27 protein-coding genes (2 of these 27 cut by a window edge) are annotated in these 57,671 nt (G+C 67.4%); 1 reads left to right on the top strand and 26 read right to left on the bottom strand.

Annotated features, from left to right (window positions below; translation table 11 throughout):
• The 24 genes from ACQR1X_RS14315 to ACQR1X_RS14200 form a co-directional block, all read right to left on the bottom strand.
• A protein-coding gene (locus ACQR1X_RS14315; protein ID WP_316216171.1) for a (2Fe-2S)-binding protein crosses the window boundary here: on the bottom strand, positions 1 to 54 show its start. Its footprint begins 426 nt before the window's first position; only the first 54 of its 480 coding nucleotides appear in the window; it begins with the start codon at positions 52 to 54; its stop codon lies off the left edge, out of view.
• Positions 55 to 57: 3 nt separating this feature from the next.
• Complete coding sequence (locus tag ACQR1X_RS14310; RefSeq protein WP_434899062.1) at positions 58 to 879, bottom strand: FAD binding domain-containing protein; 822 nt, start codon at positions 877 to 879, stop codon at positions 58 to 60.
• A 15-nt stretch (positions 880 to 894) separates the two neighbouring features.
• On the bottom strand, positions 895 to 1,338 hold the full coding sequence (locus tag ACQR1X_RS14305) for an SRPBCC family protein (protein WP_315802954.1): 444 nt from the start codon (positions 1,336 to 1,338) through the stop codon (positions 895 to 897).
• Between the two features lie 4 nt (positions 1,339 to 1,342).
• Positions 1,343 to 1,780: an SRPBCC family protein gene (locus ACQR1X_RS14300; protein WP_315802953.1), complete on the bottom strand. Its 438-nt coding sequence runs from the start codon at positions 1,778 to 1,780 to the stop codon at positions 1,343 to 1,345.
• 6 nt (positions 1,781 to 1,786) lie between these two features.
• The gene (locus tag ACQR1X_RS14295) at positions 1,787 to 4,684 is read right to left on the bottom strand and encodes a flotillin domain-containing protein (RefSeq protein WP_434899061.1); all 2,898 of its coding nucleotides are present in this window, start codon (positions 4,682 to 4,684) and stop codon (positions 1,787 to 1,789) included.
• Between the two features lie 74 nt (positions 4,685 to 4,758).
• A complete protein-coding gene (locus ACQR1X_RS14290; protein ID WP_315802951.1) occupies positions 4,759 to 5,604 on the bottom strand; it encodes a phosphoenolpyruvate hydrolase family protein in 846 nt (281 codons plus the stop codon).
• Positions 5,605 to 5,609: 5 nt separating this feature from the next.
• Positions 5,610 to 7,829, bottom strand: a complete 2,220-nt coding sequence (locus ACQR1X_RS14285; protein ID WP_316237906.1) for an ABC transporter permease — start codon at positions 7,827 to 7,829, stop codon at positions 5,610 to 5,612.
• Entirely contained in the window at positions 7,822 to 8,604 is a 783-nt protein-coding gene (locus tag ACQR1X_RS14280; RefSeq protein WP_434899060.1) for an ABC transporter ATP-binding protein, read from the bottom strand. The genes ACQR1X_RS14285 and ACQR1X_RS14280 overlap by 8 nt, the downstream gene beginning before the upstream one ends.
• A complete protein-coding gene (locus ACQR1X_RS14275; protein ID WP_434899059.1) occupies positions 8,597 to 9,685 on the bottom strand; it encodes a branched-chain amino acid ABC transporter permease in 1,089 nt (362 codons plus the stop codon). Before ACQR1X_RS14275 ends, ACQR1X_RS14280 begins: the two co-directional genes overlap by 8 nt.
• 1 nt (position 9,686) lies before the next feature.
• The gene (locus tag ACQR1X_RS14270; RefSeq protein WP_315802949.1) at positions 9,687 to 10,697 is read right to left on the bottom strand and encodes a branched-chain amino acid ABC transporter permease; all 1,011 of its coding nucleotides are present in this window, start codon (positions 10,695 to 10,697) and stop codon (positions 9,687 to 9,689) included.
• A gap of 199 nt (positions 10,698 to 10,896) precedes the next feature.
• Complete coding sequence (locus ACQR1X_RS14265) at positions 10,897 to 11,721, bottom strand: AraC family transcriptional regulator (protein WP_434899058.1); 825 nt, start codon at positions 11,719 to 11,721, stop codon at positions 10,897 to 10,899.
• Positions 11,722 to 11,840: 119 nt separating this feature from the next.
• Positions 11,841 to 13,091 carry an ABC transporter substrate-binding protein gene (locus tag ACQR1X_RS14260; protein ID WP_434899057.1) on the bottom strand — a complete coding sequence of 417 codons (1,251 nt, stop codon included), beginning with the start codon at positions 13,089 to 13,091 and terminating at the stop codon, positions 11,841 to 11,843.
• A 317-nt stretch (positions 13,092 to 13,408) separates the two neighbouring features.
• Positions 13,409 to 13,762: a hypothetical protein gene (locus ACQR1X_RS14255; RefSeq protein ID WP_315803163.1), complete on the bottom strand. Its 354-nt coding sequence runs from the start codon at positions 13,760 to 13,762 to the stop codon at positions 13,409 to 13,411.
• A 197-nt stretch (positions 13,763 to 13,959) separates the two neighbouring features.
• Complete coding sequence (locus ACQR1X_RS14250; protein ID WP_434899056.1) at positions 13,960 to 15,282, bottom strand: lysine N(6)-hydroxylase/L-ornithine N(5)-oxygenase family protein; 1,323 nt, start codon at positions 15,280 to 15,282, stop codon at positions 13,960 to 13,962.
• An 18-nt stretch (positions 15,283 to 15,300) separates the two neighbouring features.
• A complete protein-coding gene (locus ACQR1X_RS14245; protein WP_434899181.1) occupies positions 15,301 to 16,362 on the bottom strand; it encodes a GNAT family N-acetyltransferase in 1,062 nt (353 codons plus the stop codon).
• A 133-nt stretch (positions 16,363 to 16,495) separates the two neighbouring features.
• Positions 16,496 to 18,229 carry a cyclic peptide export ABC transporter gene (locus ACQR1X_RS14240; protein ID WP_434899055.1) on the bottom strand — a complete coding sequence of 578 codons (1,734 nt, stop codon included), beginning with the start codon at positions 18,227 to 18,229 and terminating at the stop codon, positions 16,496 to 16,498.
• A complete protein-coding gene (locus tag ACQR1X_RS14235) occupies positions 18,226 to 19,209 on the bottom strand; it encodes an alpha/beta hydrolase (protein WP_434892584.1) in 984 nt (327 codons plus the stop codon). The genes ACQR1X_RS14240 and ACQR1X_RS14235 overlap by 4 nt, the downstream gene beginning before the upstream one ends.
• 7 nt (positions 19,210 to 19,216) lie before the next feature.
• Complete coding sequence (locus ACQR1X_RS14230) at positions 19,217 to 35,614, bottom strand: non-ribosomal peptide synthase/polyketide synthase (protein ID WP_434899054.1); 16,398 nt, start codon at positions 35,612 to 35,614, stop codon at positions 19,217 to 19,219.
• Positions 35,607 to 42,185, bottom strand: a complete 6,579-nt coding sequence (locus ACQR1X_RS14225) for an amino acid adenylation domain-containing protein (protein ID WP_434899053.1) — start codon at positions 42,183 to 42,185, stop codon at positions 35,607 to 35,609. The genes ACQR1X_RS14230 and ACQR1X_RS14225 overlap by 8 nt, the downstream gene beginning before the upstream one ends.
• Positions 42,182 to 51,901: an amino acid adenylation domain-containing protein gene (locus ACQR1X_RS14220; RefSeq protein ID WP_434899052.1), complete on the bottom strand. Its 9,720-nt coding sequence runs from the start codon at positions 51,899 to 51,901 to the stop codon at positions 42,182 to 42,184. The genes ACQR1X_RS14225 and ACQR1X_RS14220 overlap by 4 nt, the downstream gene beginning before the upstream one ends.
• 42 nt (positions 51,902 to 51,943) lie before the next feature.
• The gene (locus ACQR1X_RS14215) at positions 51,944 to 52,870 is read right to left on the bottom strand and encodes a TauD/TfdA family dioxygenase (protein ID WP_316216158.1); all 927 of its coding nucleotides are present in this window, start codon (positions 52,868 to 52,870) and stop codon (positions 51,944 to 51,946) included.
• A gap of 122 nt (positions 52,871 to 52,992) precedes the next feature.
• Positions 52,993 to 53,721: a thioesterase II family protein gene (locus ACQR1X_RS14210; protein WP_434899051.1), complete on the bottom strand. Its 729-nt coding sequence runs from the start codon at positions 53,719 to 53,721 to the stop codon at positions 52,993 to 52,995.
• A gap of 20 nt (positions 53,722 to 53,741) precedes the next feature.
• Complete coding sequence (locus ACQR1X_RS14205; RefSeq protein WP_315802938.1) at positions 53,742 to 53,972, bottom strand: MbtH family protein; 231 nt, start codon at positions 53,970 to 53,972, stop codon at positions 53,742 to 53,744.
• A gap of 355 nt (positions 53,973 to 54,327) precedes the next feature.
• Positions 54,328 to 56,622: a TonB-dependent receptor gene (locus ACQR1X_RS14200; protein WP_316180541.1), complete on the bottom strand. Its 2,295-nt coding sequence runs from the start codon at positions 56,620 to 56,622 to the stop codon at positions 54,328 to 54,330.
• A gap of 252 nt (positions 56,623 to 56,874) precedes the next feature.
• Here ACQR1X_RS14200 and ACQR1X_RS14195 point away from each other — a divergent pair, with 252 nt between their 5' ends.
• Positions 56,875 to 57,219: a hypothetical protein gene (locus ACQR1X_RS14195; protein ID WP_434899050.1), complete on the top strand. Its 345-nt coding sequence runs from the start codon at positions 56,875 to 56,877 to the stop codon at positions 57,217 to 57,219.
• 67 nt (positions 57,220 to 57,286) lie between these two features.
• Here ACQR1X_RS14195 and ACQR1X_RS14190 read toward each other — a convergent pair whose 3' ends face one another.
• Both ACQR1X_RS14190 and ACQR1X_RS14185 read right to left on the bottom strand, forming a co-directional pair.
• The gene (locus ACQR1X_RS14190) at positions 57,287 to 57,556 is read right to left on the bottom strand and encodes a hypothetical protein (RefSeq protein ID WP_316180537.1); all 270 of its coding nucleotides are present in this window, start codon (positions 57,554 to 57,556) and stop codon (positions 57,287 to 57,289) included.
• On the bottom strand, positions 57,553 to 57,671 hold the 3' end of the coding sequence (locus ACQR1X_RS14185; protein WP_316180733.1) for a PepSY-associated TM helix domain-containing protein. Its footprint extends 1,012 nt past the window's final position; 119 of the gene's 1,131 nt are visible here — the last part of the coding sequence; its start codon lies off the right edge, out of view; its stop codon occupies positions 57,553 to 57,555. Before ACQR1X_RS14185 ends, ACQR1X_RS14190 begins: the two co-directional genes overlap by 4 nt.

Below are 57,671 nucleotides of genomic sequence, written 5' to 3'. Positions count from 1 at the left end.
GAACAGCGCGACGTCGCGGCCGTTGTGCCGGAATTGAAGGGGAGTCTTTGTCATGGCCTAGCTTTCCTGCCCCGACAACAGCCGCCGCAGATGCACGCCCGCGACCTCGCGGCGGTACCACGCGCTGGCCAGCGAATTGTCCGTGGGAGCCGTCCCCTCGCCCGCCGCCGCAGCCGCCGCGCTGATCGCGGTGGCATCGAGCGGACGGCCTTCGAGCGCGCGCTCGGCCGCCTTGGCGCGGATGGCGGTCGGGGCCATCGATCCCAGCGCGATCCGGGCCCCCGTCACGCGACCGCCGCCGAGGGGAACATGCGCCGCGATCGTGATCACAGATCCGCCCTTCGGCTTGATGCGGGCGATCTTGCGATACCGGAACGCATCCACCGATGCCGGCCGAATGCAGGAGACCGCAACGACCAGCGCACCAGCCTGGCGATCGCGCGACTGCAGAAACTCTTCCAGCGGCATGTCCCTGACGCCGAAGCCGCCCTGCACCGAGACCATGCCGTCCAGCGCCAGCAGCGCGACGGTGAAATCGCCGAACGGCGCCGGCGCGAACAAATTGCCGCCGACGGTGCCCATATTGCGGACCGCCGGCCCGCCGATCGAGCGCGCCGCCGGATGCAGGAACGCAAGCTCGCGCTCGGCCAGCACGCGGGCAAAAGTGACCGCGGCACCGATGCGGATGCGCGCGCCGGCCGTATCGATGCTCTGCAGCGCGCGGTCGGTGGCGCGGACCAGGGTCGCAATCGAGACGTCGCCCTCATTCAGATCGCGCATCACCAGCGTGCCGCCGCCGAGATAGCGGGCTGCGCGATCGGACGACAGCGCCGACGCCGCGTCGCTCGCGGCCTGAAACGTCTTCACCGTGACCGGCATCGGTTCACCTCTTGCTCATGCCGCCTGCTTCAGATGCGATCGGATCGCCTCGAAGCCGGCCTGGTAGATGTCTTCCGCCACCATGCGCGTCAGAGCCTCGGCCTGCTCGGGCCGCGTCGTGAAGCGGCTCTCCCAGTGCCAGAAGGTGCGATCACCATCGGTGACCGGCAGCAGCCGGACATGGGCGACGTAGTTGAACAGCTGGATCGGCGTGTCGAGCAGGCAGTAGCTGAAGCTCTGTTCGAGATCGGACAGCGCCAGCAGTTGCTCGCGCAACTCCGACCCGTCCTTGAGCCGGAAGCGCCTGACGCAGCCGATCTTGTCGGACGTCTGCGAGCGCTCGATCGCCGAGGTCGCCACCGCCGGGTGCCAGCGATCATGACCGTTGAAGTCGCGCAGCACCTCCCACACCCGGTCAGTCGGCGCGTCGATGATGGTGCTCTTGACGACGTGCGGCACGGCGTCAGCCTCCGAACGCCCGCTTGAGCGCATCGAAGCCGCCCTGGAACACGCCGCCGCCGATCGAGCCGGCCAGGTCGGCCTCGCGCTCCGGGGCGCAGTCGAACTCGGCGGTCCATTCCAGGAAGGTCTTGTCGCCGTCGGTAACCGGCGTCAGGCGCAAGGTCGCGACGTAGTTCGACACGCCCATCGGCGATTCCAAAATCGAATAGGTGCAGAACATGTCGTAGTCGGACAGGCCGAGCAGCTTCTCGCGGATGCGGTCGCCATTGCGCAGCCTGAAATCCCTGACACAGCCGATCTTGTCGGCGGGCTCGCCGCCCTCGATGCGGCTCTCGGCAATCGCCGGATGCCAGTTCGGCAGGCCGTTGAAATCGCGCACCCGCGCCCACACCCGGTCGTTGCGGGCATTGACGACGGTGGAGACGTAGACTCTCGCCATGGTGCCTCACCCCTTCTTGCGCGGACCGCGGTCGGCTGGCAGCTCGGATGGGCTGGCATCATTTGCTCCTCCTCCGCCGCCTGCATCCTTGCGCGCGGACGTCTCTTTCCGGATGCCCTGCATGTCCCTGGCTTCGCGGATCAGGCCGGGCATCTTGGCGAGGCTGCCGCCCTCGACTCCGATGTCGGAGAGGATGGAGTCGATCAGCGGCGCCTGCACGCGGTAGCGCAGCGCGGAGTCGATCACCTCGTCGGTCGCGCTGCGGCCGCCATTGCCGTTGCCGCCATTGCCGTTCAAGCCGTCGACCTGCAGGATGCGGATGCCCTCGATCTTCTCCATCGGCTTGACGCTCTCGCGCACGATGCCCTCGATGCGGTCGAGCAGCTTGCGCCGGAACAGCGAGTAGCGCGCCTGATCGGTCAGGACGTTCTCGGCCTCGTTGAGCAGCTTCTGCGCTTCGGCTTCGACCGCGGCACGAACCCGCTCGGCCTCGGCCGCGATCCGCGTCTCTTCGGCCTGCTTCTCGGCGAGCAGCACCTCGACGGTCTTACGGCGGCGGGCGATCTCGCTCTCGCGCGCGGTGACCACTTTCTCTGCCGCTTCCGTTGCGCGCGTGCGCGCCTCCTCGGCCGCGACCTTGGCCGCGGATTCCTCCAGCGACTTCTGATACAGCGCGATCGCCTTCTCCATCAGCGCAGTCTCGACGTCCTTCTCGCGATTGACTTCGAGCTTGCGCAGCTCGCGCTCGCGGCCGATGCGGGCCTCGTCGAGACCGCGATCGGAGGCGATGCGGGCGCGTTCGACCTCCTCACGGGCCGCGATCTCGGCCTCCTGCAGCGACTGGACGCGCGCGACCTCGAGCTGCTCGATCGCCCGGCGACGCTCCAGCCGGACAGCCTCCAGCGCCTGCTCGCGCGAGACATCGGCGGTCTCGACCTGCTTGCGCGCAACGATCTCGGCTTCCTTGACCTGGCGATCCGCATCGATGCGCTCGGCGCGCTTGGTAGCGAGCTCGATCACGCGGGTTTCGTCGGCGAGCTCGATCGCCTTCTTCTGGTCGATGTTGAGCACCTCGCGCGTCCGCGACGAGGCGATGCGCTCGGCCTCCAGCGCCAGCTCGACCTCGATGCGACGCCGCTCGACCGCCTCCCGACGCTTCAGATCGGCGGCCTCGACGGCCTCCGTGCGCTCGATCTCCAGGCTGCGCGTCTCCTTCTCCGACTGGATCCGCTTGGCTGTTACAGCTAGCTCCTGGGCGATGCGGGCCGCTTCGATCGCCTCGCGCGAGGCGATGTCCGCCTCCTCGATGGTCCGGATGCGCGCGATCTCCAGCGCACGCACCCGCTCCTCCTGCGCGATGCGGCTGGCTTCCGTCGCCTCGCGCGCAGCGATGCCGGCGATCTCGACGCCCTGGTTGCGCTCGATCTCCAGCTTGCGCGTGGCGTGCTCGGCAGCGATCCGTTCCGCCGACAATGCCTGCTCGCGCGCGATCCGGGCGGCCTCGACCGCCTTCTGCGCCTCGATCTCGGCCTCCTGGATGTTGCGCACCTGGGCAATCTCCGTGGCGCGGGTGCGCTCGTCGGAGCTGATGCGCTCCAGATTGACGGTCATGGTCTGCGCGATGCGCGCCTTCTCGGTCGCCTCGCGCGCGGCGATCTCCGCCTGCTCGACCGCGCGGGTGCGTTCGATCTCGCGGCGGCGTGTCTCCTCGTCATTGGCGATGCGCGCATCGGAGACGACGCGATCCTGCTGGATCCGCGCCTTCTCGACCGCCTCGCGCGCCGCGATCTCTGCTTCCTCGATGGTGCGGGTCCGCTCGATATCGCGTTGGCGCACCTCGCGCTCGGATTCGATCCGCGCGGCATCGATGGCCCGCTGATTGGCGATACGAGCCTTCTCGATATCCTCGCGCGCCAGCAGCTCCCTCTCTTCGACGGCACGCGTCCGCTCGATCTCGCGCTGCCGCGTGTCGCGCTCGGCCGCGATTCGGGCCTCGGCAATCGTCAGCTCGTTCGCGATCCGCGCCTTCTCGATCGCCTCGCGCGCCATGATCTGTGCCTGCTCGGCCTCGGTCTCGCGCAGCGCCCGCTCGCGCGCCACTTCCGTCCGCTGCAGGGCGCGGCGCATCTCGATGTCGCGCTCCTGCTCCAGCCGCGCCGTCTCGCTCTCGCGCTCGATATCGAGCGCCTCGCGCTCGGCTTCGAGGTTGCGGGTGCGAATCTTGATCATCGAGTCCTGCTCGATGTCGTTGCGCAGCTTGCGCTTGCTCTCGATGTCCTCCATCAGCCGCGTCAGGCCCTCGGCATCGAACCGGTTCGAGGGGTTGAAGAATTCGAGGTCGGTCTGGTCGAGATCGGTGATCGCGACCGATTCCAGCTCCAGGCCATTCTGCGCCAGCGCCTCGGAGGCAGCCGCCTTCACGCGGGACACGTAGTCGCCGCGCTCCTCGTGCATCTGCTCCATCGTCATCTCGGCCGCGACCGCGCGCAGGGCGGAGATGAACTTGCCGGAGAGCAACGCGTGCAGTTTTTCCGGTTCGAGCGTGCGCCGGCCGAGCGTCGCGGCCGCAATCGACACCGCTTCCCTGGTCGGCTGCACACGCACGTAGAAGTCGGCTTCGACGTCGACCCGCATGCGGTCACGCGTGATCACGGCGTCCTGCTTCGCTCGCGTGATTCCCATCGGCAGCACGTTCATGTTGACCGGCGTATAGTCGTGAATGAACGGCATCACGAAGGCGCCGCCATTGATGACGACGCGCTCACCCATGAAACCGGTTCGGACGAAGGAGACCTCCTTCGACGAACGATGATACAGCCAGTTGACGATGTAGACTGCGACCACGATGACGATGATCGCGATGATCAGCCAAAGGATCAGCTCACCGATCAGAACCCCGGACATCTCATTCCTCCCTCAGTCTCCGTCCGGCGAGCGTGGCGCCAGGCGCCAGGGCTGCCGGATCTCGTGTTGTCACCTCAGACGCGGCGTGGCCGCGCGCTGATTGCCTTGAAATGTCGTACCTGCTCCGTCAGCGCGCGCTCCACCGGCAGCCGCTCCATTGAGGAGGCGCCGTAGAAGCCGTGGCAGTTCTTGGTGTGCTTCATGATGAAGTCGGCGTCGGACGGCTCCGCGATCGGGCCGCCATGGGCCAGAACCAGAATCTCCGGGTTGACGCTGAGCGCGGCCGAGGCCCAGCTGTCGATCAGGCCGGGGCAGTCTTCGAGCTTGGGCGCGGTCTGCGCGCCGATCGAGCCGCCGGTTGTCAGACCGAGATGGCAGACGATGATGTCCGCGCCCGCGATCGCCATGCCCGCGGCCTGGGCTTCATTGAAGACGTAAGGCGTCGTCAGCAGGTCCTTGTCGTGCGCGCGCCCGATCATGTCGATCTCCAGCGCGTAGGAAATGCCCGTCTCCTCGAGGTTGGCGCGGAAAGTGCCGTCGATCAGGCCGACGGTTGGGAAGTTCTGCACACCGGAGAAGCCGAGCGACTTCAGCTCGTCGAGGAACACATCCATGTCGCGGAACGGGTCGGTGCCGTTGACGCCCGCGAGCACCGGGGTCGACTTCACCACCGGCAGCACCTCGCTGGCCATCTCGACCACGATGGCATTGGCGTCGCCATAGGCCATCAGGCCGGCGAGCGAACCGCGGCCGGCCATGCGATAGCGGCCGGAATTGTAGATCACGATCAGGTCGATGCCGCCGGCCTCCTCGCATTTGGCCGACAGGCCGGTGCCGGCGCCGCCGCCGATGATCGGCACGCCACGGCGCACCATGTCGCGAAACTTCTTCAGCAGCGGTGCGCGCTCATATCTCGGCATCACCATCACCTCGCCTGTCTGCGCCGCGCCGGCAGCCGCCCGAGCATCGGCCTGACGGCACCGACGATCGCTGCTGCGAACTCATTGTCGTTGATGTGATGCGGCACGCGGATCAGGCGCCGGTTCGAGGTCTGCCGCACCGTCTGTTCGAGGCTGCGAAACAGCGCCTCGTCCGCCTCGCGATCGAAGAACGGCTGTCCCTGTGCATCGAGGGCCGACACGCCCTTCTCGGGCAGGAAGAACCTGACCGGCCCGTCCATGCGGTTGAGCCGCTCGCCGATCCAGCGCCCCATCTGCGCGTTCTCCGCCGCCGTCGTCCGCATCAGCGTGACCTGCGGGTTGTGGACATGAAACTTGCGGTCGCGATAGCGCTCCGGAATGGTCTCGGGCGCACCGAAATTGACCATGTCGAGCGCGCCGACCGAGCCGACATAGGGAACGCGGGTGCGGATGATCGCGCCGAAGCGATCCTCGGTCGCCGGAAACACGCCGCCCATCAGCAGGTCGCAGACCTCGGTCGTGGTGAGATCGATGACGCCGGCGAGCATGCCGGAATCGACCAGCTTCTCCATCGAGCGGCCGCCGACGCCGGTGGCGTGGAAGACGAGGCACTCGTAGTCGTCGCGCAGCTCGGCGGTGAGCTTCTGCACCGCCGGCGTGGTCACGCCGAACATGGTGATGCCGATCGCGGGACGTTGCGGTCGGGTGCGATCAGCGACAGCGGACCGTTGCTCGCGCGCCATCACCATGCCGGCAAGCGCATGCGCGCCATTGCTCAGCACCATCAGCGAAATCGAATTGAGTCCTTGGACGTCGGTGACCGAGTACATCATCGCGATGTCGGCCGGCCCGACATAGGCGCCGACGTCTCCCGAGGCGACCGAGGAGATGATCAGCTTGGGCACGCCGACGGGGAGCTCGCGCATGCCAGGTGCGACCAGCGACGTACCACCGGAGCCGCCCGCCGAGATGATGCCTGCGACATTGTCCTGCCGGCGCAGCCAGCGCGCGAACGCGTCGGCCATGGCCGTGACGGATGCACCGCGATCGGTGCCGAACACGGCGGAGCCGCCGCGCGGATGATTGAGCGCGACCTCCTGGGCCGAGACGTCGCAGCTCGTATGGCGTCCGCTGGTGGAGACGTCGACCAGCCGGGTGCGCAGCCCGTGGCTCGCGACGAGATCGCGAATGAAGCGCAGTTCGTCACCCTTGGTGTCGAGCGTGCCGGCGACGATCACCGCGGGCGGACCTGACGCGATCGGCACGGCGCGCTCACGGCCCTGGCGCGCGGCCTCGTCAAGCCGGCTGACGCTGGTGGAGAGCGTGCGCGCCTTGGCCTCGATCTGCGCGATCGGCACCGGCTGCGACCAGCGCGTCGGCAGCACGGGATTGGAGACGTAAACCTTGACGGGCGCAGCTTTCGGCGTCGTTGGCGCCGCCGCACGTGCGGCGGGCGCGTCGCCGTCCTGCCCCGTGCCGAGATCCGTCTCGTCGCCGGCATGCTGGCCGACGCCGAGCAGGCGCTGCTGCAGCTCGCGGTCGGCGGCGAGCCGGGCCGAGTCGATGATGCGGTTGATGCGGCCATTGACCATGATCGCGACGCGGGCCGAGATTGCGGTTGCAACGCCGATGTTCTGCTCGATCACGAGCACCGCCATGTCGCCGTCCTGGCCGAGCCGGATCAGCATCTCCTCGACCTGGGCGACGATCACCGGCGCCAAGCCCTCCGTCGGCTCATCCATGATCAGCAGCTGCGGATTGGTCAGCAGCGCGCGCGAAATCGCCAGCATCTGCTGCTCGCCGCCGGACAACTGCCCGCCGCCATTGTTGCGGCGCTCGGCGAGCCGCGGAAACGTCTCGTAGACGCGCTCGACAGTCCAGGCGCCGCGGCGCTGGCCGGCCGCGAGCCGCAGATGCTCGTCGACGCTGAGCGAGCGCCACAGACGCCGCCCCTGCGGCACGTAGCCTACGCCGAGCCGCGCGATGCGCGCGGGATTGAGGCCCGTGATATCCTCTCCCCGCAGCCGCACCGTCCCTCCGGACGGCCGCAGCAGGCCCATGATGGCCTTGCACAGCGTCGTCTTGCCCATGCCGTTGCGGCCGACCAGCGAGAACACGCCGCTGTCGAGCCGGAGGTCGACGCCCTGCAGCGCATGCGAATGGCCGTAGTAGACGTCGAGGCCGCGGACCTCGAGCGCAGGCGCGGAGCGGCGGATATCATTCATGGCCGCCTCCGAGATAGAGCTCCTGCACCTCCGGATCGGATTCGATCTCCTGCGGTGCGCCCTCCTTGAAGATGCGGCCGTTGTGCATCATCGTCACGCTCTCGACGACGCGCAGCGCCACGTCCATGTCGTGCTCGATGATGATGTAACCGATGTGCGGCGGCAGCGACGTCAGGATCTCGACCAGCTCGCGCCGCTCGGTCGGCGACAGACCCGCCGCCGGCTCGTCGAACAGGATGAATCGGGGCGCGCCGGCCAGCGCCAGCGCGATCTCGAGCTGCCGCTGCTGGCCATGGGCGAGCTCCGAAACCAGTTGATCACGCACCGACGTCAGATGCACGGCCTCGATCAGGCGCTCGGCCGCCTGCATCAGGGCGTCATTGGCGCTGGGACGCAGCATCGAGAAGCGCGCGCGCGAGACGCCACGGCATGCCAGATAGACATTGTCGCGAACCGACAGACCGGGGAACAGTGCCGAGATCTGGTAGGTGCGGCGCAGCCCGCGGCGGATCCGCTCGTAGGGCGGAAAGGCGGTGATGTCCTCGCCGAAGAAGCGGATCGTGCCTGACGTCGGCAGGAAGTCGCCGGTCACGCAGTTGAACAAGGTGGTCTTGCCGGCGCCGTTCGAGCCGAGCACCGCGCGCCGCTCTCCGGGCCGCACCGTGATCGTGATGTCGGTCAGCGCGGCGAGCGCGCCGAACATCCGCGTCACGCCACGCAATTCGAGGGCTGCGGTCGAGCCGAGCGCTGAGAGCCGGTCCGCGACCCTATCCATGGCCGTGACCTCCCGGACGGGGCCGCTCCTCCGTGCGCTGGCCGCGTTTGCGCCACCGCTCATAGAGGCCGATGACGCCGTCGGAGGACCAGAACACGATGGCGAGGAAGCCGAGCCCGATCAGCAGCCGGAACCGGTTGCCGTCGAGCCCGACCTTGACCAGGAAGTCGAGCGCGAAGGTGCGCAGGATGACGAAGATGAACGCGCCGATATACGGCCCGACCGGCCGGGTGATTCCGCCGACGACGGCGACGATGAGAATGTCGATGCAGCGCTCGACCGCGACCGATCCGGGCGATATCTGCCGATAGTTCCAGACCTGCAGCACGCCCCCCATGCCGGCGATCAGGGCCGCGAACGCATAGGCGGCGATGCGATGCGCATTGACGTTGAAGCCGAGCGCGGCCATGCGCCTGGGATTGTCGCGCACGCCCTGCAGCGCCAGGCCGAACGGCGCGCGCGACAGATAGAGCACAGCGAAATAGCACAGCGCGGCCACCGCAAGCGTCAGGTAATAGAACGCGATATCCGTACGCCAATCGACGCCGAGAACATGCGGCGTGGCGATCGTGTTGATGCCGGTGTGGCCGTTGAAGATCGCCCAGTTCTGGTTGGTGAAATAATAGAACGCCGCGCCGATCGCGAGCGTGATCATAATGGTGTAGATGCCCTCGGTGCGCACCGCCAGCGCACCACCCAGCGTGCCGAACAGCACCGCGAGCACCAGCGCCACCGGCGTCGCCAACCACCACGGCCAGCCGAGGCTGATATTGGCGTTGCCGCTGACGCCGAACACGGCAACCATGTAGCCGGCAAAGCCCGCGATCGTCAGCTGCATCAGACTGACCATGCCGCCATAGCCGGCGAGGAACATCAGGCTCAGCGCGATGGTGCCGAGGATCAGGGTCGTGCCGAAGATCTCGATCAGGAAGAAGCCGTTGGCGATCAGCGGCATGATCAGCAGCAGCGTGGCGACCGCCCAGGCCCAGGGCTGCTCGGTGGCCGACCATGCGACCGGCTGCCGTGCGGCGCCGCCTGCCAGCATGCTCTCCCGCGCGCGTGCCTCCTGGATCAGCGACATCTCATCGCCTCGCCAGCAGGCCCTGGGGCCGCAGCGCGAGCACCAGCACCATGATCAGGAAGGTCACGACGATCGCATAGGTTGGGATGTAGACCGAGCCGAGCTGCTCGGCGAGCCCAATGATCAGCGCGCCGAGCGCGGCTCCCGGGATCGATCCCATGCCGCCGACGATGACGACGACCAGCGAGGCCAGCAGAAAGCGCGTGTCCTCGCCGGGTGAGATGGACTGGAAGGTTCCGCCGACCACGCCGGCAATGCCGGCCAGCCCCGCGCCCAGTGCGAACACCAGCACGAAGACGAGCTGGATCTGCACGCCGGTTGCCGCCAGGATCTCGCGATCATCCACGCCGGCCCGCACGATCATGCCGACGCGGGTGCGGTTGAGCGCGAGCCACATCGCAATGCCGATCACGACCGAGCCGCAGAAGATCACCAGCCGCACCAGCGGATATTGCAGGAACACCGCCTCGCCCGACGATTTCATCGCCGTCATCAGCGGCAGCTGCACCGGCCCGATCAGCCAGGCCGGCGTCTGGATCTGATAGAAGTCGCCGCCGAACGCCCACAGCATCAGATCGGCGAACACAATCGAGAGGCCGATCGTCACCATGGTCTGGCGCAGGTCCTGCCCCTCCATGCGGCGGAAGACGAGCAGTTGCAGGAGAACACCGATGGCCGCGACGACGATGAAGGCGGCGACGAAGGCGAGGATCCACGACCCCGTCGCGGCGGACACGCCGTAGCCCACATAGCCGCCAAGCAGATAGAGCGAGCCGTGCGCAAGATTGACGTTGCGCATCAGGCCGAAGATCAACGTGAATCCGCTCGCGACAAGGAAATACAGTCCGCCCAGCGTGATGCCGTTGAAAACCGCACTCAGGAACACCTTCTTGCGGCCGATCGCCTCCTCGAGCCCCGGCGGCCACACGGCGAAGATCAGCCACGCCAGCAGCGCCAAGGCGAGGAGAATGATGAGGGACCAGATCGGGTGACGCTCGATGAAGCGGCTCATCACCCCTCCCTCAGGATACGAGGGACGGATCCGTCGTCACAGCGGAAAGGCGCATTCAGCCGAAGATCGCCGGGTCTGCCGGCCATCGCTCGTCCTCCCTCGTCGGATCCTTCTGCGGATCACGTTGCCCAGAGTGTAGCGGCAGACGAGAGTGCGCACTTGATCGACAGTCTCTTTTCGCGCGACGCGCAGCAGCAGGTCAGGCGCGCAGCACTTTTGCAGCGCGGCGATAGTCGGTCGGCGCCATGCCGACATTGCCGGCGAAGAAGCGCGTGAAGCCGCTCTGCGAGGTGAATCCGAGATCGAAGCCGATATCGGCGATCGGCGCTTCCGTTGCCACGACGGCATCGAGCGCTCGCTCCATCAGCAGCGTATTCAGATAGAGATTGGGCGTCACACCGGTCTGGCTGCGGAACAGCCGATAGAAATGAGGCCGTGACAGTCCCGATTCGCGGGCGATGTGATCGAGCTCGATCTCGGCGCACGGACTGTCCGACATCAGCTTGATGCACTTGCGAACACGAAAATCCGTCACTTCCGCGCATGGCCGTTCGGGCATCTGCTCCGAGACGCGCCAGCTTTCCTCGTAGCAACTGTCGATGAGCTGCCTCAGCTCGCCATCGAGACAGCCGAGCGATGGCGCGCCACATACCAACGCTGCGGTGCGGCGAATACAGCGATCGAGCGCGGCAGTCCGCCGGAAGCAGGTACGGCCAAACCGCAGGCCCTGCTCGCGCGCAGCCGAGGGCGTGAACCACTCCGCATTGACGTAGAGCACAAAAAAGATGGCGCCGTTGTCGATGTCGTTCGGCAGGAAATTGTGCGGTTCCCACGGATTGACCGCGACGATCCAGTCCTCACCGATCTGATAGTGCTGGTCGCAGACGTCGATGTCGGCCGGCGTCCCACCAACGTGAAAGATCAGATGTCCCTCGCGATGGGCATGCAAATTGAATGGCCGATTGAGCTGATAAACCGTCGCACGGCCGAAGCGAGCATGAAAGACGGCGAGCGCCCTACTCATCACTTCCTCACCGAAATGGCTTTTATTATTCGTCAGCGTCGATCATTGCATGTCAGAAAGCAAGGGACGCGACGACGCGGCCCGAGCCCGCTCGAGCCGCGCCGCTCCCTGTCGAAAGGTCAGTACTTCTTACATTCAGGCACGGTGCGGCTCGGCAGGCCGATCTTGGCGAAGGTCGCGGCGTCGTATCCCAGCGTCTGGTTGACGTCGGGGATCACCTTCACGACCTTGCTGAACAGCGCGCCCTTGCCGTCGTCGACCACCTCGGTGACGAAGTTGGTGCCGATGGCCTGGCGGTTGGCGTCGAGCCTGATCTTGCCGTTGGGGGCATCGATCTCGATCTTCGCCAGCGCCGCCTTGAGCTTGGCCTGGTTGTTCGACAGATCGCCATTGACCTCGCGCAGCGCCAGGATCAACGCCATGGTCGAGCCATAATAGTTGGTCGCCAGCAGCGACGGACTCGGGAAGCGCTTCTCCGGCGGGAACGAGTCCTGATAGGCCTTCACGAACTTCTGCCAGCGCGGATCCTCCCAGGTATCGGCCTGACCCGATGCAGCAATCGTACCGATCAGGGCGTTTTTGGCATTTCCCTTGGACGACAGGATGGTCTGGTCGATCATGATCGAGCCGCCCATCAGGTGCGCCTTGCCGCCGGCCTGTTGATACTGGTTGAGGAAGTTGACGGCATCGGCGCCGCCGAGGCCGAGATAGATCGCATCGACATCATCGGGCAGCGCCGCGATCACCGACGCGAAATCCTTGGTGCCGAGCGGGACCCATTGCCGGCTGGTGATCTTGCCGCCCAGGCCGCAGAACTCCAGCGCCAGGCCGAACACCTGGGTGTAGATGAAGGAATAGTCCTCGCCGACGGTCGCGATCTTGCGGTAGCCCTTGGTCTCATAGGCGTATTTGCCGAGGCCGACCTGCCATTGGGCGCCATCCATGTTGAAGCGGAAGAAGTTCGGCGCGGGATCGACATAGGTGGTCTCCTGCGCACCCGACGCGGCGTTGACGAAGGTCAGCTCGGGGTGCGTCTTGGCGAAGTTCTTGACCGCGATGCCCTCGTCACCCGACAGCGGCGACAGCAGGATCTGCACCTTGTCCTGCTCGATCAGCTTGCGTACGGCACGGACGGCCGAGTCCGGCGTGGCGTCGGTCGACGCGACGACGAATTCCAGCTCCTTGTCGCCGACCTTCTTACCCAACACGTTCAGCGCGGTGACATGTCCGCGCATTCCGTCCTCGCCGAGCACGGTATAGGTGCCCTCCAGCGTCGCGGTGACGCCGACCTTGATCTTCTCCTGCGCGAACGCTGTGCTGGACAGCAAAAGCGCCGTGAACACGGCGATACCTACACTTCGCATGTGCATCGAACTCCTCCCTTGTCGCCCATTGCTGGGGCACACGAGCGTGTGCCGGCCACTGTTTTCTTGGCCATGTTGGCAGTGGACCTTCCCGTCGCCTCGCGTCATCTCTGACGAGCGACGGTGAGCCCCCATCGACCGCGGAGGCTAGCGGATGAGCCGAGCCCCCGCGCAACCCGCCCCGCCTCGACCTTGACGACGAGTCTCATTTTCCATGATGCGACGCGATAACGCCCGCGGTGCATTCCGTGTGCATCGCGGTCCCGTCAGTGCCTCGATGGGAGTCTCCGGTGGGCTCGCCGCTCAGGCAGAGCCCGAGCCGTTCAGCCGCCTCGGCCTGGCTCCCTCGGGAGCGTCCTGCCGTTCAATCGTCGCGTTCGTACCGCCACCCGGGAGCGCCGGACACGCCGCTTCCGAAACTCCAATCCGCACATGACGATATCGATGCTTTCATTCGGACGCCGCAAACGGCGCCCATGGAACGCGAGCCATTTCTCGACCTGCCGCACGACCACGCGGCCGAGGTCCAGCCGCCGCACCAACTCGTCGCGCGTATGCAGCGAGGCGATGTCGACGATGTAGTCGAGCCGTTCCGACATGGTCCGCCCGACGAGCCGCGCGTATTCACTCGACACCAGCAAGGTTACGGCCCGCTCAGGCAGATGCGGCTCACCCATTTCCATTCCTGCACTCCACCGCACCCGCCGGCCGACCCGAGATGTCGGCAATCCAGCAATTGCAGGCACGGCGCCCCCCGATGACAATTCGACCGCGACACGACAGGGACGCCCCGATCGTTGCGGCAATATCCTTCCGTCTCATTTCATGACGCCGCACGCAGCGCGCTCATCGCGGCCTTGCATTCGGCCGTCCATCACGAATACACGCGCTCCTGATCGTGAGACTGCGCCGCGTCCTGTTCTGTTGCCGACACCAGCGACTGTGTGATCTCCTGTGCCCGCATCGGCAGCACCGACAAGAGTGTGTCGCTGAGGCCGTGCGAGGTTTCGGCGCAGCCCTGCACGTAGACCTGCGGACGAAACGCCGGGCTCGTCTGCAGACGATAGTCGCGGTCGAGCGACGCCGATTCGATGTAGCGGCTGATCGGACCGAGACACGCCGGGATCGGAGATCGCTCGTAGCCGGTGGCGAGCACGACAGCATCGTACGCGGCCCGGCGGCGAACCTCTTCGTCCTTGTTGACGATCTCGAGCACCATCCCCTCAGGGGAGGCATAGGCTGCGACGATCTCGCTGCGCGGATGGAGAGCCAGTTTCCGAGCGCCGGCAACCCGCTGCTGGTACGTCATCCGGTAGAGCTGATCGAGCAGATCGGGGTCGACCACCGCATAATTGGTATTGCGGAAGCTGCGGACGATCGTCTCGCGCTGCCGATCGGACCGCGAATGAAAATAATCGGTGTAGTCCGGATTGAAGATCTCGTTCACGAACGGGCTGCTGTCCGCCGGCTTGAGCGCGTGCCCACGGAAGACCAGATCAATCTGGGCGTCCGGAAGCCGCTCGCTCAGATCGAGCGTGACCTCAGCCGCACTTTGCCCACCGCCGATGACTGCCACCCGCGGCGACCGGCCATCCGATCCTGCCGCAAGCGAGGAACTCAGATAGCCGCTGGTGTGCACGACCCGCGGATCCCTCGCGATCGGTTGAAATATGGAAGGGATGTGCGGCACACCGCCGACGGCCGCCACGAGGTGACGCGTCACGCGTGATCGCTCCTTTCCGTCAGCCATGCGCGTGAGCACACGAAGCGCGGTGACGGATTGACCGCTATGCACGGGCTCGACAGACTCGACCGTTTCTCCGTAGGCAACCGTGGTGCTGAACTGGCCTGCGACCCATCGGAGATAGTCGTTGAACTCGATCCGGCTCGGATAGAACGTCTTGCAGTTGGTGAAGTCGAGCAGCCGGCCGGATTTATGCAGGTAGTTGACGAAGGTGAACGGACTGGTCGGATCGCGCAGCGATACCAGGTCCTTGAGGAAGGAGATCTGCATGTTGCTGCCGGGCAGCAGCATTCCGCCATGCCATTTGAAGTCCTGCTGCTTTTCCAGGAACACGGACCGGCATTTCAGACGCTGCTGTCTGAAGCAATCGTCGAGCGCGATCGCCAGTGCGAGGTTCGATGGCCCGAAGCCGACGCCGACGATATCATAGTCAGGGGCAGGATGATACGACATGGTGATGCTCCGTCCGCGCTAGGCTTCTGTGGGTGCTTCCTTGGCCGCCGGCTGCCACAGCCGGTCGCCGAAGAAGCGCTCGCGCAGCAACATGACCAGGGTTGCCCGCTTGTGGGGGAATTCGAAGTTCTTGAGCCGGGCAAACCCCGCCAGATCCAGGTTGCGAAGCTGCTGGGAATGTGCCGCCGCCGGCTCGCCGACGACACGTTCGGTGCGACAGTCGTCGAGGAACATGTAGTGCATGAGTGAGGGAAGCCAGGCCGTGATGAAGCGGCGGCCCCGGAAACCGTCCTCGCCGACGATCACGTGCCAGCCGCGATCATAGTCCGCCGCGTCGTAGAACGGTGCGATACGATTTTCCTTCGCCCAGTAGAGCTCGAAATAGCCGAACGGCTGATCTCCGAAGCAGCCGATCAGCGGCACCATGTGCGGGTCCGACATGATCCGTGACAGATATTGCCGGTGCTTGTCGATGTCCCCCGCTTCGTTCCAGAACGAGTCCACCCGCGGATCGTTGAGCCAGCGGTGGACCAACGGGAGATCGTGAGCGATGTCGATGACGCGAAAGCTGACGACGTCGGACAGCCAGGGAATGAAACGGGCGTAGACGGTGCCGACCGGCTTGGGCGGCCGCCGCGGATGGCGCCTGCCGTCGGTCATCGCGTAGGACTGTGGAAACGCCGGGCGCGCGGCGTCCGTCAGCCAGTTTTCGCGAAACTGCATCACCATGTCCGGATACAGCGCCAGCCTGCCGTCGGTCACCACCGCGAGGCCATCGTTCGCAAGGGCCGATGCTGCTGCCGTGTTGTCGTCGAGTGCAAGGTCGAGCCTCTGCAGCGACGGCGTCCAGGCAAAGACCGCTTCGGCCATTGCCGCGGCTCCGCGCGACAGCCGGCGCCAATCATCGACCCCGTCGTGCACGATCAGACGCGTCAGTTCACCATCCGGCCGAAGCGCCAGCAGTGGCGCGCCGTCCGCGATCACCCGAAGCCCGTCATCGTCGCGAACGACCGACATTGTCGCGTCGGTTGCGACAGGGAATGTCCGGATACTGCCCGTAACGCTCGCGGTCGCGCTCATGCGAACTCCCTCCCTCTCATTGATCTGCACGGGCGTCATCTCTGTCCACTCCCGCTCAGGATGTAGATCGGCCGGCACGACGAAGACAACAAAGTCCGTAGCGCTGTTTTTAGATTAACTACAAAGATGCGGCTCACGGCTTCGATGCTCCAAGCGATGCAGCGGGTTCATGCAGAACAGTCGTAAGCGTGCGCTGCCTTTGTGCCGGCTCGCGGCGTTCCGCGGCGTCGCTGGCGTCAATCCGACCGTCGCGCAGACGCACGATCCGATCGGCGCAGTGGAAGTAGCGATCGTCGTGCGAGATCACAATGATCGTCTTGCCGAGACGTTTGAGGTCGGCGAGCAGCTCGGTGTAGAAGATTTGGCGGAACGCCGGATCCTGATCGGCCGCCCATTCGTCGAACACCAGCACCGGCCGTCCCTCGATCCAGGCATTGATCAAGGCGAGCCGCTTGCGCTGGCCCGTCGACAGGTCGGTGGTGGAGAACGCGCCGCCATGGATCGAGACCTTGTGAGCGAGCTCGAGTCGGTCGAGATAGCGATGTGCGAGGTCAGGCGGCTGGTTGCTCTGATGCGCCAGGGTGTCGAACAGGAAATAGTCCGAGAATATCGTGGTGAAGAGCTGCCGATAGTCATCGCGGGTCTCGCTGACGACGGGATTGCCGTCGCGCAGCAGCACGCCGCGGTCCGGCACATAGAGTCCAAGCAGCAGCTTGATCAGCGTCGTCTTGCCGCTGCCGTTCTCACCGACGATGAAGACGATCTCGCCGCGGCGAATGCGAAGGTCGATCGGTCCGATGACAAAAGGGCGTTCGGATGACGACGCAGGGAATGCGTAGGAGACGCCGCGCAGCTCGATGGATTCGATCTGCTCAGCGGTCCGATCCTGGGGATCATCGAGCAGTTCAGCCTCTGCGGCGGTGAAACGCTCCGACAACTCGGCGATCCGGCGCATCGCAACCTGGGCGCGGCCGAGCGACGGCAGCATGCCGATCAACTGGTCGATCGGTCCGCGCATGAACAGCAGCACCAGCACGAAGCCGCTGGACACCGAGGCCGGGCTGCCGGGCCACAGCAGTGGACGCAGCACCAGCGCGGTCCCGATCACCAGAAACAGCAGAACCGTCCCGAGCGCACGCGCCGTCACCAGCAGATTGATCGCCTTGATCTGCACGTCGCCGATCCGGTCGACCGTCCGTCCGATCAGATCGACATGGACATGGCGCCGGCGCTGGCGATGAAGGCGAAGCTCCTTGGCACCGTCGGAGATCGCGCGGTAGTGCTTCTGCAGATCGTCTTCGTATTGGCGCGCCAGATTGAAGCCCGTCATTCCGCGCTTGCGGGCGAGGTAATGGATGAACGACCCGAGCGCGATCAAAGCTGCCGTGACCAGGAACAACGGCCACGACAGCACCGCGAGGTAGATCAGGCAGCCGGCGACGATGACGCCGGACACCAGGAAGGCGGGAAAGAAGAAGGCGAAATCGCTGATGGCATCGACGTCCTTGGTCAGGACCGGGATGAGGCGGTGCGACCGATAGGCTTCGAGCTGGTCGATCGGCGCCATCAGGATCTTGGCGGCCAGCGACTTGCGCAACGAGGCCACGATCCGCTGCCCGACGATATTGGCGCTGATGTCAGAGCCAACCGACCCGATCACGATCAGGATGCAGAGACCCGCGAACGAGGCAATCAGGCCGCCGACGTCGCCTGCGCCTGCGTAAAGGCCGCGGTTCACCACGGCGAGCAGACCCGCAACGCTGGCGCCGCCGAGCAGGCCAAGCAGGATGGCTGCCGCCAGCAGCAGCCAATACGGCCGCAGCAGGCTTCCGACGTTGGCGATTGCCGGATTGGATGGCGTCATCATCGGCCGCCGGCTCCCATTCGTGTGGCGAAGACAGCAGCGAGCTTGTCGCCGATGTCGGCGCGGGCCTGGAGGGCGTCGGGCACGACGTTGCCCATGCGCAGGAACTCGTGGACCATGCCGGGATAGACCTTCAAGTCCACAGCGACGCCGGCCTCGCGCAAGCGTGCGGCATAGGCCTGCCCCTCGTCGACCAGCGGATCGAACTCGGGCAGCATGATCAGCGCGGGTGCGACGCGCGTGAGGTCGGAGGCCGCCAGCGGCGCAAATCGCCAGTCGTGGCGATCAGTGCCTTCGGGCAGATAGTGGTCGAAGAACCAGTCGACGGTCTCGCGCTCGAGCAGATAGCCCGAGCCGTAGTTCTCGTAGGAGTCCGAAATCTGCTGCGGGCTGAGCCCGGGATAAGCGAGGACCTGAAGGATCGGCTGCGGCAAGGCCCGGTCGTCGCGCGCGGCGATTGCCAGCGCCGCGGCCAGCGTTCCGCCCGCGCTGTCGCCGCCGATCGCGACTCGCCGCGGGTCGAAGCCAAGCGCCGGCCCCTCGCCCCCGATCCAGGTGAGCGCATCGACGCAATCCTCGAACGCCGTCGGAAACCGATGCTCCGGCGCCAGCCGATAGTCGATCGACAGCACCGCCGCGCCGCTGTCATCCGCGAGGCCGCGGCACAGCGGCTGGTGCGAGTCGAGGCTGCCGACGACGAAGCCGCCGCCATGCATGTAGAGCAGCACGGGCATCGGATCGGCGACATCCAACGGCCGCGCTGCATAGAGCCGCCCTGCAATCTCCATCCCGTCGCGCATCGGCAGCGCAAGCTGCCTCTCGAACGCCAGCGGCGGCGGATCGACATCCAGCAGCGGCGAGGAGGCGTCGAAATCGGCGCGCGCCTGCGCCGGCGTGAGTTGCGGAAACGGGATGCGCGCGCCGGTTTCGGTTCCGAGCTGGATCATCTCGAGCAACGCGGCGATATCAGGGTGAAGGCTCATGACCACCTCATTCAGCCGGTTCGGACTGCAGCGCCGGCGATGTCTGCGCCGCCTCGTCCGGCTCCAGCCACGCGCCGAGCGCCGTCAGGAAGGATTCGTTGCTCAGGATCCCGAAGTGATCGTCGCCGACCACGCCGAGGTCTGCCGCCTGCGGCAGCCGCGCCACGAGCCGATCTCGCTGTCGAAGCCGGCCCGAGGTCCACCAGCAGCCGGGCGCAACAGCGAGATCAGCCGGCCATTCGGCCGTTTGCGCCAGTTGCGCGAGATGGCGTCCGACTCTGAAGGCCGCGACGATGTCGTCGACGCCGAGAAGGCCGTCGCGCGGCTGCAGCGGCGCCATGCCGATCGCATTGGTGACGAGGCCCCGGATCACCTCGTCCGTCGCCGGCGCATCGGCGGAACGGATCACCGCCACCTGCGGCATGATCGCTGACAACTGCACGCCCGGCGCCGTGACCGAGAGCAGCGCGAGCAAGTCGTCAGTCCAATGTCGCGACGGCTGCTGGCCACCATGCGGAACGAAGCTGTCGATCAGCGCCAGACGCTCGACCCGCGCGCCGCGCCTTTGCAGTTCGGCGGCAACCAGGCCCGCGAGCAGCCCGCCGAGCGACCAGCCGATCAGATGATAGGGCCCCTCGCTCTGCGTCTGTACGATCTCATCGGCATAGTCCACGGCCATCGCCGCCAGCGAGCGATCGGTGAAGGACGGCTCGATCAGCGTCCGGCACTGCAGACCGATCAGTTGCCGTTCTCCCTCCAGACGACGCGCCAGCGGCGCATAGTCGAACACCGTGCCGAAGCCGCCGTGAAGGCAGAACACGGGCGCCACGCCATCGACCGGCGAACTCAGGGGCAGCAGCGCCGACGGCCGCGTGGATGATGCTGCGGGCGAGCCGAGCAAGGCGCGAATGGTCGGCTTCTGCAAGAGATCCCGCAGCTTGATCTCGCCGTCGAGGACCGGTTCGCGGCGAAGCCGCGCGATCACCTTGAGGCTGAGAATCGAGTTGCCGCCGAGCTCGAAGAAGTTGTCGGTGACGCCCACTTGCGCGACGCCGAGAACCTCCGCCCACAGCTTCGCCATCGCGACCTCTGGCGGACTTTCCGGGGCGATGAACGCGCGCCCGGCTGCGATACCAGGCGCGGGCAACGCCTTGCGATCGACCTTGCCGCTCGACAGCGTGGGCAGGCGCTCGAGCACGATGATGCGGGCCGGAACCATGTAGGCCGGCAATGTCCGGCGCAGCGTGGCCGTCAGCGCCGCCGACAGGCGCTCGGCCGGAGCAGCGGCGGCGTCGCCCGGCGCCCGTGGCGCCACATAGGCCACGAGCTGATTTCCTCCCGGCCCCGCCACCGCGAGCACGGCAGCCTGGGCGACGGCAGCGTCGCTCAGCAGAGCCGATTGAATCTCGCCAAGCTCGATCCGGAAGCCGCTGACCTTGACCTGATCGTCGCTGCGCCCGAGATACTCGATCGTGCCGCTCGCATCCCATCGGGCCAGGTCGCCGGTGCGATAGAGACGTGCGCCCTCCTCCGTCGAAAATGGATCCGGCACGAAGCGTTCCGCCGTCATGCCTGGCTCGGCGAGGTAGCCGCGCGCGAGCCCGAAGCCGCCGACATAGAGCTCGCCGGCTGCGCCTGCCGGAACGAGATTCAGCGCGCCATCGAGGATGTAGGCGGTGCGGCGGCCGACGGGAATGCCGATCGGCGCATAGGCCTTGTCGCATGCCGTGTTGCCATCGACCTTCCACACCAGCGGTGTCACGACGGTCTCGGTCGGACCATAGCCGTTGATCAGGATCCGCGGCTTCAGCGCCCGCCTCACCTTGTCGAAGCCGGCCTTCGGCATGGCCTCGCCACCGAACGAATACAACCGCACCGGCGGCGGATTGCCGGTCTGCTCCACCCATTCGGCGACCTGCTGCAGGTAGGCCGGCGGCAGGCCGATATGCGTCACGCGCTGCGCATGAAGCTCGGCGACCGTCTGCTCCGGCGTCCACAGCTCCGCATCGCGCATGACCAGCCGTGCGCCCTGCGACAGCACCGTAAGCCACCGTTCATGCGCGCCGTCGAAGGCCAGCGACAGGAAATGCAGCTCGGTTGCGTGCTCGTCGAGCTCGTAGAGCGCAGCGGTCGCCCGGCAATGCATCGCCAGCGGTCCATGCGCGACCGCGACGCCTTTCGGCCGCCCGGTCGAGCCGGACGTGTAGATCACATAAGCCAGATTCTCCGGATGCAGGCCCGGATCCGGCGCATGGTGCGGACCGCTGTCGAAATCGAACGAGGCCAGATCGACGGCCTGGACGCCTTCGGTGGCGGCGATCTCATGCGCGCCGGACAGCAGCATGCTCATCCCGGAATCGCGCATCAGATGGGCGATGCGGTCCGGCGGCAGCTCGGGATCGAGCGGCACATAGGCTCCGCCGGCCTTCAGCACGGCGAGCAGCGCGGCCATCGTCACTTCGTTGCGCTCGACGACGACGCCGACGCGCTGGTCTGGCTGGAGCCCGGCGCCGACGAGGCGGAGCGCGAGCCGATTGGCGCGACGATCGAGCTCGCCATAGGACACGTTCCTGCCGCCGATCGTGAGGGCGACACGTTCCGGGTCACGCTGGGCATGACCGCTGATCATCTCGTGCACGAGCGGACGCGTCGCGGAAGACGCCGCCCGGCCATTGCAGGCGTCAGCGCGCTGCACATCCAGAGCGGTAGCCGCATCGATTGCGCCGAGCGCGGCTTCCGGACTTCGCATGATAGCCGCGAGCAGATGTTCGAATTGCGCCCTCACCTGCTCCGCCTGATCCGGCGTGAAGTGGCTCGGCATATAGGTGAACTCGACCTGCAGCGTATCCTCGACCATGATGGACAGGTCCATCGGATAGTTGGTGACGTCGACATTGCGCAGCTCGCCGAATTGAAGCGAGCCGTCGCCCTGCAGCAGGCCCCGGTCGACGGGATAGTTCTCGAACACGATGATACTGTCGAACATGCTCTCGCCAGCACGGCCGGCCCAGCTCTGGATGTCGTAGAGCGGCGTCTGCTCGAAATTGCGCATCGCCGCGTTACGGTCCTGCATGGCACGCAGCCAGTCGCCGATCGTGGTGGCCGGCGACGGCGTCTCGATCACCGGCAGCGTATTGATGAACAGGCCGATCATCTGCTCGGCCCCGTCGAGACCAGCCGGACGGCCGGCGACGGTGACGCCGAAGGTGACGGTCTGCTGGCCGGTGTAGCGTTGCAGCAGCAGCGCCCAGACGCCCTGGATGAGCGTGTTCAGGGTGATGCGCTCGCGCCGCGCAAACGCCTTCAAGGCCGCGGTCGCATCTTCGTCGAGCCGCGTGTAGCAGCGCTGGTGCCCGTGCCCATCGTGGCGCCGTGCTCCGAAGGCATCGGCCAGTTGCGTCGGCTGGTCGAAGGCCGTGAGCTGTCCGCGCCAGAAGCGCTCGGCGGCCTGCGCGTCCTGGGCCAGCAGCCAGGCAACATAGTCGCGATAATGCGCTGAACGAGCCGTGAGCGCCCGCCCGGAATAGCGCTGCAGGATTTCGCCGATGAAGCGGGCCGAGCTCCAGCCATCCATCAGGATGTGATGGTAGGTCCAGATCAGGCGATGGCGCTCGTGGTCGAGCTGCAGCAGCCGGACACGCTGCAGCGGCGGCACCGCGAGATCGAACTCGACGTTACGCTCCGCGGCCAGGGCCGACGACAGCCGCGCTTCATCGACGACCTGCCCGCGCCAGTCCTCCATCACGAACGGCGCGTTCGCGGCACGATGGACGGCCTGCAGCGGTGCACCGGACAGCTCGCGCCAGAGAAAACCCGTGCGCGGCATCGGATGAGAGTCAGAGACCTCTTGCCACGCGCTGCGCAGCCGCTCGACGTCCAGCCCGCGGATCTCGACGCTGATCTGGTTGACGTAGACACCGCTGCCGGCATCGCGCAGGCTGTGGAACAGCATGCCCTGCTGCATCGGCGAGAGCGGGTAGACGTCCTCGATGCGGTCCCAGTCGACCCCGAGCCGGGCGAGCTCGTCGCTGGTCAGCCCGGACAATGCGCCGCGCGCGAGGGCAATCACGGGCTGATCTTTCCGTGCCGCTCGGCAGGCCGGCGCGAGCAGCTCGACCGTCTGCAGCCGGAACACGTCTCTCGGCTCCAGCACGAGACCAGCCCGGCGGGCGCGACCGACCATCTGCAGCGAGATGATCGAGTCGCCGCCGAGCTCGAAGAAATTGTCGGCGACGCCGACGTCCGGCTGGTGGAGCAGTTCGGCCCAGATCGCGGCGAGCGTGGCCTCGGCGGGACTACGTGGCGAGATGCGCTGTCCCTGTGCGGGCCGGGTGTCGGGCAATGGCAAGGCCTTGCGATCGATCTTGCCGTTCGGCGTCAGCGGCAGAAGCGGCAGCACCATGACGCGCGACGGCACCATGTAGTCCGGCAGCGCCGACGCGAGCGTCGCGCGCAGCTCAGCTCCGTCGAGCCCATCGTCGCCGCTGACATAGCCGACGAGCTGCCGCCCGCCGCCGAGCTCTTGCGCCACCACGACGCTGTCGCGGACGCCGGGCTGCGTGCGCAACCGCGCCTCGATCTCGCCGAGCTCGATGCGGTGGCCGCGAATCTTCACCTGATGGTCGGCACGGCCGACATAGTCGAGCAGTCCATCGGCGCGCCACCGCGCCAGATCGCCGGTCCGGTACAGCCGCGCACCGCGATCGCCGAATGGATCGGGAACGAAGCGCTCGGCGCTGAGCGCCGCCCGGCGCCAATAGCCGCGGGCCAGGCCTTCGCCGCCGATGAAGAGCTCGCCTGTCACGCCGACAGGGGCGCGGTTGAGATCGCCGTCGAGCACGTGCAGCGTGGTGCTGCCGATCGGCCCGCCGAGGACGGGTGCCGGATCGCGCACATCGAGCCGATGACGCGCCGACCACACTGTGGTTTCAGTCGGCCCGAACAGGTTCCAGACCTCGCCGCCGAGCGCGAGCAGCCGGAGCGCCAGATCGGGCGCCAGCGCCTCGCCGCCGCTCAGCAGGCGGCAGCCTTGAGGCAGCCATCCACGCGCGCCGTCGTCATGGTCGAGCAGCATGCGCCAGCTCGACGGCGTGGCCTGGATCATGGTCGCGCCATGACGGCCCACGATCGCTTTCAACGCCGCCGGATCATGGGCCGAGGCGCGGTCCGCCAGCACGATCTGCGCGCCACGAGTCAGCGGCAGCCAGAGTTCGAGCACCGCGATGTCGAACGACAGCGAGGTCAAACCGAGCACGCGGTCATCGCGCGCAATGCCCGGCTGCTCAGCCATGGTCGTCAGGAAATTCGTCACCGCGCCATGGCGCACCATCACGCCCTTGGGCAGTCCGGTCGAGCCGGAGGTGTAGATGACGTAAGCGAGGTTCTCAGGATGGATGGCGACGTCGAGATTCCCGACGTCGACAGCTTCTTCTCCAGCCGCCTCGTCCAGCAGCCAGGCCTCGGCATGGCCGTCCGCCAGCACCGGCGCGAGCCGGTCGTGGAGCGCCGCCTGCGTCAGCAGCAGCTTGGCGCCGCTGTCGGCCAGCATGTGCGCGAGACGCTCGGCCGGATAGTCGGGATCGAGCGGCAGATAGGCCCCGCCCGCCTTGAGCACCGCGAGCAGCGCCACCATCATCGTGACACCGCGCTCCAGCGCCAGCCCTACCACCACATCGGGACCGACGCCGCCCTCCCTGAGCCTTTGGCCCAGCCGGTTCGAGCGCGCGTTCAGCGCGGCGTAGCTGAGCGTCTCCTCATTGTGCACGAGCGCGATCGCATCGGGCGCGCGCCCCGCCTGCGCCTCGAATTGAGCGACGACACCGGGCGATATCACGGCGGCCGCTGTCGCGTTCACCCGTGCCAGCAGCGCGATATCCGCGGGATCATCGGCCGCAATGCAGCCGACCGCCTGCTCCGCATCGCGAGCGATGGCCGCGAGCAGTTGCACGAACGCCATCTGCAGCCGACGGATCTGGACGTCGTCGAAATGTTGCTGCTGGAAATTGAACACCAGCCGTAGCTCGCTTTCGAGACCGACACTCACGAACAGCGGGTAGTTGCTGGTTTCGAGGATCCTCGTCCGGCTGACGCTCAGACGGCCATCTCGGGTCTTCAAGGCCGCGTCCACCGGATAGTTCTCGAACACGAGGATGCTGTCGAACAGCGGACGCCCCGCCCGGCCCGCGATCCGCTGGATGTCGGCCAGCGGCATCCAGCCGTGGTCCCGCAGGCCGAGATTGCGATCCTGCAGGTCCCGCAACCACGCGCCGACGCGCTGCTCCGGATTCTCGGTGTCGACCACCGGCAAGGTGTTGATGAACAGGCCGACCATCTCTTCGGCGCCGGCGAGCCCGGCGGGCCGGTCCGATACCGTCACGCCGAAGCAGACCGTAGGCTGGCCGGTGAACCGACGGAGCAAGTGCGCCCATGCCGCCTGCACCACCGTGTTCAGCGTGACCCGTTCGCGGGTCGCGAAGCGTTGCAGCCGCTCGCTGAGATCGGCGTCCACCGCCATGGCGAGCGAGCCATGGCCGACGCGAGCGCCGGCCGCAGGCTGCGACAGCAGGCTCGGCTCGTCGAGTCCAGCCAACGCCGCTCGCCAGAACTCGACCGCCGCACCGTGGTCCTGCGCCTGCAGCCATCCGATGTAGTCACGGTAGCGCGGCGGCGGTCCCTGCAGCGCCCCCTGCCCCTCTTGCTGGATCACCTCGGCAATGAAGCGGGCCGAGCTCCAGCCGTCCATCAGAATGTGATGATGGGTCCAGATCAGCCAGTGCCGGTCATCGGCGATCCGGACCAGCCGCACGCGCTGCAGCGGCGGCCGCGAGAGATCGAAGCCGTCGGCGCGCTCGCGATCTGCAACTGCCATGAGCTCAGCCTCCAGCGCCGCCGGAGTAAGCCCCGCCGCACGTTCCCGCCAATCCTCCGCGACGAAGGCAACGTCGGCATTGCGATAAACGATTTGCTGCGGCGGTCCGGACAATTCACGCCACAGGAAACCGGTGCGAAGCACGGCATGACGGTCGCTGACGGCCTGCCAAGCAGCATGCAGCTTACCGGCGTCGAGGCCGCGGATCTCGGCAGCGACCTGGTTGACGTAGACCCCAGTGACGTCGTCGTGCAGCGCGTGAAACAACATGCCCTGCTGCATCGGCGACAGCGGATAGATGTCCTCGACCTCGCGCCAATCCAGCGCCAGCGCATCGAGCTCGGCCTGGCTCAGCTTCGACAGCGGCACATCGGACGGCGTCACGCCATGGACGCCGCTCGTGCAATGATCGACCAGTTCACGAAGCGCTTCCTCGAAACAACCGGCGACGCAGGTCACGGTCTCGCGTCGATAGCGCTTCCTGCTGAAGCCGAACGACAACTGCAGACGGCCGTCGAGCACCCTCGCATTGATCGCGATATGGTGGCGCAGCGGGCTCGATGCTGCACGCGAAGGTCCTGCGCTCTCGGGCGCGATCGAGAACAGCGCCGTCTCGCCCGTGCCGCCATCGACCTGACCGAGATAGTTGAACCCGATGCGCGGCTGCACGCCCGTCCTCAGCGCCGCACGCTGGGCATCAGACCCCAGGTAGCACAGCACGCCGTAGCCAAGTCCCCGGTTGGGGACGGACCGCAGCATCTCCTTGGTCGCCTTGATCAGCTCGGCGGGCGGCTGCGATCCAGCCGTCAATTGCACCGGAAAGGCGGTTGTGAACCAGCCGATGGTTCGCGACAGATCGAGCCCGTCGCCGAGATCCTCGCGGCCGTGGCCTTCGAGCTCGATCGCCATGATCTCACGGCCCGACCACTGCCACAACGCACGCGCCAGCGCCGACAGCAGCAGATCATTGACCTGGGTTCGGTACGCGCCGTGCGCCGCGCCCAGCAGGCGCGCGGTCAGCTCCGCGTCGATCGCGAGCAGCACGTCGTCAGCGTCGGCGCTCGTATCCCGATCCGCATGATCGACATCGCACGGCAGGTCATCCGTCTGCCGGAGACCGGACCAATGATCGAGCTCGGCAGCCAGCACATCCGAGCACGCGTGCGCGTGCAGTGCTGCGCCCCATTGGGCATAGGCGTGCGTCTTGGGCGGCAGCGTCGCCTCCTGCCCACGCATGAGCTGATCATAGGCCGCCGCGAGATCCTCCAGCAGCACACGCCACGACACGCCGTCGATCACGAGGTGATGGATCACGATCAGGAGGCGCTGCCCGCCGTCGGGCAGATCGATGCCGACCATCTGCACCAGACGCCCCTGCGCGAGCGAGAGGCTCGCCTGGACCTCCGCGGCCAGCGCGGTGACCGCCTCGCCGTCAGCCAGCTCGCACGCTCGAAACAGGCTGGGGGCGGCCGGCGCCGGCCCGTGCTCGGCGCGCCAGGTGCCGTCGATGCGTTGGAAGCGCAGCCTCAGCGCATCATGATGGGTGACGACCGCCGCCGCCGCGCGCCGCAGCACGTCCCAGTCGAGCCGCCGCTGCGGCCGCAGCAGCAAGGCCTGGTTCCAGTGGTCCGGCGCCTCCAGCTCCTGCTCGAAGAAGCGGAGCTGAATCGGCAGCAACGGCAGTGGCCCTGAGACGAGGCCGTGCTCCACCGTCGTCTCCAGCCGCGCGATCTGCCGCGCGTCGCGCGCCAGGGCTTCCAGTGTCTGATGCTTGAAGACGTCGCGCGGCTCGATCAAAAGTCCGGCTCGCCGCGCGCGACTGACCATCTGCAGCGAGATGATGGAATCGCCGCCGAGCTCGAAGAAATTGTCGGTCATGCCGACATCGGGCTGATGCAGCAGCTCGGCCCAGATGGCCGCCAGCGCAGCCTCGGCCGCCGTCCGCGGCGCAATCCGCTTGGCCGATGCGGGCGCCTCCGGCGCCGGCAGCGCATGGCGATCGACCTTGCCATTCACCATCAGCGGCAGACGATCGAGCACCACGATCCGCGCCGGCACCATGTAGTCCGGCAGGGCCGCGGACAAGACATCGCGCAGCACGACGCCGTCGAGCGTGTCGTCACCGCAGACATAGCCGATCAGTTGCCGGCCTGCTCCGAACTCCCTGGCGATGACGACGGCGGCAGTGACCGATGGCTGCTGCAACAGCCGCGCCTCGATCTCGCCGAGCTCGATGCGGAAGCCGCGAACCTTCACTTGATGATCAGTGCGGCCGACATAGTCGATGGCGCCATCGCTGCGCCAGCGCGCCAAGTCGCCGCTCCGGTACAGCCGCGCACCGGGAGGTCCGAACGGATCTGGAATGAAGCGCTCGGCCGTCAGCGCCGCGCGACCGAGATAGCCGCGCGCCAGCCCGTCGCCGCCGATATGGAGCCCGCCCGTCGTACCCTCGGCCACCGGATTGAGGTCGGCATCGAGAATGCGCAGGGTCGTGCCCGGGACCGGGACGCCGATCGGCACGCGCGGCCCGCTCGCCTCGCGGCAGCTCCAGAAGCTGGCATTGATGAGCGCTTCGGTCGGTCCATAGCGGTTGTCGAACCGGATCGCGGGGAATACCGTGTAGACTTGCTCCTTCAGTTGGACCGACAAGGCCTCGCCACCGGAGAACAGGCGCTTCAGGCTCACGCATCGGCGAGCTTCGGGCTCGGCCACGAATTGCGCGAGCATCTGGGGCACGAAATGCAGCGTGGTGACGCGATGCGTGGTGACTGCATCGATCAGCCGCTTCGGCTCGCGATGGGCACCCGGCGCTGCGATCGCAAGCCGTGCACCGACCGTCAGCGGCCACAGGATTTCCCACACAGCGACGTCGAAGCTGAACGGCGTCTTCTGCAGCAGCGTTTCGCCGGGATCGAGCCCGTACTCCCGCTGCATCCAGGCCAGCCGCGCCGCCAGCGCGCCCCGCGTGCAGGCCACGCCCTTCGGCATGCCGGTCGAGCCGGACGTGTAGATCACATAAGCGAGGCTCTCGGCGTGGATCGGACTGCGGAGATCCGAGCTGTCGGCATCGATCCCGTGCGAAGCGCGGCTGTCGTCGACGGCGATCAGCTCGGCGCCCGCCCCGGCCGTGATCTCCATCAGCCGATCGCGCAATTGCGGCTGCGTCAGCACCAGTCGCGCGCCGCTGTCGCCCAGCATCGCGGCGAGCCGCTGGCCGGGATAATCCGGATCGAGCGGCAGATAGCCGGCCCCTGCCTTCAGCACCGCCAGCACCGCCACGACCAGATCGGCACTGCGCTCGAATGCCAGGCCGACCGGAGCATCCAGAGCGACGCCGGATTGCCTGATCTGTCGTGCCAATCGGTTGGCCCGCGCGTTCAGTTCCGCGTATCTGATCCTCTCCTGATCGGAGATCAGGGCCACGGCCGCGGACGACCGTGCGACCTGCTGCTCGATCTGCGTCACCACGTCGACGAAGCGGTCTTTCACCGTCGGCGCGGCGGGTCCCGAGCTCCAGCCGAGCACCCGTTGCAAAGCGGCGGCGTCGAGGCCATGCAGCTCCGCGACCGGGCGGCTGCTGTCGTCGGCGATGCGCCCGAGCAGGCAGGCGAACGCCGCCTGCATCCGCTCGATCTGCGGCCGGTCGAACCGGCTGCGATCGTAACGGAAGCCGAGCCGGATGCCGGCGTCGGTGACGAACACCGCGACCGTCAGCGCATAGTTGGTGATCGAGATCTGCTCGGCGCGGCTGGCGCGCGGCCCCTCGCCGGCCTGATCGCGCAGCGCCGCGTCGACCGGATAGTTCTCGAACACGAAAATGGTGTCGAACAGCGGCCGGCCGGCGTGGCCGGCAAGACGCTGGATCTCGTGCAGCGGCATCCAGCCATGCTCGCGCAGGTCGACGTTGCGATCCTGCAGGCCGCGCAGCCAATCGCCCACCGGCGTCTGCGGTCTCGCGTCCTCGAGCACGGGCACGGTGTTGATGAACAGGCCGACCGTCTCTTCCACGCCCGCGACCTCGGGCGGACGGCCGGAGATCGTGGCGCCGAAGCAGACGACATCCTGCCCGGTCAAGCGTCGCAGCAGCTGGCCCCAGGCCCCCTGCAGCAATGTGTTCAAGGTCACCCGCTCGCGCCGTGCCACGAGCTGCAGCCGCTCGGTTTTCGCTGCATCGATGACGAGATCAATCGAGGCATGGCCGTGGGCAGGTATGGCCGGCCCGCCCAGCGCATCGGCCAGCAGGCTCGGCTCGCCGAGCGTTGAGAGCGAGCGCGACCAGAACGCGATCGATGCCTCGCGATCCTGTCGTTGCAGCCAGGCAATGTAATCGCGATAGCGGCCGCGCGGTGCACCCAGCGACGCGCCGCCGACATGCTGCATGATCTCCCCGATCAGCCTCGCCGCGCTCCAGCCGTCGAGCAGGATGTGATGATGGGTCCAGATCAGGCGGCAAACGCCGCCGCCGAGATCGATGAGACGGACCCGCTGCAGCGGCGGCCGTGACAGGTCGAAGCCGGCACGCCATTCGGCCGCCGCCACCTCGGCCAGCGCCGCGTCACGCGTGGCTCGATCCATCGAGTCCGCGCGGTCGCGCCAATCCTCCTCGACGAAGGGAACAGGAACCTGCCGATGGACGACCTGCTGCGGTGCGCCTGATAAGTCTCTCCACACGAACGCGGTCCGCAGCACCGCGTGTCGCGCCGTCACCGCCTGCCACGTCGCGCGCAGGCGCGCCGCATCCGCGCCTTCGATGTCGACGGCGATCTGGCTGACGTAGTTGCCGCTGTCGCCGTCGCGCAGCGCGTGGAACAGCATGCCCTGCTGCATCGGCGACAGCGGATAGATATCCTCGACATCGCGCCAATCGCGCGTCGCGCCGAGCAAATCGAGCTCCGGCTGGCCGAGGCGCGACAGTGGAACGTCGGACGGCGTGATGCCGTGTACACCGCTGGTGCAATGCGCGACCAGCTCGCGCAACGCCTTGGAGTAACACGCGGCCAGCCGCTCGATCGTCGTGCGGCGATAGCGGCGGCAACCGAAACTGAACGTCAGCTTCAGCCGGCCATCGAGCACCTGACCGTTGATGCTGAGCCAGCGGCCGAGCGGCGCGCTGGCGCTGCGTGACGGGCCCGTGCTTTCCGGCGCGAGCGCGAAGGCAAGGTCGGAGCCGGCGCCGAACTGGCCGAGATAGTTGAAGACGATTCGCGGCTCGGCTCCATCCGCCAGGGCGGCGCGCTGCTCGGGGCTGCCGCAATGGCGCAGCACGCCGTAGCCGAGCCCGCGCGCCGGGATGGCCCGCAATTCCTCCTTGATCGACTTGATGAGGGTGGCGTCGTCGCTCGCGCCGGCAGAGAGCCGAATCGGAAATGCTGTCGTGAACCAGCCGACCGTGCGCGACAGGTCGATGCCTTCGAACAGATCCTCGCGGCCATGGCCCTCGAGCTCGACCATGCATTCATCGCGCCCGCACCAGCGGCTGACCGCGCGGGCCAGCGCCGCCAGCAGCAGATCATTGACCTGCGTCCTGTAGGCGACGGGTGCCTGCTTGAGCAGTTGCCCGGTCATCTCGACATCGAAGGACACGACGACGTCTTCACCATCGGCGACGCGATCAGTCCCACCGTGATCGTCGTCGCACGGCAGGTCGTCGGCGGCGCTGCGCTGTCTCCAATAATCGAGCTGATCGGCCAGCTCCTCGCTCGCCGCGTAGTCTTCGAGCCTCCTGCCCCATGACGCCACGGACTGGCTCCTGGTCGGCAAGACAATCACGGCGCCCTGCGCCGCCTGTCGAGACGCCGAGGCGATGTCCTCGAGCAGGACGCGCCAGGACACGCCGTCGACGATGAGATGATGCACAACGATGAGAAGCCTCTGGCTGCCGTCCGCGACGTCCATGCCGACGAGGCGCAGCAACGGCCCCTGCAAGGACAGGCTCGCCTGCGCGGCCGCCGCAACCGAGGTGATCTCCGCCGCGTCCTGAACAGTGCGGATCCAGAGCAGATCGGCGCTCGCCGGCATCTTGCCGTATCTCGCGTGCCACGTGCCGTCGCTTTGCTCGAATTGCAGCCGCAGGGCATCGTGATGCGCCACCACGGCATCGACCGCCCGCGCCATCACGCGCCAGTCGAACCGCGCCGAGGGTACGAGCATCAAGGCCTGGTTCCAGTGATGCCGTTCGCCCGCGTCCTCGGCAAAGAAGCGGCGCTGGATCGGCAACAGCGGCACCGGATCGCCGTCGCGCGCGCCGGGCTCAGCGGAGACAATGACCGCCCGATCGCGGCGCGCGACCCGCGCCAGCTCCTGCAGCGTCTGATGCCGGAACAGATCGCGCGGCTCGATTGACAGGCCACGCTGCCGCGCCCGTCCGACCACCTGCAGTGAGATGATGGAATCGCCGCCGAGCTCGAAGAAATTGTCGGTGAGCCCGATCCGCGAATGGCCGAGCAGTTCGGCCCAGATCGCCGCCAGCTCCAATTCCACGGCCGATTGCGGCGCGACATAGTCTGTCTCGGCACACAATGACTCGGGCACCGGCAGAGCGTCGCGATCGACCTTGCCATGCGCCGTGAGCGGCATCTGCGACATCGGCACGATGCGGGCCGGAACCATGTAGTCCGGCAGCTCCTTCGTCAGCGCCGCGCGCAGCGTTGCCTCGTCGAAGCCATCCTCGCCGCAGACATAGCCGATCAGCTGCTGGCGTCCGCCGATCTCGCGTGCCACCACCACCGCCGACTGCACGCCCGTCTGCCGCGTCAGCCGCGCCTCGACCTCGCCCGGCTCGATGCGGAAGCCACGGATCTTGAGTTGATGATCGGACCGGCCGACATAGTCGATGACGCCGTCGGCACGCCAGCACGCCAGATCGCCCGTGCGATACAGCCGCGCGCCGGGTGCGCCGAACGGATCGGGGATGAAGCGCTCCGCCGTCAGCGCCGGCCGATTCCAATAGCCGGCCGCGAGCCCCTCGCCGCCGATATGAAGCTCGCCGATGACGCCGACCGGAACGATGTTCAGATCGCCGTCGAGAACATAGGCCGAGCGCCGGCCGACCGGATGGCCGATCGGCGCATAGGCGCAGTCGATCTCGGCATCGGCGTCGACCTTCCAGACCAGCGGCGTGACCACCGTCTCCGTCGGACCGTAGCCGTTGATCAGCTTGCGCGGCCGCAGCGCCTGCCTGACCTTGTCGAAGCCCGATTTGGGCATCGCCTCGCCGCCGAACGAATACAGCGACACGGGCGGCGGATCGCCGCGCCACGCCGCGAATTCGGCGAGCTGCTGCAGGTAGGCCGGCGGAAAGCCGGCATTGGTCACGCGCTCCGCGCGCATCACCTCGAGCGTCTTCTCCGCCGACCAGAGATCGGCGTCGCGCATCACCAAGGCCGCGCCGCAGCTCAGCGCGGTCCACAACCGCTCATGCGCGCCGTCGAAGGTGAAGGAAAGGAAGTGCAGTTCGCGCGACTGCTGGTCCATCTCGTAGAGACCGGCCGTGGCGTCGCAATGCATCGCGAACGGTCCATGCGCGACCGCGACGCCCTTCGGTACACCGGTGGAGCCGGACGTATAGATCACGTAGGCGAAGCTCGCGGGATGGACATCGACCGCGGGATCGATCTCCGTCGTCTCGGCCGGGATCACGCCGAGATCGACGACTGCGATGCCCGGCATCGGCGGCCATTGCGATCGTCCCGCCGCATCGACCAGCACGACGCGCGCGCCGGCATCGCGAACGGTTGCAGCAAGCCGCGCTGGTGGATGATCGGGATCGAGCGGCAGATAGGCGGCGCCGGCCTTGAGGACGGCAACGAAACCGGCGACGAGATCGGGCGAACGCTGCATCGAGAGCGCGACGAGCTCGCCGGGTCGAACGCCGAGCGCCAGCAGATGCTGCGCGATGGCATTGGCGCGGCGATCGAGCGCCTGATAGCTGATCGTCTCGGCTCCGAACACCAGGGCTGTCGCGCCCGGCGTGTCCTTGGCGTGCCGCGCGAACATCCGGTGCACCGACTGGAAGGCCGCGCGCGCGGGCGCGCAGGCATTCCACTGCCTGACGTCGTCGCGCTGCCGGTCCGACAACAGCTCCAGCGCCGCGATCCGGCGCGTGGGATCTGCGACCATTTCCTGCAGGATCGTCAGCCAATGGCCGGCGAGCCGCGTGATGGTCGACCGCTCGAACAACGCGGTGGCAAAGGAAAACAGCGCCGAGACGTCCCCCGACGGCAATTCCTCGCTGTCGAGCGCGAGGTCGAATTTCACCGTCTCAATCTCGGCCGCGATCGTCTCGATCTGCAATTCAGAGCTAGCCGGCGCATGCGCCGGCCCGCGCCGATGCTGATGGTTGTAGAGCACCTGGAACAGCGGCGTCTGGCTCAGGCTGCGCTGTGGCTGCAACACGTCGAGCAGCCGTTCGAACGGAAGGTCCTGGTGATCCCTGGCCTCGAGCGAAGCCGCGCGCAGCGTTTCGACGATGTCGGCGATCGTCCCCAGGCTGTCGATCCGCGTCCGCAGCACCTGGGTGTTGACCAACAGCCCGATCAGGCGCCGCGTTTCCGGCCGATCGCGATTGGCGAGGGGAACGCCGATGCTGATGTCGTCCTGGCCGCTGTAGCGATAGAGCACGAGCTTCAGTGCCGCGAGCAGCACGACGAACAGCGTCGTGTGATGTTGCCGCGCAAGCTCGCGCAGACGATCGGAAAGCTCGGCGCCGAGTGACAGGCGTATGGCACCGCCGGATTGGTCGGTCTGGGCCGAACGCGGCCGATCGAACGGCAGTTGCAGCATCGCCGTGTCGTGCAGCCGGCCGGTCCAGTAGCGGAGCTGCCGCTCCTCCTCCACCGCGCCGAGCCACAGCCGCTGCCAGGCGGAGAAATCGGCGTAGTCGATCTCGAGCGCCGGCAGCGAGGCGGTCTCGCCGCGGACGGCTGCGCGATAGAGCTGCCAGAACTCGTCGGTGAGGACCTGCATCGACCAGCCATCGGCGACGATGTGGTGCAGCGTCACCGAGAGAACATGGTCGTGCTCGTCGAGCCTCAGCAGCGCCGCGCGCAGCAGCGGTCCGGATTCGAGATCGAACGGCAGCGCCGCTTCCTCACGCAGCAGCCGGCGCGCCTGCTGCTCGCAATCATCGCCGGCAATCTCGATGCGGCGAAGCGCGACCGGCGCCGGCGGTCCCACGATCTGCTCCGGCTCGCCGCCGTCCTGCCGGAACGTGGTGCGGAGCGCGGCATGGCGCATGACCAGCTCGTCGAGCGCCCGTTGAAGCGCGGCGGCATCGAGACGGCCCCGCAGCCGGATCGCGACCGGCATGTTGTAGGCGGAGCCGTCCGGATCCATCCGCCACAGGAACCAGAGGCGGGCCTGCGCGAACGACAACAGCGCGCGCTGCAGCTGCTGCCGGGCGATCGGCAGAATCGAAAGATCGATGCCCTTGGCCGCCAACTGCGTCAGGAAGGCGCGCTGCTTTGGCGCGTCGAGACGCACCAACCGGCGCGCGATCTCGCTGAGCTGCTGGGCCTGAAGTCCGGACTGATCATTCATTGGCGAACTCGACTTCTTCAAGCAGATCGAACATGGCGGCGATGTCGTCGCTGCGCCTCGGCGGCGGGTCCGCGGCGAGCGCGGATGCCATGGTCTCGACCGTGGTCAGTTCGAACAGCCGCTTCAACGGCAGCTCCCGCGCGAGATCGCGCTTGATGCGGCCGACGAGCTGGACGGCCACCAGCGAGTCGCCGCCGAGCTCGAAGAAATCATCGGTGACGCCGACCGCCGGCCTGTGCAGCAGCTCGGCCCAGATCGTCGCGAGCGCAGCCTCGGTCGGATTGCGCGGATCGACGCGCCGCGCCCCCGGCGGCGTCGCATCCGGCCGCGGCAGCGCCTTGCGGTCGATCTTGCCGTTCGGGGTCAGCGGCAGCTTCGGCAGCACGATGACGCGCGAGGGCACCATGTAGTCCGGCAGCGCCGTTGCGAGCGCGGCGCGCAGCTCACTGCCATCGAGCGGGGCCTCGCCGCCGACATAACCGACCAACTGACGGCTGCCGCCGAGCTCGTGCGCGACGACGACGCTGTCGCGCACGCCCGGCTGCTCCCGCAGCCGCGCCTCGATCTCGCCGAGCTCGATCCGATGCCCGCGGATCTTCACCTGATGATCGGCGCGGCCGACATAGTCGAGCACGCCATCGGCCCGCCAGCGCGCGAGGTCCCCGGTCCGGTACAGCCGCGCGCCGTCGTCGCCGAACGGATCCGGAATGAAGCGCTCGGCACTCAGCGCCGCGCGTTTCCAATAGCCGCGCGCGAGCCCGTCACCACCGATGAAGAGCTCGCCGGTGACGCCGACCGGCGCGAGGTTGAGCTCGCCGTCGAGCACGTACAGTGCGGTGTTGCCGATCGGGCTGCCGAGCAGCGGCACCGGATTCGCGCCATCGAGGCGGTGGCGCGCCGACCACACCGTGGTCTCGGTCGGCCCATACAGATTCCAGACCTCGCTGCTCTCTGCGTTCAGCCGCCGCGCCAGATCCGAGGCCAGCGCCTCCCCGCCGCTCAGCAGGCGGCAGCCCTTCGGCAGCCATGGATCAGGATTGGCCGCGTCGTGATCGAGCAGCATGCGCCAGCTCGATGGCGTCGCCTGGATCATGGTCACGCCGTGCCGTGCGACCATCGCCTTGAGGGCCTCGGGATCATGGGCCGCGGCACGGTCGGCGAGCACGACCTGGGCGCCATTTGTGAGTGGCAACCACAGCTCCAGAACGGCGATGTCGAAGGACAACGACGTCAGCGCGAGCACGCGGTCGCCGGCCGCGATGCCCGGCTGTTCGGCCATCGTCGCCAGGAAGTTCGTCAGCGCGGCATGGCGCACCATCACGCCCTTCGGCAGCCCGGTCGAGCCGGAGGTGTAGATGACGTAGGCGAGGTTCTCGGGGTGCACGTCGACGGAAAGATTGTCGGTCTGGCCGAGGCCATCGCCGGCCGCGACCTCGAGCAGCCAAGCCTCGGCCTCGCTCCGCTCCAGCACCGGCGCGAACCGGTCGTGCAGCGTGGCCTGTGTCAGCAGCAGCTTGGCACCGCTGTCGTTCAGCATGTGCGCGAGACGCTCGGCGGGATAGTCCGGATCGAGCGGCAGATAGGCCGCGCCCGCCTTGAGCACCGCGAGCAGCGCCACCATCATCGCGACGCCGCGCTCCAGCGCGAGCCCGACCACCACATCGGGGCCGACGCCGCGATCCCGCAGCCGCCGCGCCAGCCGGTTCGCCCGCGCATTCAGCGCACCGTAGCTGATCGTCTCCGGTCCATGCACCAGCGCGACCGCATCGGGCGTTCGCGCCGCATGCGCCTCGAACTGTCGATACACGCAGGGCGCATTCGCAGCGTTGGTCGCCGTCGCATTCCAGGCCTGCAGCAGCCGCGCGCGATCATCGTCCGGAACGACGTCGATCCGGCGCACCGGCGTATGGGGCGCCTCTTCCAGTGCCAACGCGAGTTGATCGAGCGATTGCTGCATCATCGCGCCGACCCGCTCGGGCGCGACCGGCGCCGCGACCTGGACCGTCAGGTGAAGCCCATGGCCGTCATCGTCCACCGCCAGCATCAGCGGATAGTTGGTGCGCTCCTCGCCGCCGAGCCATTCGACGCCTTGCGGGAGCTCAGCATCCACCTGCGCATCCTGTCTCCGGCCGTGCCGATAGTTCAGGATCGCGGAAAACAGCGGCGTCGGCGGCGCGACACCGCTGCAGCGCTGGGCCATCGCCAGCGAGGCATGCTCATGCGCCATCAGCTCCGCCAGCCGCGCATGCGCCGCGCGAACGCTGTCCTCCACCGACGTGCCGTCGAGATCGAGCCGCACCGGCAGCGTGTTGATGAACAGGCCCAGGCTGCGGCCGGTATCGTGACCGGCCTGCATGCGGCCGAGCAGCACGGTGCCGAACACGACCTGCTCGCGCCCGCTGCTGCGCGCCAGCACCTGCCCCCAGGCGACATGACAGAGGCTGGCGAGGCTCGCGCCAAGGCGCCGCGCCTGTGCACGCAGCCGCGCGTCGAGCGCGGCCGGCAGGGGCAGCCTTGCCTCGCGCACGCCGTCGCCGTCGCTGCGCACCTCCATCAATCCGAACGGTGCCGTGGGCGCATCGATGTCGGCGAGCATGCCGCGGAATAAACGCTGCTGCGCATCCTGCCCGGCGGGCTTGCGCGTTTCGGCGACAAGATTGCGGAATGGAATCGGCGGAGGCAGATCAGCGCGGCGCCCCGACAGAATCAGCTGCACCTCCTCATGCAACGCCTGCAGCGTGGTATGGTCGCCGACCATGTGATGCAGCAGGACCAGCAGCAGCAGGCGATCATTTTCCTCGTCACGGGCGACGATCAGACGCAGCAACGGCGCCTGAATCAGATCGAGCCGACAGGATCTCGGATCGAAGCGGCGGGCCAGCTCGACCTGAGCCGGCGCGTGACCTTCGAGCGCGACTTCGGTGACGCTCAGCGGTGCGTGGCGCCAGACCACCTGCGCCGGAACCGACAACCCATCCCAGAGGAACGACGTCCGCAGCACGTCGTGCCGGTCGATCACGTCCTGAACCGCGGCGAGATAACGATCCAGCAGATCGCGGCCCGCGAATGCCATCTGTGCGACCAGCACGTAAGGATCGCCCTCGGTCGCCAGCAGATGATGGAACAGGATGCCTTCCTGCAACGGCGACAGCGCGTAGATGTCCTGGACGTTGGCGACGCCGCCCGGCACCTGGGCGACCACGCGGTCGATCTCGGGCTGGCTCAGCGCGATCAGCGGCAGCATGTCCGGCGTGATGGCCGCGCTCTCCGGCGTGATCAGGTTGGCGGGGATCGCAATCTCCTCGCCGGGCCGCAGGCTGGCCGCGAGATCGCGCAGCACCGGCCTGGCGAACACCATGTGCGCATCGACCGTCAGTGCATGGCGCTTCAGCCGGTCCAGCATGCGGACGACGAGCAGCGAATGGCCGCCGAGCTCGAAGAAATGATCGTTGCGGCCGACGCGCTCGATGCCCAGCAGCTCGCGCCAGATGGCCGCGAGGGCCTGTTCGATTTCGCCCCGAGGTGGATCATAGGCGCCGCGGCCGAACGCTTCGTCGTCCGGCGCCGGCAGCGCCTGCCGATCGACCTTGCCGTTGGGTGTCAGCGGAAACGCATCGAGGCGGACGATCGCCGAGGGAACCATGTAATCCGGCAGGCACGCCTGCAATTGCCCGCGCAGCTGGGCGGCCCATGCGGCGGCGTCATCGGTGTCGTCTGCCGGCACCACATAGGCGACGAGCCTGAGATCGCCCTGCGCATCGCGCCGCGCCAGCACCGCCGAGTCCCGCACGCCGGCTTGCGCATTCAGCCGATGCTCGATCTCACCGAGCTCGATACGGAAGCCGCGGATCTTCACCTGATGGTCGTTGCGGCCAAGAAATTCGATATTGCCGTCGGCCAGATGGCGGCCGAGGTCACCGGTTCGATACATCCGCGCGTCGGCCGACAGCCCGAAGGGATCGGCAGCAAAGCGCTGCGCCGACAGATCCGGACGGTTGAGATAGCCGCGCGCAACCCCTGCCCCGCCGATCCAGATCTCACCCACGGCACCGCGCGGCACCGGCATGCCCTGGGCGTCGAGCAGATAGATGCGCGCATTGGCGATCGGGCGCCCGATCGGGACGATACCGCCGGCAAAGCCGGCTGGACGACGCCACGCGGTGGCACAGACGGTCGCTTCCGTCGGGCCGTAGGCGTTGAAGACCGCAATCTCCGACGGCAAAACCTCGAACAGCTCCGACTTCGGCAACTCGCCGGCAAGAACCAGCACCTCGAGCCCGGAGAGCCGCGCGAGGTCCGAGCGGCCCTGCAGCATCGCGGGCGGCAGGGTGGCGTGGGTGATGCGATGGTCGGCGAGATAGTTCAACAGCTCGGCTGCGTCGCGATGCTCGCGGCTTCCGAGCAGATGCAGCTCGGCGCCGGCGCAGAGCGCCATGACGATGTCCCACACGCTTGCGTCGAAACTGAAGGAGGCGAACTGCGCGACCCGGCTGTCCGGACCGGTGTCGAACAGCCCGATCTGGGCCTGCGCGAGATTGACCAGGCCATGGTGCTCGATCATCACCCCCTTCGGCCGCCCGGTGGAGCCCGAGGTGTAGATGACATAAGCGAGATTGCGCGGCGTCACGCCGCGGGCATCAACATCCGGCGCGCTGTCCGGCAGCCCGCTCCAGCCCGGTGCATCGCTTTCCACATCGACCACGGGGCATGCCACGTCGCCGAGCGCACCGGCGCTCTCGCGGTCACGGAGCAGCAGCATCGGCTGGGCATCGGCCACGATCTCGCGCAGCCGTTGCGGCGGATAGGTCGGATCCAGCGGCAGATAGGCGGCGCCGGCTTTGAGGACCGCGAGCACGCTGACGATCGTATCGACGCCGCGCTGCTGGCAGATCGCGATCAGCCGGTCCGGACCGGCGCCCAGCGCGACGAGGTGATGCGCGAGGCGATTGGTGCGCAGCTCGAGCTCCCGATAGGTCAGTCTGACCTCGTCATGGACCAGCGCCACCGCTGACGGCCGGCGGCGTGCCTGCTCGGCAATGAGATCCTGGATGCAGCAGTCGGCCGGCGTGAACGATCGGGTGCAATTCCAGCTGTCCAGCAGCAGCGCGCGTTCCTCGGCCGGTAGCAGCTCGATGCGGTCGACCGGCTGGCTGGTGTCAGCGACCATGGCGCGCAGCGTAGCCAGCAGATAGCCGCGATAGCGCCGCACGGTCTCGGCGTCGAACAGCGCCGTCGCGTAGTTGATCTTGCCGGAGATGCGGCCACGGCTCTCACTGAGATCGAGCTCGAGATCGAACTTGACCTTGTGCTGCTCGGTCGCAAGGCGCTCGACCGCCAGGCCGGGCAGCGCCAATGAGCCGATATCATGGCTCTGCCATGCGAACACCACCTGGAACACGGGCGTGTATTCCGGATGCCGCGGCGGCTGGAGCGCCTCGACAAGATGCTCGAATGGCAGGTCCTGATGATCCTGCGCCGCAAGAACGGCCGTCTTCACTCGCTCGATCAGTTCGGCCACAGCGGGACCGCGCGAGAGGTCGAGCCGCAACGCCAGCATATTGACGAAGAAGCCGGCCAGGCCTTCGAGCTCCGAACGCATCCGATTGGCCGTCGGCGTGCCGATGACGAGATCCTGCTGGCCGGCCAGCCGCGACAGCACGATCGCCCAGGCCGCCAGCACGATGACGAACGGGGTGGCGCCGAGCGCGACGCTCAATTGCCTGATATCGGCCGAAAGACCGTCGTCGATCTCGACAGGCACCGCTGCGCCAGCGTCGGATCGCGGCGTGGGACGCGGACGGTCCGTCGGCAATGCCAGCACGGATGGCGCGCCCTGCAGCACGGCGGTCCAATGATCGAGCTGCCGCTGCAACCGATCTGCCGTGAGCGCATGGCGCTGCCATGCTGCATAGTCCGGATACTGAATCGCCAGCGGCGGTAACGGATCGTCGCCGCCTGCGGCGAAGGCGCCATACAGCGCCGAGAGCTCGCGAACGATGACGCCCATCGACCATCCGTCGGAGATGATGTGGTGCTGGCTGAGCAGAAAGACGTGATCATCATCGCCGAGACTGATCAGGTGGCCGCGGATCAACGGACCCCGAGCGAGATCGAACGGCGCGCGCGTCCACGCATTCAGCAGGTCGGCCAGCCGCGTCTCGCGGTCCGGCCGGCTGCGAAGATCGTGCATCTCCAGCGGCAGGCCGGTATCCGGCGGCAACAGCATGGCTCGCGGCTCGCCCTGCTCGGCAACGAAGACCGTCCGCAGCGCCTCGTGGCGGGAGAACAGCCGATCGAGGCTGCGGCGCCATGCGCCGATGTCGAGCCGGCCCCGCAGCCGCAGCGCGACGTCGATGTGATAGTTCGTGCCTCCGCCCTCGAGCTGTGCCAGCAGCCAGAGCTGCTGCTGCGCGAAGGAGAGCGGTAGCCGACCCCCGCGATCGATGCTCGGGATGGTGTTGACGTCGCGTCTGCCGGCGTTGCGGCCGCGCTGCCGTGCGCGCGAAGCCAGCTGGCGCAATGCGTCCGGATCGAGGTCGCGCAGTCGAGGCTGTCCTGATTGTCCGCTCATGATAGCTCCGCCGTCATCAGGTCCTCGAGCTCACCTTCGGCGAACTCCTGCTCGATCAGCCTGATCGAGAGGACGCGCGCGAGCTCCGCCAATTCGGGATGAGCGAACAGCTCGGACAATGGCATCGACGTGCCGAACTCCTGCGCGACGCGGCTGAGCAGCCGTACCGCCAGCAGAGAGTGGCCGCCGAGCTTGAAGAAGTGATCCGCCCGCCCGACACGGTCGAGACCGAGCAGCTCCGCCCAGATGCCGGCCAGCGTGCTCTCGATTTCGCCGACCGGAGCCTGATGGTCGTCCCGCGCCTCGCCTTGCGACATCGTCGGCAGCGTCTTGCGGTCGATCTTGCCGTTCGGCGTGAGCGGCAGCCGCGGCAGCACGATGACGCGCAACGGCACCATGTAGTCCGGCAGCGCGGCCGCGAGCGCCGCGCGCAGCTCGCCGCCATCGAGCGTGCTCTCGCTGCTGACATAGCCGACCAGGGTCCTGCCGCCGCCGAACTCCTGCGCGACCACGACGCTGTCGCGGACGCCGGGCAGCGCGCGCAGCCGCGCCTCGATCTCGCCGAGCTCGATGCGATGTCCGCGGATCTTCACCTGGTGATCGGCGCGGCCGACATAGTCGAGCGCGCGATCGGCACGCCAGCGCGCCAGATCGCCGGTCCGGTACAGCCGCGCACCGGGGCGGCCGAACGGATCCGGAATGAAGCGCTCCGCGCTGAGCCCGGCGCGCCTCCAATAACCGCGGGCCAATCCCTCGCCGCCGATGAACAGCTCGCCGGCCACCCCGGGCGGCAGCAGATTGAGATTGGCGTCCAGCACGTAAAGCGTGGTGTTGCCGATCGGACCGCCGAGCACCGGCGTTGGATCATCGGAGTCCAGCCGGTGACGCGCGGACCACACCGTGGTCTCGGTCGGCCCATACAGGTTCCAGACCTCGCCGCTCAGCGCGACGAGCCGCCGCGCCAGATCGGGAGCCAGCGCCTCGCCGCCGCTGAGCGCGCGACAGCCAAGCGGCAGCCTCGCGGCCCCGTCATGATCGAGCAGCATGCGCCAGCTCGAGGGCGTCGCCTGAATCAAGGTCACGCCGTGCCTGGCCACGATCGCCTTCAGCGCCGCCGGATCCTGCGCCGACGCGCGGTCGGCCAGCACGATGCGTGCGCCGCGCGTGAGCGGCAGCCACAGCTCCAGCACCGCGATGTCGAACGACAGCGAGGTCAGCGCCAGCACGCGATCGTCGGACGTGATTCCCGGCTGCTCGGCCATGGTCGCCAGGAAGTTCGTCAATGCGCCGTGGCGTACCATCACGCCCTTGGGTACGCCCGTCGAGCCCGAGGTATAGATGACGTAGGCAAGACTCTCAGGATGAATGGCAAGGTCGAGGTTGTCGGTCTCGCCGCCGTTGTCGGCATGATCGAGCAGCCAGGCTTCGGCTCCGTTGTCGGCCAGCGCGCGCGTGAACCGATCCTGTAGCGGGGTTTGCGTCAGCAGCAATTTTGCGCCGCTGTCGCGGAGCATGTGGGCGAGACGCTCGACGGGATAGTCCGGATCGAGCGGCAGGTAGGCGGCGCCGGCCTTCAGCACGGCGAGCAGCGCCACGATCATCTCGGCGTCGCGCTCCAGCGCCAGTCCAATTACCACGTCGGCGCCGATCCCGCGCGCGTACAGTCGCCGCGCCAGCCCGTTGGCGCGTGCGTTCAGCTCGCCGTAGCTGATCCGGCGGTCGCCGCTGACGATCGCAATCGCGTCCGGAATTGCCTTCGCCTGCATCTCGATCTGCGCCACGAGGCCGGGCACCACACCGCTGGAAGGCGGCCGGCATGAGGTCTCGCCGATCGCAGCTCCGCTCCAGCGCAGGACGCACGCCCGCGCCTCACCGTCGACCATTCGAAGGCTGCCGACCGGACAGGTGGCGTCCGCCGATATCTGCGTCAGCCAGTCCCGCAACGACGCGCTCACCTGGCGGACCGCATGGTCGTCCAATTGCGCGCGATCGTAGTTGAAGTCGAGGCGCAGGCCCTCCGGTCCGTCGAACACGATGACCGCGATCGGATAGTTGGTCGGCGTCACGTGGTCGACCCGCCCGATCTGCGGCCTGGCCCGGTCGCGCGCGGTGAGCGTCCGATCGATCGGATAGTTCTCGAACACCATCAGGCTGTCGAACAGTGGCTGCCCGGCCCTGTCGGCCAGGCGCTGGATCTCGTGCAGCGGCAGCCACTCATAGTCGCGCGCCGCGACGCTCTGCGCCTGCAGCGCGCGCAGCCAGTCGCCAGTCGCGGTGTGCGGATGCGCGCGGTCGATCAGCGGCAGCGTGTTGATGAAGAGGCCGACCATGTGCTCGGCGCCGGCCAGCTCGGCCGGACGGCCCGAGACCGTGACGCCAAAGCAGACCGCGCTTTGCCCGGTATACTGCCGCAGCAATTGCGCCCAGGTCCCCTGCAGCAGCGTGTTCATCGTGATGCGCTGCTGTGTCGCGAACCGCCGCAGGCGAGCCGCAAGATCGCCGTCCACGCGCAAAGTCAGCCGGCCATGGCCGCTCGCAGCGTCGATCGCGCGGCTGGCGCGCAAGGCATCGGCCAGCGGCATGGGCTGATCGAAGCCGCGCAAGGTCTCGCGCCAGAAATCAGCGGCTGCCGCCTGGTCGCGCGTCTGCAGCCAGGCGATGTAGTCACGATAGCTGCCTTGCGCCGCCGACGGCGCATGGCCGCCGATCTGCTGAAGGACGTCGGCAAGCAGCCGCGCCGAGCTCCAGCCGTCAAGCACGATGTGATGATGCGTCCAGATCAGCCGCAGCCTGTCATCACCGAGCCGGACCAGCCGCAGCCGCTGCAGCGGCGGCCGGGTGATGTCGAAGCCGAGCTTCCGCTCGTGCAGCGCCGCCTCCGCAAGCGCCGCATCGATCTCCGCCGTCGCGGCCCCTTCCGCGATACGGCCACGCCAATCCTCCTCGAGGACGGGCACGTCGAGCTGGCGGTAGACGATCTGCTGGGCAGCGCCGGACAATTGCTGCCAGGCGAACCCGGTCCGCAGCACCGCATGCCGCGCGCTCGCCGCCTGCCATGCCGCACGCACCCGCGCCGGCGTCACCCCGCGGAGCTCGATCGAGAGCTGGTTGACATAGACATCATCTGCGCCGTCGCGCAGCGCATGGAACAGCAAGCCCTGCTGCATCGGCGACAGCGGATAGATGTCCTCGACGGAGCGACTGTCGATCGTCGCGCAGAGCCTGTCCAACGCCGCCTGATCGAGCCCCGCGAGCGGAACGTCGGACGGGGTCAGACCGCCGGCAGCGCCGAGGCAGTGATCGACGAGACCATGCAGCGCCGCGCGATAGAGCTCCGCGAGCCGTTCGACGGTGGCGCGCCGATAGCGCCGGCTGCCATAGCGGAAGCCGAGACGCAGCTGTCCTTCGCGCACCTCGCCATTGATGGTGAGCCAGGCCCGCAACGGCGTGTCTGCGGCCCGCATCGGTCCCGGATTCTCCGGCGCGATCCGGTACGGCGCCGACGCGCCGAGCTGCCCATCGAAGCGGCCGAGATAGTTGAAGACGATCCGCGGGCTTGGCGTCTGCGATAGCGCCTCGCGCTGCTCCTTCGCGCCGAGATAGCGCAGGACGCCATAGCCGAGCCCACGGTCGGGCACGGCGCGCAAGCTCTCCTTGACGCGGGCGATGAGCGCACGGTCGGTCTCGCTGCCGCCGTCGAGACAGACCGGAAATGCGGTGGTGAACCAGCCCACCGTCCGCGTGAGATCGACGTCCGCAAAGACATCCTCGCGGCCGTGGCCCTCGAGCTCGATCGCGACGCCATCGATCCCGCTCCAATTCCAGAGCGCACGCGCCAGCGCCGCCAGCAGCAGGTCGTTGACCTGCGTGCGATAGGCCGCAGGCGCGGCATCGAGCAGCCGTTCGGTCAGCTCCGCCTCGACGTTGAGCACGACCTCCTCGGCCTCGGCCTCGACATCGGCGCCGCCATGATCGTCGTCGCACGGCAGCGCGCGGCCGCGCGAGGACGCCAGCCAGAAGGCCATCTCGCCAGCCAGCCGATCGGACGCCGCATGCGCGCGCAGCCGCTGCGCCCACGACGACGGCGCGGAGCTCGTGGACGGCAGGGTGACGGCGGCCGCCCGCCCTGCCAGTTGCTCATAGGCCATCGTGATGTCTTCGAGCAGGATCCGCCATGACACGCCGTCGACGGCGAGGTGATGAACCGCGATCAGCAGCCGCTGGCTGCCGTCGGCCATGTCTAACCCGACCGCGCGCAGCAGCGATCCCGCTGCCAATGACAGGCTCGCCTGTGCCGCCGCGATCGCACCGATGTCGGCCGGCTCGGCCGCCGTGCGGATCCAAAGCAGCTCAGCCTCGGCAGGCAGATCGGCCGGCGCCGCCTGCCATTCGCCCGCGACCTGACGGTACGTCATGCGAAGCGCGTCGTGATGCCTCACCACGGCATCGAGCGCCCGCTGCAGCACGCTCCAGTCGATCCGGTCCCGCGGGATCAGCAGCACCGCCTGGTTGAAGTGATCGCGGTTGGGAATGTCGTCGGCAAAGAAGCGCAATTGGATCGGCAGCAGCTCCGCAGCGCAGGCGTTCATTGCGTTGCGTGCTGCTGCCGGCGGCGTCATGGCCGGTGCGGAGGTGGTCGCAACCACACCGGCCAGCGCCGCTATCGTCTGCTGCGCGAACATCTGCTTCGGCGTCAGCCTGACGCCGCGCTTGCGCAGCCGCGCGATGATCTGGAGGCTCAGAATGGAGTCGCCGCCGAGCTCGAAGAAATTGTCATTGCGGCCGATCCGCTCGCGGCCGAGCACGTCCTGCCAGACCTCCGCGATCGCCTGCTCCACCGCGCCGACAGGGGCGGCATAGGACAGCACGACGTCCTCGTCCGGCTGCGGCAGCGCCGCGCGGTCGAGCTTGCCGTTGGCGGTCAGCGGCAGCCGCTCGAGCACGACGAAGCGCGAGGGCACCATGTAGTCCGGCAGCATCGCCGAGAGCTGGTGCCGCAGCGCCTCCGGCTGCAACACGACGTTTGTCGCGGCAACACAATAGGCCACGAGCTCCTGGCGTTCCCGCTCCGCGTCGACGGCGCGGACCACGACGGCGGCATCGGCGACGCCATTCAACGAGCAGACGGCGCGGCCGATCTCGGCGGGCTCGACGCGGTAGCCGCGCAGCTTCACCTGATCGTCGCGCCGGCCCACGAACACGACCCGACCCGCCTGATCACAGCGCACCAAATCGCCGGTGCGGTAGAGGCGTTCGCCTGAGACTCCGAACGGATCGGGGACGAAGCGCTCGGCCGTCTGTCCAGGCGCGCCGCGATAGCCGCGCGCCTGCCCGGCGCCACCGATGTAGAGCTCACCAGCGACCCCGGCCGGCACGATATTCAACGCATCGTCGAGAACGTAGGCGCGCAGGTTCGCAAGCGGCAATCCGACCGGCACCACACCTTCGGCGTCGGCGTCCGTCCACTCATGGGTCATCACGCCGACCGTCGTCTCGGTCGGGCCGTAGTGATTGACGATCCGACAGTGCGGCCGCAGCCGACGGACCTCTGCGATCAGGCCGGGATCGCAGGCCTCGCCGCCGAGGATCAGCACGTCGCGTGGCAGGATGTCGGCCGAGCGCCGCGCCCGCAACAGGCCGCGCAGATGGCTCGGCACGATCTTGAGGACGCCGACCTCGGCGTCGCGCATCGCTTGCGCAAACGCATCCGCATCGAACGCGGCATCGGCCGGCAGCAGATTCAGGGTCACGCCGCTCGCGAGCGCGCCGAACAGCACGGTGTGGCCGAGATCGGCGGCGACGGTCGAGACCATCGCCATGCCGCCGCCGGCAGGCGGCTGCAGCCGGGACAGCATCGCCTGCACGTAGTTGGCGAGCGCGCCGTGCGAGACGGCAACTCCCTTGGGCGCGCCGGTCGAGCCTGAGGTGCAAATAATGTAGGCCGTCTGCGCCGGATGGGGCCGCGGGGCATCGAACGCGGACGCATCGCCGCGTTCAGTGCCGTCGAGTGTACGACAGGCCAGCGCCCTCGCCGCAGCCAGATGCTCGCCGGTTGCGATCAGGATGCCAATCTCGCCGTCCCGAAGGATGCGCGCAACGCGCGCCACCGGCCACGCCGGATCGAGCGGCACGACGGCGCCGCCCGCCTTGAGGACGCCGAGCAGCGCCGCGACGAAGGCCGGCGACCGCTCGATCCACAACGCCACCGGCGTCTCGCGCGTGACGCCGGCCGCGACGAGCGCGCCCGCGATGTGGTCCGACCAGCGCGCCAGCCCGGCTGCGCTGACAGTGTCCTGTCCCTGACGCAGCGCGACCCGGTCGTCGCGGCCCGCAAACGCAGTGCCGATCAGATCGAGGATATCCGTCGCGGGGAAGCTCTTCGCCTCCGCTGCGACGGTCTGCCTGACGTCCCGCGCGATCGCGAAGTCGCGCAGCGGCCGGTCGGGACCGGCCGCGATTTGCCGCAGAAAATCGACGAGCTGGCCGCCGATCCGCTCGACCGTGGCAGCATCGAACAGATCCGTCGCGAAATTCAGGCTCGCATTCATGCCCGTCGCGCCGTCGGCAATGTCGAGCGCGAGATCAAAATGCGAGCCGGCGAGATCGACGATCCGCGTCTCGGCGCGCAGGCCGTCGCCGAGCGCAAGTCCGGCCGGCGCGGCCATGTAGTTGAACTTGACCTGGAACAGCGGATTGTGGCCGCCGGAGCGGGCCGGCTTGAGCGCATCGACGAGACGGTCGAACGGCAGATCCTGATGCGCGAGCCCGGTGATGACCTCCTCTTTCGCCTGCGCCAGCAGTTCGGCGAAGCTCATGCCGTCGGCCACGTCGGCCCGCAACACCAGCGTATTGACGAAGCAGCCGATCAACGATGCCAGCTCGGCCTGCCGGCGTCCGGCGACGGGCACGCCGACGCGCAGGTCGGAGCGGCCGGAGTAGCGGAACAGCAGCAACTGATAGGCGGCGAGCAAAAGCATGAACATGCTGACGCGATGCTCCCTGGCGAGCGCGCGCAGCTTCAGCGCCAGATCGGGCGGGATCACGAGGTGGATGGTGTCGCCGCGATAGCTCGGCACCGCCGGTCGCGGCCGGTCGAACGGCAAGGCGAGCGGCGCATCCGCATCGCCGAGCCGCCCGCGCCAATAGGCGAGCTGCTGCGCGGCCTCGGGGCCAGCGAGCCACTCCCGCTGCCAGGCGGCGTAGTCGGCATATTGGATGGCGGATGGCGGCGGCAGCGCGACTGCTCCGCGCCGGAGCCCGTCATAAAGCGTAGCGATCTCAGCCAGCAGCACGTCGAGCGAGAGGCCATCGGCGACGATGTGATGCGCCGACAAAAGCAGTTCGTGGCGATCGTCCGCGAGCTGCATCAGCACCGCGCGCAGCAGCGGGCCATCGACGAGATGGAACGGCCGCGCCAGCTCCTCGCGTGTCCGCGCCGCGGCCCGCGACGCGCGCTCCGCTGCCGGCCTGCGCCGTAGATCCTCGACCGCGACGGGAATCTCGGTTGCCGCATGGATCACCTGCACGACACGACCGTCCGGCGCGGCAAAGCTGGTGCGCAGCGTCTCGTGTCGCGCAATGATCTCGGTCAGCGCCTGCACCAGCAGCGCCTGATCGAGCGCGCCGTCGAAGCGGAGCGTGCAGGCGATGGTGTAGGCCGTGCTGGCCGGGTCCATGCTCCAGAGGAACCACAGCCGCTCCTGCGCGGGCGACAGCAGTTCGCGCACGCCCGCCGGGGCCGGCTGCAGCGGCGCCAGCGCTCTTGCATCGGTGCCGGCCGCATCGACCAGCGCCGCAAGCGCTGCGAGCGTCGGCGCATCGAAGAAGCTGCGCAGCGCGAGCTCGATTCCGAACTGCTCGCGCACCATCGCCGTGACCTGGGCGGCTGCGACCGAATTGCCGCCGAGCATGAAGAAGTCGTCGCCGCAGCCGACGGCCGTGACCCGGAGCACATCCCGCCAGATCAGCGCAAGACGGCGTTCGGTTTCCGTTGCAAGCTCCGAGGACGGCGACCGGTCCGCCGCCTCACGCCGCCGCTCGAACACCCTAAAACTGTCGAGCGTGCCGTGCGCCCACCCGGCGCGGCAGGCGGAGCGCTGCAGCTTGCCGCTGGTGGTCAACGGCATGCCCTGCGGGTTCAGCAGCACGACCACCGCCGGATAATCTTGCGTCTGCCGCATGACCGCATCGCCGATCGCCTTGATCAGCACATCGGCCGGCGTCCGCCGCAGCACCGCCCTGCTGAACTCGGCCGCCACGCCGATGCCTTCGGCGCCATCGATCTCGACCGGGAAGGCCGCGACGCGCCCCTTCCGGACCGAGGCCACGTCGGACTCGACAGCCTGCTCCAGGTCGAATGGATAGATGTTCTGGCCGCGAACGATCAGCAGATCCTTGAGCCTCCCGGTGACGACGAGCTCGCCGTCACGGACGAATCCGAGGTCGCCGGTCCGCAACCAGCGCGCGCCGTCGCGAAGGACGAACGTCTGCTGCGTCGCCTCGGGATTGTTCCAATAGCCCTGCGCGACGCTCGGACCCGCGACCCAGATCTCTCCGACTTCGTTCGCCTCGGCCTGGGCGGACGCATCGGTTCTCATGATGCGGACGGCGTGACCGTCGGCCACGGTGCCGCAGACCATCAGGTCCGTCCCTGCGTCGGTATCGGCAACACGGCCGCCAGCGAGTGCTGCGGAATCGAGCATATGACAAGCCGCCAGGCTCGCGCTGTCGCCTGCGGTCACCAGCAAGGTCGCCTCGGCAAGGCCGTAGCAAGGCGTCAGAACGCGAGGATCGAGGCCCGCGGGCCGGAAGCGCGCGGCAAAGCGATCCAGCGTCGCGCGCCGCACGAACTCCGAGCCGGAGAACGCGAAGCGCCAGCGGCTAAGGTCCAGGTGCGCGATCGCCGCATCCGAGATCCGGTCCGCGCAGAGCGCGAATGCGAAGTCCGGCCCGCCGCTGCAGGTGCCGCCGTGGCGATCGATGGCCTCGAGCCATCGCCGCGGCTGCTCGAGGAAATTGCGCGGCGTCATCAGCACCGCGGTGAAACCCGTGAACAGCGGATTGAGCAATCCGCCCATCAATCCCATGTCGTGATAGAGCGGCAGCCAGCTGACGAACACGTCATCCCGGGTGCCGCCGAGCACCGCCTCGATCGCAATCTCATTGGCGACGAGGTTTCGGTGGGTGACGCAGACGCCCTTCGGCTGCGATGTCGAACCCGACGTATATTGGAGGAACGCGATCGCATCGCCGTTCAGCTCCGTCTCGCGCCAGGAGACGGCCGCGCCGACCGGCACCTCGTCGACGGCAACGACATCGGCCCGGATCTGGCCCACACAGGCCGTGACGGCGTCGCGAAGCCGCGCCTGGGTAAGAATGAGCCGCGGCGCGGCGTCGCGCAGGATGCCGTCGAGACGGCTCGCGTAGCGCTCCCTGCCGGTCTCCGGCGGATAGGCCGGCACGGCGATGACCCCGGCATAGAGGCAGGCGTAGAACGCGACTGCATAGTCCGGCCCGTTCGGCAGCAGGATCACGGCCCGCTCGCCGGCTCGCGCGCGCTCCTGCAGATGCGCGGCAAGAGCGCGGATGCGCAGGTCCAGCGCCGCGAATGACAGCTCGTCGACGACGTCGTCACCTTCGATGAAGCGCAACGCCGGATGGTCGGCGCGCGAGGCGGCATGCTCACGGAGTCGTTCGACGAGGGTCTGTGGCGGCATCTTGCGGAGGTCCGATAGCGGCTGGTGGTCGATTGCGCGGATTCAGTTCACGCGATGGGCCTGCGCCATCGCGACGATCACCCTGCGCGGCCCCTTGAACGGCTCGCGCGCGTGCGCCGTCAGCATGTTGTCGAGCATGACGACGTCGCCGGTCTGCCACGGGAAGACGATCTTGTGCCGGTCGAGCACGCGGCGGACCGTGGCCAGCGTCTCATCCTCGATCGGCGCACCATCGCCGTAGAACGCATTGCGCGGCAGCTCGAGCGGATCGCCGACGATGTCGAGAAGACTCTCCCGAACCTCGGGCGCGAGGCTGGAGACGTGGAACAGATGCGCCTGATTGAACCACACCATGTCCCCGGTCACGGGGTGCACCGCGGTCCCCTGGCAGACCTGCCGTGTCCGCAATTCGTCGCCATCCTTCCATTCGCAGGCGATGGCATGCGCGGCGCAATAGGCCTCGACTTCGGCCTTCGACTCCGTGCCGAACACCTGCCGCCAGTCGACGTCGAGACCGCTGCCATAGTTGCGGACATACATGACGCCGCGCTCGGCGAAACGGTTGCGGATCGCGGCAGGCATGTCGCGGTGAATGAGCCGGCCGTCGGCGACCGGCGTTTCGCCACCCTGCTGCGCCGCCTGCTCGCAATAGAACCAGATCTTCATCGGCCAGTCGCGCGTATAGGCCTGCTCGTTGTGCAGCGGGATGCTCTGGTGCGGCGGATATTCGGTCGATGTGTAGACGCCGGCGCTGACCTTCGATCGCGGCGTCGAGCCGAATTCGTAGGACAGCAGCGGATGGCCGAAGCTCGCGGCAAAGCTCCTGAACGCCTCGGCGCCATCGAGATGGAAGCCACGGAAGAGAATTCCGCCGCAGGCGTAGAGCTGACGCTCGATCATGTCGCGGACGTCGCTGACGGCCTCTATCAGCGGCTGCTGCTCGCGGCTGGCCCGCAGAAGGAACGGCAACGAATCTTGCTCTACTTTAGATTGTGTTGCGAACATGACCTCTCCCCGTCTCCCGTCGATTTCAGCATCGAAGTCTCATCACCAGCCGGCTCGCCGGCTGGGCCACGCTTTCGGCACGCCGCTCAAGGCCCCGCGCGAGCAACGGCGAGCTCCGGCCGGGCCGCGCGTGCCAGCAATGCGGCAAGGAGATTCAGCAGATCCGCCTGCCGGCTATGGATGAAGAAATGGTCGCCCGGCAACGTGTCGCGGCCGAACGCGCCGGAGGTCTCGGCCCGCCACGCCTCCAGCGCCTCGGCGCGCGTCTCGTCGAGATCGCCGCCGAACACGTGCAGCGGACAGGGCAACGGCTGGCGCCGCTGATAGACGTAGGTCCCGCACATCAGGAAGTCGGCCCGCAGGATCGGCAGCGCGCTGCGCATGATCTCCATGCTTTCGAACGCCTCCGGCGGTGTGCCGTTCAGCCTGAGAAGCTCGTCGCGCAACGCGTCGTCGCCGAGCGGCTCGCGCCAGCGGCTGCCGTCGCGCACGGCCGGCGCTTCCGTTCCGGACACGAGCAACATCTGCGGCCCCGGCGTACCGCGCGCGAGCAGCCGGTGCGCGAGCTCGAAGGCGAGCAAGCCGCCAAGACTGTGCCCGAACAGAGCGTAGGGCTGCGCCAACGGCGCCCCGATCAGTTCGGACGCGAGCTGATCGGCCAGCACGGCCGCATCCGTCTGCAGCGGCTCGTCCATCCGCGCCCCGCGTCCTGGAAGCTCCAGCGGCAGGACCTCGATCCAGGACGGAAGACCTCTCCTCCAGCGCGCGTAGACCATGGCGCTGCCGCCGGCATGGGGCAAACAGATCAGCCGCATGGCAGCCATCCTCCCTCGCTTCAGGATTCGGCAGAGGCCTGCGTGTTCTCCTGCATGAATTTCCGCAGCGAGAGCGGCCGCATGTCGGTCCACACCTGTTCGATATGGTCCAGACATTCCTTCTTGTTCCCGGTGACGCCTATGGCCGTCCACCCGTTCGGAATGTCCTTGAATGTCGGCCAGATCGAATATTGCTCTTCGTGATTCACGACGACGGTGAAGGTGACGTCGTCCCTGTCGAAGACCATCATGACCGGCTACTCCCTACTAACAAGCGACGTTGATGAACTACGAGTAATGCAGTTGATAATGACAGTCAAAAGGATACCGCCGATCGAAGTTTTTAATCTCTCCAAGGTGACACGCGGGTGACGACTCAACATCTGGATGCATCGGCTTCAAGTCGGTGATTCCGGCGGCTCTACAGCAATTGCCGTGTAGTTCGGTGTTGCATCACGCTCCATTCGCTTGCCCGCCTTGGCATGCGCGCCACGGACCGCACGCTCTCCGTCGAATGGACATGCAACTCTACGCGTCGCTCTAACTAACCAAGCCGCCGCACATCTGCCGTGCGGCGGCCTGGTCGCCCTCATGTACGTCGACGCTTCAGAAGTTGAACGTCGTGGAAACGAGGTAGGTGCGCGGCGCGCCCAGCGTGATCACGCCACTATAGGCGGACGCCCAATAGGTCTTGTCGAACACGTTCTCGACGCTGGCGCGCACGATGATCGGCTTGCCGTTCCACGGCGAGGTGAACTTGTAGCGCGCGCCCAGGTCCACCCGCGTCCAATCTGGCAACGAGAGCGTATTGGTTGCGTTGACATATTGCGCGGCCGTGTAGACGACCCGGCCCGTCAGGGTCAGGTCGCGTGCGAACGGCGTGTCCCATTCGGCGCCGAGGTTGACCGTCAGTTCGGGCACACCGATGGCGCGCTTGCCGTCCGTCGTGCCGCCTTGCGTCTTCTCCTGCACGCCGTGGGTGTAGGCCGCGCCTCCGAGCAGGCGCAGCTCCGGCGTGATCTCGCCGAACACGTTGAACTCAGCTCCGGTATTTCGCTGCAAGCCGTTGAGCACCTGGGCGGGCAATGCCACCCCTGCCGTTGCGACGCTGATGATGCTCGGGCGCGAGATGTCGAAGGCGCTGAGCGTCGTCGTGATGCGGCCGAAATCGACCTTGATTCCGGTCTCCACCTGCTTGGTCTGCCCGGGTGGAAACACCGTGCCGACATTGCTGAAATTGCCGGTGACGACGGCCGGGGTCTGCAAACCCTCGATATAGTTGGCGTAGAGCGCGACCTGCTGGACCGGCTTGACGACGAGCGCATAGGCCGGCGTCCAAACCGAGGTGTCCGCGAACGGCCTGCTCGACCCCGGCGCGACGAAATTCGTTATCTCGGTCCCCGCGGTCTGGCGGCGCGCACCGACGGTCAGCTGGATCCTCTTGTCGAGAATGGACATCGTGTCGGAGACGCCGACGCTCCAGAGATTCGCGCCGACGATCTGATTGGCTGCCAGCGTCGACGAGAATCCCGGCAGCGCGATGTTCGAGGGATCACGATAGAGATTCCAAGGCGTCGCCGCCGACAGCGTCCCCGTGACCACACGCTGGGTATAGGTGCGATCGGTGACGGAGTAGCCGACATTGATGGCGTGGTTGACGGGCCCGGTGTCGGCGGTCAGCCGAAGGCCGGCTTCGCCCGCCAACGTCTCATAGGTCTCGCTCCCCGTAAGCGGGGTTCCGGTGAGAACGCCGTTATTGCCGAGAACCGGCGACGTATAGCGATAGTTGATGTTGCTGTCGTGATAGCCGAACCCTGCGTAGGCCGTGATGTGATCGCTGAGATCGACCTCGCCCTTGACCGTCGAGAAGAAATCGGTCGGCGCATAATAGGCCCACGGCATCTGGAAGTTGGTGCCGGACGGCGGCGGCGACGCGATGCTGGTCGTGGTCGGGCCGACCGTGAAGAAGCGAAGCGGCGGATTCAGCTTGTCCGCCTGATAGCCGATATCGGCATCGACGCGGACGTTCTCGCCGTGATAGTCGACCGCGAGGTGAGCATTTCCGAACTCGTCGGTCTGGCGGTCCCACGGCGTATTGCCGTTGGAATACTTGCTGTTGAGACGGACGCCCCACTCCTTGTGCTCGCCGTAGCGGCGGCTGACATCGACCTCCTCGCCGAACTGCGATCGCGACGCGAAGGTCGCCGTGAGTTGCGTGATGTCGGTGTCGGGCGCGTGCTTGGTGATGAGATTGACGCTGCCACCGACCGCACCGCCGCTCGAGGCGCCGGTGCCGCCGACCGTCATGCCGTTGAGCAGAGCCGCCGGCCCCTTGAGCAGCTCGACCCGCTCGATGAAATTGGCGCCCGTCGAATAATACGGCGCAATGCCGGCGAGGCCGTTCAAGGCGTAGTCGCCGCTGTCATAGTAGAAGCCGCGGATGAACAGGCTGTCGGCGCCGCCGCCGGCCGCCTGGATCGTCCGCACCGAGGGATCGTTGATCAGCACGTCGCGAATCGTGCGGGCCTGCTGGTTCTGGATGAGCTGCGAGGTGAAGCTCGTCTGGTTGAAGGGCGTATTCATGATGCCGCGGTTGCCGAGGAGTCCGAGGCCGCCGCCGCTGGCGACCTGGCCGCCGGCATAGGGCGACGGCGGCGCGCCGACTGTTCCCGTCGACGGCGTCACGTAGGCCACCGGGGCGGTCGGCGGCAGGTTGCGCGGCGCGACGCGGCGCTGCTGAGCGGTTCGCGTCGCGGTCGCCTGCGGTCTCGAGGCGGTCTGCCGGACTTTCGGCTTCGGCGCGTCGACGGTCACGTCGGGGAGCTTGGTCTGCGCGAAGGCCGGTTGAACGCCTCCGACATTCAGCGTGAGCGCCAATGAGCTCACAAGTCCCAACGACATCGTCAATCCAACGTCTTTATCCAAAATGCGACAAACCATCCTGACACCCCGATCATTCCAAGTTCCAACTCGGCTCGTCGGTGGTCCTAACACACAGGTATTTGAGGATGGCGTCGCGCGACGTAGAACCCGTCTAACGAGCGACAGTCTCGCCGAATCGGTCAGCTCAACAGATTGCCGCTACTACGAGATTTTTTTCCCGCCGCTTCTTTGAAGCCTTCCAAAGAAGCGCATGTCGCGCGGAAGGCCGACGTGATCGTGTCGGCTGATACAACTCAGGACACCAATCGTCTCGAACTCATCGAAATCATTTCGATCAATCGTACGATGATAACTAATCACATTGCCACTTTTGAATCAATCTTTGCGTTCAAATGCGCCGCATCTCCGCCGCGCCGCGCGCAGATCGGAGAGAGCATCGTGACCGTTGTATCTGTTTGTTTCCGGGGCGGAGAGACGCCGCTCGCGGCGGCGCTCGCTGCGCGAGACCGATCACGCGCCGCCGACGCAGCGTGCGGCCATCGCGATGACGCGGCGCGCGAGAGAAGACGCGTAAGAGAAGAGATGCGTGGGATCGTTGGCCGGCCGAGCGCGTAGTCCCGCGGCCCGGATCGAGGTCAATGATGCGGGGCGTCTTCCTCCGACCGGCGGCGGACGTCAGCGCTCAGAGCGGCCCATCCTGCGTTCCGGCCTGAGCGCCCTGCGTTCCGGCCTTCGCGCCGCGGCTCCGTCTCGTGCCGTAGGCGAGCGACAACAGGATCGGAATCGACAGCCCGAGCCAGCACAGGCCATCCCACAGGCCGTCGCCGAACAGTCCGAAGGCGAGCCCGGCTGCGGCGACGAGGCCGATCAGCAGCGGCGCACGAAACACCTGCCAGGTCGAGAGTTGCGCGACGCGGGAGGACGGCGTCGCCGAGGCAGCGGAGGAGCTCATGTCGACACCACTGCCGGCGCGGCCGATGCCACGACACCTGACGCCTTCCTGCGGAAGCCCCAGCGCTTGGCGGCCCACAGATAGAGTCCACTGCACAGCACGATGATCGTGATCA

Origin of the sequence: Bradyrhizobium sp. HKCCYLRH3073 (genome assembly GCF_051167995.1) — a bacterium.
In the GTDB taxonomy this organism is placed as follows: Bacteria; Pseudomonadota; Alphaproteobacteria; order Rhizobiales; family Xanthobacteraceae; genus Bradyrhizobium.
Note: the sequence above shows the minus strand (reverse complement) of the source record. Positions and strands in the feature narration are given on the sequence as shown.

What these genes read in the sequence shown, in the direction of transcription:
- ACQR1X_RS14245 (WP_434899181.1), bottom strand. Translation starts at nt 16,362, where the DNA reads ATGAGCGCGACCGCGAGCGTTACGGGCAGTATCCGGACATTCCCTGTC.
- ACQR1X_RS14310 (WP_434899062.1), bottom strand. Translation starts at nt 879, where the DNA reads ATGCCGGTCACGGTGAAGACGTTTCAGGCCGCGAGCGACGCGGCGTCG.
- ACQR1X_RS14230 (WP_434899054.1), bottom strand. Translation starts at nt 35,614, where the DNA reads ATGAATGATCAGTCCGGACTTCAGGCCCAGCAGCTCAGCGAGATCGCG.
- ACQR1X_RS14270 (WP_315802949.1), bottom strand. Translation starts at nt 10,697, where the DNA reads ATGAGCCGCTTCATCGAGCGTCACCCGATCTGGTCCCTCATCATTCTC.
- ACQR1X_RS14300 (WP_315802953.1), bottom strand. Translation starts at nt 1,780, where the DNA reads ATGGCGAGAGTCTACGTCTCCACCGTCGTCAATGCCCGCAACGACCGG.
- ACQR1X_RS14220 (WP_434899052.1), bottom strand. Translation starts at nt 51,901, where the DNA reads ATGCCGCCACAGACCCTCGTCGAACGACTCCGTGAGCATGCCGCCTCG.
- ACQR1X_RS14205 (WP_315802938.1), bottom strand. Translation starts at nt 53,972, where the DNA reads ATGATGGTCTTCGACAGGGACGACGTCACCTTCACCGTCGTCGTGAAT.
- ACQR1X_RS14240 (WP_434899055.1), bottom strand. Translation starts at nt 18,229, where the DNA reads ATGATGACGCCATCCAATCCGGCAATCGCCAACGTCGGAAGCCTGCTG.
- ACQR1X_RS14260 (WP_434899057.1), bottom strand. Translation starts at nt 13,091, where the DNA reads ATGCACATGCGAAGTGTAGGTATCGCCGTGTTCACGGCGCTTTTGCTG.
- ACQR1X_RS14255 (WP_315803163.1), bottom strand. Translation starts at nt 13,762, where the DNA reads ATGGGTGAGCCGCATCTGCCTGAGCGGGCCGTAACCTTGCTGGTGTCG.
- ACQR1X_RS14265 (WP_434899058.1), bottom strand. Translation starts at nt 11,721, where the DNA reads ATGAGTAGGGCGCTCGCCGTCTTTCATGCTCGCTTCGGCCGTGCGACG.
- ACQR1X_RS14295 (WP_434899061.1), bottom strand. Translation starts at nt 4,684, where the DNA reads ATGTCCGGGGTTCTGATCGGTGAGCTGATCCTTTGGCTGATCATCGCG.
- ACQR1X_RS14290 (WP_315802951.1), bottom strand. Translation starts at nt 5,604, where the DNA reads ATGCCGAGATATGAGCGCGCACCGCTGCTGAAGAAGTTTCGCGACATG.
- ACQR1X_RS14225 (WP_434899053.1), bottom strand. Translation starts at nt 42,185, where the DNA reads ATGAGCGGACAATCAGGACAGCCTCGACTGCGCGACCTCGATCCGGAC.
- ACQR1X_RS14235 (WP_434892584.1), bottom strand. Translation starts at nt 19,209, where the DNA reads ATGAGCCTTCACCCTGATATCGCCGCGTTGCTCGAGATGATCCAGCTC.
- ACQR1X_RS14200 (WP_316180541.1), bottom strand. Translation starts at nt 56,622, where the DNA reads ATGTCGTTGGGACTTGTGAGCTCATTGGCGCTCACGCTGAATGTCGGA.
- ACQR1X_RS14280 (WP_434899060.1), bottom strand. Translation starts at nt 8,604, where the DNA reads ATGGATAGGGTCGCGGACCGGCTCTCAGCGCTCGGCTCGACCGCAGCC.
- ACQR1X_RS14275 (WP_434899059.1), bottom strand. Translation starts at nt 9,685, where the DNA reads ATGTCGCTGATCCAGGAGGCACGCGCGCGGGAGAGCATGCTGGCAGGC.
- ACQR1X_RS14250 (WP_434899056.1), bottom strand. Translation starts at nt 15,282, where the DNA reads ATGTCGTATCATCCTGCCCCTGACTATGATATCGTCGGCGTCGGCTTC.
- ACQR1X_RS14285 (WP_316237906.1), bottom strand. Translation starts at nt 7,829, where the DNA reads ATGAATGATATCCGCCGCTCCGCGCCTGCGCTCGAGGTCCGCGGCCTC.
- ACQR1X_RS14190 (WP_316180537.1), bottom strand. Translation starts at nt 57,556, where the DNA reads ATGAGCTCCTCCGCTGCCTCGGCGACGCCGTCCTCCCGCGTCGCGCAA.
- ACQR1X_RS14210 (WP_434899051.1), bottom strand. Translation starts at nt 53,721, where the DNA reads ATGCGGCTGATCTGTTTGCCCCATGCCGGCGGCAGCGCCATGGTCTAC.